This window comes from Synechococcus sp. CS-1326, assembly GCF_025128115.1.
In the GTDB taxonomy this organism is placed as follows: domain Bacteria; phylum Cyanobacteriota; class Cyanobacteriia; order PCC-6307; family Cyanobiaceae; genus Regnicoccus.
The window spans coordinates 1-55175 of record NZ_JAHLYV010000035.1 but is presented as its reverse complement, the minus strand read 5'-3'; the positions used below and the strand labels follow the sequence as shown (position 1 = coordinate 55175).

The 55175-nt window shown below is 66.7% G+C and carries 55 protein-coding genes (1 of these 55 running past the window's edge); 27 read left to right on the top strand and 28 right to left on the bottom strand.

All coding sequences use genetic code 11. From position 1 onward, the window contains the following. Both infC and miaA read right to left on the bottom strand, forming a co-directional pair. Positions 1-6, bottom strand: the beginning of a protein-coding gene (gene infC, locus KQ307_RS14165) for a translation initiation factor IF-3 (RefSeq protein WP_259702545.1). The gene continues 657 nt to the left of window position 1, outside the view; 6 of the gene's 663 nt are visible here — the first part of the coding sequence; its start codon is at positions 4-6; the stop codon falls past the left edge of the window. Positions 7-171: 165 nt separating this feature from the next. Beyond that, the gene (miaA, locus tag KQ307_RS14160) at positions 172-1071 is read right to left on the bottom strand and encodes a tRNA (adenosine(37)-N6)-dimethylallyltransferase MiaA (RefSeq protein ID WP_259702544.1); all 900 of its coding nucleotides are present in this window, start codon (positions 1069-1071) and stop codon (positions 172-174) included. A gap of 325 nt (positions 1072-1396) precedes the next feature. Here miaA and gyrB point away from each other — a divergent pair, with 325 nt between their 5' ends. Genes gyrB through KQ307_RS14140 form a run of 4 tightly spaced genes read left to right on the top strand, consistent with a single transcriptional unit; the run spans position 1397 to position 4498 of the window. Further along, on the top strand, positions 1397-3355 hold the full coding sequence (gyrB, locus tag KQ307_RS14155) for a DNA topoisomerase (ATP-hydrolyzing) subunit B (protein WP_259702543.1): 1959 nt from the start codon (positions 1397-1399) through the stop codon (positions 3353-3355). Further along, positions 3355-3663 (top strand): SH3 domain-containing protein, encoded by a 309-nt coding sequence (locus KQ307_RS14150; protein WP_259702542.1) that lies wholly within the window; start codon positions 3355-3357, stop codon positions 3661-3663. The genes gyrB and KQ307_RS14150 overlap by 1 nt, the downstream gene beginning before the upstream one ends. Positions 3664-3684: 21 nt before the next feature. Further along, complete coding sequence (locus KQ307_RS14145) at positions 3685-4068, top strand: CrcB family protein (protein WP_259728350.1); 384 nt, start codon at positions 3685-3687, stop codon at positions 4066-4068. Position 4069: 1 nt separating this feature from the next. Beyond that, entirely contained in the window at positions 4070-4498 is a 429-nt protein-coding gene (locus KQ307_RS14140; RefSeq protein ID WP_259728349.1) for a CrcB family protein, read from the top strand. Here the strand turns inward: KQ307_RS14140 and KQ307_RS14135 are convergent. Continuing rightward, positions 4464-4943 carry a glutathione peroxidase gene (locus KQ307_RS14135; protein ID WP_259702539.1) on the bottom strand — a complete coding sequence of 160 codons (480 nt, stop codon included), beginning with the start codon at positions 4941-4943 and terminating at the stop codon, positions 4464-4466. The two genes, KQ307_RS14140 and KQ307_RS14135, sit on opposite strands and share 35 nt — an antisense overlap. A gap of 92 nt (positions 4944-5035) precedes the next feature. On the opposite strand from KQ307_RS14135, the gene mgtE reads away from it, so the two are divergent. Both mgtE and KQ307_RS14125 read left to right on the top strand, forming a co-directional pair. Continuing rightward, on the top strand, positions 5036-6445 hold the full coding sequence (gene mgtE, locus KQ307_RS14130) for a magnesium transporter (RefSeq protein WP_259702661.1): 1410 nt from the start codon (positions 5036-5038) through the stop codon (positions 6443-6445). Positions 6446-6661: 216 nt separating this feature from the next. Then, the gene (locus tag KQ307_RS14125; RefSeq protein WP_259728399.1) at positions 6662-7591 is read left to right on the top strand and encodes an RpoD/SigA family RNA polymerase sigma factor; all 930 of its coding nucleotides are present in this window, start codon (positions 6662-6664) and stop codon (positions 7589-7591) included. A 33-nt stretch (positions 7592-7624) separates the two neighbouring features. Here the strand turns inward: KQ307_RS14125 and KQ307_RS14120 are convergent, their stop codons facing one another. Further along, on the bottom strand, positions 7625-8248 hold the full coding sequence (locus KQ307_RS14120; RefSeq protein WP_259728348.1) for a DJ-1/PfpI family protein: 624 nt from the start codon (positions 8246-8248) through the stop codon (positions 7625-7627). 59 nt (positions 8249-8307) lie between these two features. Between KQ307_RS14120 and KQ307_RS14115 the strand changes: the two genes are divergently transcribed. From KQ307_RS14115 to mutT, 3 genes are read left to right on the top strand one after another with little or no spacing between them, the layout of a single operon-like run. After that, positions 8308-9042, top strand: a complete 735-nt coding sequence (locus KQ307_RS14115; RefSeq protein WP_259702537.1) for a 2OG-Fe(II) oxygenase family protein — start codon at positions 8308-8310, stop codon at positions 9040-9042. An 8-nt stretch (positions 9043-9050) separates the two neighbouring features. Next, a complete protein-coding gene (locus tag KQ307_RS14110; RefSeq protein ID WP_259702536.1) occupies positions 9051-10634 on the top strand; it encodes an NCS2 family permease in 1584 nt (527 codons plus the stop codon). Positions 10635-10694: 60 nt separating this feature from the next. Beyond that, the gene (gene mutT, locus KQ307_RS14105) at positions 10695-11918 is read left to right on the top strand and encodes an 8-oxo-dGTP diphosphatase MutT (RefSeq protein ID WP_259728347.1); all 1224 of its coding nucleotides are present in this window, start codon (positions 10695-10697) and stop codon (positions 11916-11918) included. On the opposite strand, the gene tsaE is transcribed toward mutT, so the two are convergent. Continuing rightward, positions 11830-12282: a tRNA (adenosine(37)-N6)-threonylcarbamoyltransferase complex ATPase subunit type 1 TsaE gene (tsaE, locus tag KQ307_RS14100; RefSeq protein WP_259702535.1), complete on the bottom strand. Its 453-nt coding sequence runs from the start codon at positions 12280-12282 to the stop codon at positions 11830-11832. The genes mutT and tsaE overlap by 89 nt on opposite strands. 105 nt (positions 12283-12387) lie before the next feature. Between tsaE and ahcY the strand changes: the two genes are divergently transcribed. Both ahcY and KQ307_RS14090 read left to right on the top strand, forming a co-directional pair. Then, complete coding sequence (gene ahcY, locus KQ307_RS14095) at positions 12388-13851, top strand: adenosylhomocysteinase (RefSeq protein WP_259702534.1); 1464 nt, start codon at positions 12388-12390, stop codon at positions 13849-13851. Beyond that, on the top strand, positions 13851-14510 hold the full coding sequence (locus KQ307_RS14090; RefSeq protein WP_259728346.1) for a DedA family protein: 660 nt from the start codon (positions 13851-13853) through the stop codon (positions 14508-14510). Before ahcY ends, KQ307_RS14090 begins: the two co-directional genes overlap by 1 nt. Before the next feature lie 71 nt (positions 14511-14581). Here KQ307_RS14090 and KQ307_RS14085 read toward each other — a convergent pair whose 3' ends face one another. After that, a complete protein-coding gene (locus KQ307_RS14085; RefSeq protein ID WP_259702532.1) occupies positions 14582-14986 on the bottom strand; it encodes a single-stranded DNA-binding protein in 405 nt (134 codons plus the stop codon). A 162-nt stretch (positions 14987-15148) separates the two neighbouring features. Here KQ307_RS14085 and KQ307_RS14080 point away from each other — a divergent pair, with 162 nt between their 5' ends. The 7 genes from KQ307_RS14080 to KQ307_RS14050 all read left to right on the top strand — a co-directional run bounded on the left by KQ307_RS14080 (position 15149) and on the right by KQ307_RS14050 (position 21593). Continuing rightward, complete coding sequence (locus KQ307_RS14080) at positions 15149-16195, top strand: rod shape-determining protein (protein ID WP_259702531.1); 1047 nt, start codon at positions 15149-15151, stop codon at positions 16193-16195. A gap of 5 nt (positions 16196-16200) precedes the next feature. Continuing rightward, positions 16201-16956 (top strand): rod shape-determining protein MreC, encoded by a 756-nt coding sequence (gene mreC, locus KQ307_RS14075; RefSeq protein WP_259728345.1) that lies wholly within the window; start codon positions 16201-16203, stop codon positions 16954-16956. 3 nt (positions 16957-16959) lie between these two features. Then, positions 16960-17460: a rod shape-determining protein MreD gene (mreD, locus tag KQ307_RS14070; RefSeq protein ID WP_259728344.1), complete on the top strand. Its 501-nt coding sequence runs from the start codon at positions 16960-16962 to the stop codon at positions 17458-17460. 43 nt (positions 17461-17503) lie between these two features. Beyond that, positions 17504-18805, top strand: coding sequence for an ABC transporter substrate-binding protein (locus KQ307_RS14065; RefSeq protein ID WP_259728343.1), 1302 nt, complete (start codon positions 17504-17506; stop codon positions 18803-18805). A gap of 75 nt (positions 18806-18880) precedes the next feature. Continuing rightward, positions 18881-19687 (top strand): response regulator transcription factor RpaB, encoded by an 807-nt coding sequence (rpaB, locus tag KQ307_RS14060; RefSeq protein ID WP_259728342.1) that lies wholly within the window; start codon positions 18881-18883, stop codon positions 19685-19687. A 76-nt stretch (positions 19688-19763) separates the two neighbouring features. Further along, positions 19764-21284 (top strand): lysine--tRNA ligase, encoded by a 1521-nt coding sequence (gene lysS / locus KQ307_RS14055; RefSeq protein ID WP_259728341.1) that lies wholly within the window; start codon positions 19764-19766, stop codon positions 21282-21284. A gap of 45 nt (positions 21285-21329) precedes the next feature. Continuing rightward, positions 21330-21593, top strand: a complete 264-nt coding sequence (locus KQ307_RS14050) for a hypothetical protein (protein ID WP_048016474.1) — start codon at positions 21330-21332, stop codon at positions 21591-21593. A 79-nt stretch (positions 21594-21672) separates the two neighbouring features. Here the strand turns inward: KQ307_RS14050 and KQ307_RS14045 are convergent, their stop codons facing one another. Genes KQ307_RS14045 through egtB form a run of 5 tightly spaced genes read right to left on the bottom strand, consistent with a single transcriptional unit; the run spans position 21673 to position 25457 of the window. Next, positions 21673-22470, bottom strand: coding sequence for a YdcF family protein (locus KQ307_RS14045; RefSeq protein ID WP_259728340.1), 798 nt, complete (start codon positions 22468-22470; stop codon positions 21673-21675). Positions 22471-22482: 12 nt separating this feature from the next. Continuing rightward, positions 22483-23010 carry a hercynine metabolism protein gene (locus KQ307_RS14040; protein ID WP_259728339.1) on the bottom strand — a complete coding sequence of 176 codons (528 nt, stop codon included), beginning with the start codon at positions 23008-23010 and terminating at the stop codon, positions 22483-22485. A gap of 10 nt (positions 23011-23020) precedes the next feature. Continuing rightward, positions 23021-23245 carry a hercynine metabolism small protein gene (locus tag KQ307_RS14035; RefSeq protein ID WP_259702523.1) on the bottom strand — a complete coding sequence of 75 codons (225 nt, stop codon included), beginning with the start codon at positions 23243-23245 and terminating at the stop codon, positions 23021-23023. Further along, positions 23242-24222: an L-histidine N(alpha)-methyltransferase gene (gene egtD / locus KQ307_RS14030; RefSeq protein WP_259702522.1), complete on the bottom strand. Its 981-nt coding sequence runs from the start codon at positions 24220-24222 to the stop codon at positions 23242-23244. The genes KQ307_RS14035 and egtD overlap by 4 nt, the downstream gene beginning before the upstream one ends. Further along, a complete protein-coding gene (gene egtB, locus KQ307_RS14025; protein ID WP_259728338.1) occupies positions 24219-25457 on the bottom strand; it encodes an ergothioneine biosynthesis protein EgtB in 1239 nt (412 codons plus the stop codon). Before egtB ends, egtD begins: the two co-directional genes overlap by 4 nt. 100 nt (positions 25458-25557) lie before the next feature. Between egtB and KQ307_RS14020 the strand changes: the two genes are divergently transcribed. Continuing rightward, positions 25558-26604 carry a cysteine synthase A gene (locus KQ307_RS14020; protein WP_259728337.1) on the top strand — a complete coding sequence of 349 codons (1047 nt, stop codon included), beginning with the start codon at positions 25558-25560 and terminating at the stop codon, positions 26602-26604. A gap of 8 nt (positions 26605-26612) precedes the next feature. Next, positions 26613-28700 (top strand): protein kinase domain-containing protein, encoded by a 2088-nt coding sequence (locus tag KQ307_RS14015; RefSeq protein WP_259728336.1) that lies wholly within the window; start codon positions 26613-26615, stop codon positions 28698-28700. A 15-nt stretch (positions 28701-28715) separates the two neighbouring features. Here the strand turns inward: KQ307_RS14015 and KQ307_RS14010 are convergent, their stop codons facing one another. Next, the gene (locus tag KQ307_RS14010; protein WP_259728335.1) at positions 28716-29246 is read right to left on the bottom strand and encodes an ecotin; all 531 of its coding nucleotides are present in this window, start codon (positions 29244-29246) and stop codon (positions 28716-28718) included. A gap of 73 nt (positions 29247-29319) precedes the next feature. On the opposite strand from KQ307_RS14010, the gene queC reads away from it, so the two are divergent. Genes queC through KQ307_RS13995 form a run of 3 tightly spaced genes read left to right on the top strand, consistent with a single transcriptional unit; the run spans position 29320 to position 32197 of the window. Beyond that, entirely contained in the window at positions 29320-30015 is a 696-nt protein-coding gene (queC, locus tag KQ307_RS14005; protein WP_259728334.1) for a 7-cyano-7-deazaguanine synthase QueC, read from the top strand. 26 nt (positions 30016-30041) lie between these two features. Continuing rightward, positions 30042-31337, top strand: a complete 1296-nt coding sequence (locus KQ307_RS14000) for an anthranilate synthase component I family protein (RefSeq protein ID WP_259728333.1) — start codon at positions 30042-30044, stop codon at positions 31335-31337. After that, entirely contained in the window at positions 31334-32197 is an 864-nt protein-coding gene (locus KQ307_RS13995) for an aminotransferase class IV (RefSeq protein WP_259728332.1), read from the top strand. The genes KQ307_RS14000 and KQ307_RS13995 overlap by 4 nt, the downstream gene beginning before the upstream one ends. Here KQ307_RS13995 and KQ307_RS13990 read toward each other — a convergent pair. The 9 genes from KQ307_RS13990 to ureE all read right to left on the bottom strand — a co-directional run bounded on the left by KQ307_RS13990 (position 32121) and on the right by ureE (position 40815). After that, entirely contained in the window at positions 32121-33434 is a 1314-nt protein-coding gene (locus KQ307_RS13990; RefSeq protein WP_259728331.1) for a chloride channel protein, read from the bottom strand. The genes KQ307_RS13995 and KQ307_RS13990 overlap by 77 nt on opposite strands. Before the next feature lie 13 nt (positions 33435-33447). Continuing rightward, the gene (gene urtE, locus KQ307_RS13985; protein ID WP_259702352.1) at positions 33448-34206 is read right to left on the bottom strand and encodes an urea ABC transporter ATP-binding subunit UrtE; all 759 of its coding nucleotides are present in this window, start codon (positions 34204-34206) and stop codon (positions 33448-33450) included. After that, the gene (urtD, locus tag KQ307_RS13980; RefSeq protein ID WP_259728330.1) at positions 34203-35000 is read right to left on the bottom strand and encodes an urea ABC transporter ATP-binding protein UrtD; all 798 of its coding nucleotides are present in this window, start codon (positions 34998-35000) and stop codon (positions 34203-34205) included. The genes urtE and urtD overlap by 4 nt, the downstream gene beginning before the upstream one ends. Then, positions 34997-36172 (bottom strand): urea ABC transporter permease subunit UrtC, encoded by a 1176-nt coding sequence (urtC, locus tag KQ307_RS13975; protein WP_259702354.1) that lies wholly within the window; start codon positions 36170-36172, stop codon positions 34997-34999. The genes urtD and urtC overlap by 4 nt, the downstream gene beginning before the upstream one ends. A 3-nt stretch (positions 36173-36175) precedes the next feature. Beyond that, complete coding sequence (gene urtB, locus KQ307_RS13970; protein ID WP_259702355.1) at positions 36176-37333, bottom strand: urea ABC transporter permease subunit UrtB; 1158 nt, start codon at positions 37331-37333, stop codon at positions 36176-36178. A gap of 123 nt (positions 37334-37456) precedes the next feature. Beyond that, positions 37457-38779, bottom strand: coding sequence for an urea ABC transporter substrate-binding protein (urtA, locus tag KQ307_RS13965; RefSeq protein ID WP_259702356.1), 1323 nt, complete (start codon positions 38777-38779; stop codon positions 37457-37459). A 154-nt stretch (positions 38780-38933) separates the two neighbouring features. Continuing rightward, positions 38934-39557, bottom strand: coding sequence for an urease accessory protein UreG (ureG, locus tag KQ307_RS13960; RefSeq protein ID WP_259728329.1), 624 nt, complete (start codon positions 39555-39557; stop codon positions 38934-38936). Positions 39558-39617: 60 nt separating this feature from the next. After that, on the bottom strand, positions 39618-40337 hold the full coding sequence (locus tag KQ307_RS13955) for an urease accessory protein UreF (RefSeq protein WP_259702358.1): 720 nt from the start codon (positions 40335-40337) through the stop codon (positions 39618-39620). Beyond that, complete coding sequence (ureE, locus tag KQ307_RS13950; RefSeq protein WP_259728328.1) at positions 40327-40815, bottom strand: urease accessory protein UreE; 489 nt, start codon at positions 40813-40815, stop codon at positions 40327-40329. The genes KQ307_RS13955 and ureE overlap by 11 nt, the downstream gene beginning before the upstream one ends. A 117-nt stretch (positions 40816-40932) precedes the next feature. On the opposite strand from ureE, the gene KQ307_RS13945 reads away from it, so the two are divergent. Together KQ307_RS13945 and KQ307_RS13940 are read left to right on the top strand one after the other, a co-directional pair. After that, positions 40933-41841 carry an urease accessory protein UreD gene (locus tag KQ307_RS13945; RefSeq protein ID WP_399242186.1) on the top strand — a complete coding sequence of 303 codons (909 nt, stop codon included), beginning with the start codon at positions 40933-40935 and terminating at the stop codon, positions 41839-41841. Between the two features lie 43 nt (positions 41842-41884). After that, complete coding sequence (locus KQ307_RS13940) at positions 41885-43588, top strand: SulP family inorganic anion transporter (RefSeq protein WP_259702360.1); 1704 nt, start codon at positions 41885-41887, stop codon at positions 43586-43588. Here the strand turns inward: KQ307_RS13940 and KQ307_RS13935 are convergent. Further along, positions 43543-44619, bottom strand: a complete 1077-nt coding sequence (locus KQ307_RS13935; protein WP_259728327.1) for an NAD(P)-dependent alcohol dehydrogenase — start codon at positions 44617-44619, stop codon at positions 43543-43545. The two genes, KQ307_RS13940 and KQ307_RS13935, sit on opposite strands and share 46 nt — an antisense overlap. A 69-nt stretch (positions 44620-44688) precedes the next feature. Between KQ307_RS13935 and KQ307_RS13930 the strand changes: the two genes are divergently transcribed. Beyond that, entirely contained in the window at positions 44689-45441 is a 753-nt protein-coding gene (locus KQ307_RS13930) for a TetR/AcrR family transcriptional regulator (RefSeq protein WP_259728326.1), read from the top strand. Here KQ307_RS13930 and KQ307_RS13925 read toward each other — a convergent pair. Genes KQ307_RS13925 through KQ307_RS13915 form a run of 3 tightly spaced genes read right to left on the bottom strand, consistent with a single transcriptional unit; the run spans position 45332 to position 49682 of the window. After that, positions 45332-46690, bottom strand: coding sequence for an MFS transporter (locus KQ307_RS13925; protein ID WP_259728397.1), 1359 nt, complete (start codon positions 46688-46690; stop codon positions 45332-45334). The genes KQ307_RS13930 and KQ307_RS13925 overlap by 110 nt on opposite strands. Positions 46691-46734: 44 nt before the next feature. After that, a complete protein-coding gene (locus tag KQ307_RS13920) occupies positions 46735-48054 on the bottom strand; it encodes a chloride channel protein (RefSeq protein ID WP_259728325.1) in 1320 nt (439 codons plus the stop codon). Between the two features lie 8 nt (positions 48055-48062). Continuing rightward, a complete protein-coding gene (locus tag KQ307_RS13915) occupies positions 48063-49682 on the bottom strand; it encodes an ABC transporter ATP-binding protein (protein ID WP_259728324.1) in 1620 nt (539 codons plus the stop codon). Between the two features lie 69 nt (positions 49683-49751). Here KQ307_RS13915 and KQ307_RS13910 point away from each other — a divergent pair, with 69 nt between their 5' ends. After that, complete coding sequence (locus tag KQ307_RS13910) at positions 49752-52121, top strand: bifunctional (p)ppGpp synthetase/guanosine-3',5'-bis(diphosphate) 3'-pyrophosphohydrolase (RefSeq protein WP_259702365.1); 2370 nt, start codon at positions 49752-49754, stop codon at positions 52119-52121. A gap of 210 nt (positions 52122-52331) precedes the next feature. Here the strand turns inward: KQ307_RS13910 and KQ307_RS13905 are convergent, their stop codons facing one another. The 3 genes from KQ307_RS13905 to KQ307_RS13895 all read right to left on the bottom strand — a co-directional run bounded on the left by KQ307_RS13905 (position 52332) and on the right by KQ307_RS13895 (position 55023). Further along, positions 52332-53294, bottom strand: coding sequence for an orange carotenoid-binding protein (locus tag KQ307_RS13905; protein WP_259728396.1), 963 nt, complete (start codon positions 53292-53294; stop codon positions 52332-52334). A gap of 165 nt (positions 53295-53459) precedes the next feature. Next, positions 53460-54347: an alpha/beta hydrolase gene (locus KQ307_RS13900; protein ID WP_259728323.1), complete on the bottom strand. Its 888-nt coding sequence runs from the start codon at positions 54345-54347 to the stop codon at positions 53460-53462. 151 nt (positions 54348-54498) lie between these two features. Then, a complete protein-coding gene (locus tag KQ307_RS13895) occupies positions 54499-55023 on the bottom strand; it encodes a DUF2459 domain-containing protein (RefSeq protein ID WP_259728395.1) in 525 nt (174 codons plus the stop codon). Positions 55024-55175: the final 152 nt, after the last annotated feature.

The following is a 55175-nucleotide window of genomic DNA, read 5'->3' as shown; positions in this document are numbered from 1 at the left end:
TGGCATTCAGAAGAGCGAGGGGGCGAAGCGTGAGGCCGCAGCGATGGCCGCAGTGGGGATGGCCATGAACGACATCCATGACCCTGTTCAAGCATGGCCCGGCACAAGCGTTGGCTTGGTCAGGGCATTGCCATCACAATCGGGCGCGTTCAGGGGGCAACACGCAGGTTTTCACTCTAGGACGCGCTGGACCGACTCCAGGGCTTCCCGCAGTGGATCAGCTCCCGTCAGCCAGAGGGCCTGATGCTGGCGACGAAACCAGGTGCGCTGCCGCTTGGCGAACTGACGGGTGCGCAGGTCGGTGAGCCGGATGGCCTCGGCCTCGTCGAGTTCACCCGCCAGGTGGCGCTTGGCTTCTCCGTAGCCGATCGTGTTCAGCAGGGGCAAGGTTGCGCCATAGCGTCGGATCAGCAAGGCCGTTTCCGCCACCAGCCCGGAGCTGTAGAGCTGGCGAGTGCGTCGGGCGATGCGATCGGGCAGATCGGGTGGGTCAAGTCCCAGCTCCAGCACCTGCCAGGGCGGAGGCTCGGTGGCTTGCAGGCTGGAGGCTGGCCTTCCGGTGGCATAGAGCACCTCCAGGGCCCGCTGGGTTCTCACCGCGTCTGCGGCGGCGATGCGGGCGGCTGTGACCGGGTCGGCCTGGGCAAGCAACTGGCGGCAGGTGCTCTGGCCCAGGGCAGTGAGCTGGGCACGCAGGGCCGGTTGCGGCGGCACGGCTGGCGGCAGAAGCCCACGGATCATCGCCTTCAGGTAGAGGCCGCTTCCTCCCACCAGGAAGGCCATGCCCCGGCGTTGTCGTTCGGCGGCGATGCGGTCTGCGGCGGCAAGCCGGAAGGCATGGAGGTTGATCGGCCGATCCGGTGGGGACAGATCCAGCAGCTCGTGTCGCACCCGGGCCCGCTGCAGGGGGGTGGGCTTGGCGGTGCCGATGTCCATGCCGAGGTAGAGCTGGCGGGAATCCACCGACAGAATCGCCAGGTCGAGGGCCTCGGCGATCCGGATCGCCAGCTCCGTTTTGCCGCTGGCGGTGGGGCCGAGCAGCACGATCACAGGCAGGGTTGACAGGGCCATGGAATGGGCCGGCCGCTGGGCCGATCAGGCTTGGTCTGAATTGGGGTTGATGCATCCCAGGCCTCAACAGCCTCTCAGAGGCCCCTGGAAGCCACCCTGAGTGCTCGGTGGTAAGCTGGAAGCCCTCGTCAGGCCTGGAGCAGTTCTTGAGCCTGTCCCTGAGCTTTCAATGAGCCCTCTGGCAAGCCTTGTCTGTTGAGCCCGGTGCCGAGCTGATACCAGTGTTGAGCTGAAACCCAGTGCTGAGTCCAGTCATTCTCACACCACCAGCGCTGATCGGTCGTGTCGGCCTCGATCGGTCCGTCTCCCACGCAAGTCAAGCGGAATGAGCGATTCCTCCAAGATCGAGCATGCCTACGGCGCCGAGCAGATCCAGGTCCTGGAGGGGCTGGAGCCGGTGCGCAAGCGGCCGGGAATGTACATCGGCACCACCGGTCCCCGTGGCCTTCACCATCTCGTCTACGAGGTGGTCGACAACTCCGTAGACGAGGCCCTGGCCGGCCATTGCAATGAGATCTTCGTCCGGCTCTGCGAAGACGGATCGGTCGAGGTCACCGACAACGGTCGCGGCATTCCCACCGACATTCACCCCCGCACCGGTAAATCCGCCCTTGAAACGGTGCTCACCGTTCTCCATGCCGGCGGCAAGTTCGGCAGCGGCGGCTACAAGGTGTCCGGGGGCCTGCATGGCGTTGGTATCTCGGTGGTCAATGCGCTCAGCGAGTGGGTCGAGGTCACCGTGCGCCGTCAGGGACAGGTGCACCGGCAGCGTTTCGAGCGAGGCACTCCGATCGGCACGCTCCGCTCGGAATCCGACGACTCCGGAGCCACTGGAACAGGCGTGCGCTTCAAGCCGGACAGCGAGATCTTCACCGGCGGCATCACTTTTGACTACACCACCCTTTCGGGCCGTCTGCGCGAGCTTGCCTACCTGAACGGTGGTGTGCGGATCGTGTTCCGGGATGAGCGCTCGGAGGCCCGGGGGCCTGAGGCTGAGGGGCACGAGGAGATCTATCACTACGAGGGTGGTATCCGCGAGTACGTGGCTTACATGAATGCGGGCAAGGAGCCGCTTCATTCCGACATTATTTACGTCAACAATGAGAAAGATGGCGTCCAGGTTGAAGCCGCTCTGCAATGGTGTGTTGATGCCTATTCCGATAGCATTCTTGGCTTTGCCAATAACATTCGCACCGTGGATGGTGGCACCCACATTGAAGGGCTCAAAACAGTTCTGACCCGCACGCTGAACACCTTTGCCAAGAAACGGAACAAGCGCAAGGATGTGGATCCGAATCTGGCTGGGGAGAATATCCGGGAAGGGCTTACTGCCGTTCTTTCGGTGAAGGTGCCTGATCCTGAATTCGAAGGCCAAACCAAAACCAAGCTCGGCAATACCGAGGTTCGCGGCATCGTGGATACGGTGGTTGGCCAGTCACTGGCCGAATACCTGGAGTTTCACCCCCAGGTGATTGATCTCATTCTGGAGAAGGCCATCCAGGCCTTCAATGCGGCCGAAGCCGCCCGGCGAGCCAGGGAGCTGGTGAGGCGCAAATCTGTGCTGGAGAGCTCCACCCTGCCTGGCAAACTGGCTGACTGCAGCTCGCGAGATCCTTCCGAATCCGAAATATATCTGGTTGAAGGCGATTCCGCCGGGGGCTCTGCCAAGCAGGGCCGCGATCGACGTTTTCAGGCCATTTTGCCTTTGCGTGGAAAAATTCTCAACATCGAGAAAACGGATGATGCCAAGATCTATAAAAACACTGAGATTCAGTCCCTGATTACCGGATTGGGTCTTGGCATCAAGGGAGAGGAGTTCAATGAATCGGCTCTGCGCTACCACCGCATTGTGATCATGACCGATGCGGATGTGGATGGAGCTCACATCCGCACCCTCTTGCTCACTTTCTTTTACCGTTATCAGAAAACGCTGCTGGAAGGTGGCTACATTTACATTGCCTGTCCGCCCCTCTATAAAGTTGAGCGGGGCAAGAATCACACTTACTGCTACAACGAGCAGGATCTGAAAACCACGCTTGATGGTTTTGGCGAGAAGGCCAACTACACGATCCAGCGTTTCAAGGGCCTAGGTGAGATGATGCCCAAACAGCTCTGGGAAACAACCATGGATCCCACCACCCGCACCATGAAACGTGTGGAGATTGAAGACGCCGCCGAAGCCGACCGCATCTTCACGATCCTGATGGGCGACAAGGTGGCTCCACGACGGGAATTCATCGAGAAGCACAGCGCCGAGCTCGATTTTGCCCAGCTCGACATCTGATGGACTGGCGCCTGGCCTGGGTTCTGGGGATGGCCCTGATTGCTCCTGCCGCCCTGCCGGCTGGTGGAGGGGAGCGACGCTCCCCCGAGCTGCGCAGGCGCCAGAGCCAGGAACCCCTGCTGGCTGCAGGGTCATTGCTGCTGCGATGTGCTCCACAGCACTCCGCACCCGCCCTGACCCGCCTGCAGGCAAACGTTCCCTTGCGGCTCCTGCGCACCTGGTGGGAGCCTGACGGTGACCGGTGGCTGCAGGTGCAGATACCCGCTTCCGGCGGGGCTGGTCCCCGCCGTGGTTGGTTGCCCGGGTGAACCCGTCAGCCTTGATGAGCCGTGAGCAGCAGCAGCGGGACTGAATTCCTGCTCGTTTCGCTTGGTGCGATTCCGGGGGCGTGGTTGCGGCTGCGGCTGGTCAACCATTTCGAGCCGATCCTGCCTCGGCGCCACTGGGGCACCTTCGCTGTGAATGTGGTTGCCGCTTTTGCCCTCGGCTTGCTCGTTGGCTTCGACCGGCGCCACAGCCTGGCGGGCACCGGCTTGTTGCTCCTGCTGGGCACTGGTTTTCTCGGTAGTTTCAGCACCTTTTCCACCCTTATGCTGGAACTGCTGCAGGAGCAGCGCCAGGGCCGCTGGGCCGAGGCGGGGATCCTGGCAGGAGCCTCGGTGCTGGCCGGGCTGCTGGCCGTCCAGCTGGGTCTGCGAATGGGGGCGTCCTGAGGTGAGGCGTCGTCTTCGTTTCGCGTTCTGGGAGCTGGGGCTTGTGGCTGCAGGAGCTGTGCCCGGCGCTTTGCTGCGCTGGCGGATCGGGGTTCAGATCGGCCCCTTGCTCGCCGATGGGGCCGCCGGGGTGGCGGCGGCCCATCTGTTGGCCAATGTGGCGGGTTCGTTCCTGCTCGGGGTGCTGGCGGGGCCGATCCCGTGGCGTGCGCCCCTGCTGCTGCTTGGTGGCGTCGGCTTCTGTGGATCCCTCACCACGTTCAGCTCCTGGATGCTGGATCTGGTCTGGTTGGGGGAGGAAGGACAGACCCCAGCTGCGCTGGCCCTGCTGGTCGCCAGCCTGATGCTCGGCCTGGCCGCAGCAGCCATCGGGCTGGCCAGCAGCCGAGCCGCGTTCAGGCCGCCAGAGCCGCCTCGATCGCCGCGGTGAGCTCTGCGCCATCGGGTTCGATCGCACTCTTGAACCGTCCGAGGACGGTGCCATCCCTGCCCACCAGGAATTTCTCGAAATTCCACTCCACGTCACCGGCAGGTTCCACCTGGGTGAGCAGGTCATAGGGGGGGGTCTTGACCCCCTTGGCGTGCACCTTGTCGAACAGGGTGAAGCTGGCCCCGTAGGTGGTGGAGCAGAACTGCTGAATCTCGCTGAGGCTGCCCGGCTCCTGGGCGCCGAAATCGTTGCAGGGGAAGCCCAGCACAACCAGGCCCCGGGGCCCGTAGGTGTCCTGCAGGGTCTGCAGGCCGGCGTACTGCCGGGTGAAGCCGCACCGACTGGCCACATTGACGATCAGCAGCACCTGACCGCCGAACTCGCCAAGCCGCTGGGCAGCTCCGGTGGCGCTGGTCACCACCACATCCGACACATTCAGGGTCATGAAGCGATTCCAGTGAGAAATGACCCTAGGCGCTCGAGACAAGCCTGGTGCCCCCTCCCCATACACTCGGGGTGCTGCGATCCTCCCGGGCGATGAGCGAGGCCACCAGCCCCACCACGGTGAGCAACAGCAGCCTGCAGGTGGCGGAGATCGTTGCGCGCCAGCTCCAGGGCCTGCTGGCGGCCGGCAATTACGACGGCGTCAAACTGCTGTTGGAGCCGGTCCAGCCGGTGGACTGCGCTGAGGCGATCGGCAGCCTGCCCCGCACTCTCCAGGCCCTGGCCTTCCGGCTGCTCGCCAAAGATGAGGCGATCGAGGTCTACGAATACCTCGATCCCGCCGTGCAGCAGACCCTCCTGGAACGGCTGCGATCCGGGGAGGTGCTTGAACTGGTCGAGGAGATGTCCCCGGACGACCGGGTGCGGTTGTTCGATGAACTGCCGGCCAAGGTGGTGCGGCGGTTGCTGATGGAGCTGAGTCCTGCCGAGCGTCGGATCACCGCTCAGCTGCTCGGCTACGAGGCGGAAACAGCAGGCCGGTTGATGACCACGGAGTTCATCGACCTCAAGGAGTTCCACAGCGCCGCCCAGGCCCTCGACATCGTGCGTCGCCGCGCCCGCGACACCGAAACCGTCTACAGCCTCTATGTCACCGATGCCTCTCGCCACCTGACCGGCATCCTCTCCCTGCGCGATCTGGTGACCGCAGAGCCCGATGACCGCATCGGTGACGTGATGACCCGTGACGTGCTCAACGTCAGCACCGGCACCGATCAGGAGGAGGTGGCCCGGATCATCCAGCGCTACGACTTTCTGGCCGTGCCGGTGGTGGACAGGGAGCAGCGCCTGGTGGGGATCGTCACCGTCGATGACGTGATCGACGTGATCCAGCAGGAGGCCACCCGCGATCTCTATGCCGCCGGCGCCGTGCAGGCCGGTGATGAGGATGACTACTTCCAGAGCAACCTGTTCACAGTGGCCCGCCGTCGGGTGGTCTGGCTGCTGGTGCTGCTGGTGGCCAACACCGGCACCTCAGCGGTGATCGCCTCCGAGGAAGGGGTTCTCAAGGAGGTGGTGCGGCTGGCGGCCTTCATCCCACTGTTGATCGGTACCGGTGGCAACGTGGGCGCTCAGAGTTCCACGGTGGTGATCAGGGGTCTGAGCACCCAGAGGATCCAGTCGCTCGGGCTCTGGCGCACGGTCGGTCGGGAAGCTCTGTCCGGGCTGTTGCTTGGGCTGCTGCTGGTGATCGTGGTGGTGCCCTGGGCCTGGCAGGTGGGTGGGGGGATGCTGGTGGCCACGGCGGCAGGAATCAGCCTGGTCTGCATCACCACCCTGGCCGCCACCGCCGGAGCGTCCCTGCCGTTGCTGTTCGACCGGCTGGGGCTTGATCCGGCCCTGATGTCAGCGCCGTTCATCACAACCGCCACCGATGTCGCCGGCGTGTTCATCTACCTGCAGACTGCCTCCTGGCTGCTCAACCACGTGGGTCTGAACCCCTGAGCGCTCCGGGCTGCGCCGCAGGACCTGGCAGAAAACAGAGTTTCTTTGGTTTTCTGAGAGGTCCTTCACACTTCTTTAGGTTAGGCTTCACACACCTTCAAGAGCTTCGCTGTGGTTGTCGCTCTATCGCTGGATCGGATCCCTGATTCGAACGTCGCTCCCGGGCCCAAGACCTTCCAGGCTGCGGGTCGTTCCCACCCCCCGGTCGACGGCGACCTGGTGCGTTCCTACCTGCGGGACATCGGCCGTGTGCCCCTGCTGAGCCATGAGCAGGAGATCACCCTGGGCCGCCAGGTGCAGGAGCTGATGCGTCTGGAGGAGGTGGAGCAGGAGCTCCAGATGCGCAGCGGCAGCAAGCCGAACCCCGAGCAGTGGGCCGAGTCGCTCGGGCTGAGCCTGCCGGTGCTGAAGCGCAAGCTGATCAACGGCCGCCGGGCCAAGGAGCGGATGGTGGCGGCGAACCTGCGGCTGGTGGTGAGCGTGGCGAAGAAATACACCAAGCGGAACATGGAACTGCTGGACCTGATCCAGGAGGGCACGATCGGCCTGGTGCGGGGTGTGGAGAAGTTCGATCCCACCCGCGGCTACAAGTTCTCCACCTATGCGTATTGGTGGATCCGCCAGGGGATCACCCGGGCGATCGCCGAGAAGAGCCGCACGATCCGGCTGCCGATCCACATCACCGAAACGCTGAACAAGCTGAAGAAGGGCCAGCGGGAACTGAGCCAGGAGCTGGGCCGCACCCCCACCCTGAGCGAGCTTGCTGTGGCTGTGGAGCTGCCGGAGGAGGAGGTGAAGGATCTGCTTTGCCGGGCGCGGCAACCGGTGAGCCTGGAAACCAAGGTGGGCGACGGCGAAGACACCGAACTGCTGGATCTGCTGCAGGGGGATGGCACGTTGCCGGAGGAGAACGTGGACAGCGAGTGCCTGCGGGGTGACATGCGGGCTCTGCTGGAGCAACTGCCGGAGCTGCAGCGTGATGTGCTGAAGATGCGCTACGGCATCGACGTGGAAGAGCCGATGAGCCTCACCGGCATCGGCCGCATCCTCGGCATGAGTCGTGATCGTGTGCGCAACCTGGAGCGTGATGGCCTGGTCGGCCTGCGGCGCCTCAGCGCCAGTGTTGAGGATTACGCGGCCTGCTGAATTCGATCCCCACTGCCTGGTGAGTCTGTTCACTCAGTCCCGCAGATAGCCGGGGGCCTGGGGATTCAGGCTCACGTTTCCGTAGCGTTCACCAGACGGGAAGTATTCGGTGGCCAGCTGCACCTGCCCTGCCACCTCATCGCCTGCTGTGGCTGCGATGTAACGGAGGGTCAGGTCGATGCCAGCCGAAACGCCTGCTGAGCACCAGATTCGTCCGTCCCGGGTGAAGCGTTCTTCCACCACGGTCACATCACCGAGCGAGCGGAGCCTCTCCAGGGAACCCCAGTGGGTGGTGGCGATCCGGCCACTGAGCAGTCCGGCGGCGTGCAGCAGGAACGCCCCCGTGCAGACCGAGAGCAGGGCCTGACACTGGCTTGCCTGGCGGGCAAGAAAGTCGATCAAGGCAGGGTTGTCCACTTCCCTGCGGCTCCCTTGGCCACCGGGAACGATCAGCACATCAAGGGGAGCGCAGCTGGCGAAGCTCAGATCAGGATTGATCGAAAGGCCCTTGGCACAGCGAAGTGGCTGGGTTGATTCCGCCACGATCCGGCAGCTGGATGGCCCACTGGGCAACTGGCTCCAGGTGGTGACCATCTCCCACGGGCCCATCACGTCGAGTTCCTCGACCTGGGGGTAAACAAGGATTCCGAGTTGCACCGGGTCTCGACCGCGATCGTCTGTCCCGCCATGCTGGCCGCAGCGGCCGGCCTTCAGCCATGGACAGCAGCACGGAAGTTCTTGCCCTCTTTCCCCGATACATCCTCAGGAGCCGGCTGCCTGAACCCCTGCTGGCCGACCTGCTGCAGCTGGCCCAGCAGGTGCTGGCCCAGCCAGAGCGAAGCCCGGATGCCTCCGCCAAGCTGGCCGGACAGCTGGCCCAGCAGCGGGAGCTGGGCCCCCAGCATGCCTGCATCCAGTCCCTCTGCGCCGAGCTGATCCTGCCGGCCTGCGAACACTGGATCCGCCATGTGATCGACCGGCAGCCGCCCCAGGGGCGTGGCCCCTGGACGCCCGGCCGCTATCGCTTGCAGATGATCGATGTCTGGCTCAATTCCCAGTCAGCCGGGGATTACAACCCGATGCACACCCACGGTGGCTCCTTCTCCGGCGTGATCTTCCTGCAGGTGCCCCCCCAGATCCACAACGACAGCTTCGACGGTCAGCTCTGTTTCCACGGCCCCGAGGAGTGGCACATCCAGAGTTTCCGCACCGGCATGGCCCAGTACATGCTGCCGGTGGTCGGGGATGTCTATGTGTTTCCCGCCTGGCAGCCCCATTCGGTGCCGCCGTTCCGGGGTGATGGTGAGCGCTGGTCGCTGGCCTTCAACGTGGTGGCGGTGCCGACGCCGGTCAATCCCGCCGGGTCCGGTGTTTCTGCCGCCGCCCCTGCTGCTGCCAAAGCCAATCTCTCCCTTTCCACCTCCCGCCAGCGGCCAGGGGGGTTCGCCTGAACGACGCGATGCCGACCTGCCGACCCCGATGGTTTGTGGCCGGCGACATCGACGGCCTGATGGGCCTGGGTCTCGACAATCTGATCCAGATCCTGCTGATCCTCGGCCTCTGCCGTGGGGTTCTGGGCTACCCCGATGGGCTGATCTTCGGGGTGATCCTGCCCGCCACCGGTCTGAGCCTGGTGGTTGGCAATGCGGCCTACGCCTGGCAGGCCTACCAGCTGGCCAGGCGGGAAGGGCGCGACGACCGCACCGCCCTTCCCTACGGCATCAACACGGTGAGCCTGTTCGCTTACGTGTTTCTGGTGATGCTGCCGGTGAAGCTGGCTGGGCTCGGCCAGGGGCTTGCCGAAGCCGACGCGGTGCGACTGTCCTGGCAGGCGGGGTTGATCGCCTGCCTCGGCTCCGGAGCGATCGAGGCGGGCGGGGCCTTCTGCGTGGCTGGCTTGCGTCGCTGGCTGCCACGGGCGGCCCTGCTCTCCACCCTGGCAGGCATCGCCCTGGGTTACATCGCGCTTGGGTTCCTGCTGCGCACCTACGCCCAGCCGGTGGTGGGCCTGGCCGTGCTGGCGGTGATCCTGCTGACCTACTACGGCGGCGTCAAGCTGCCTTTGCCCGGTGGCCTGATCGCCGTGCTGCTTGGGATCGTGCTGGCCGCCGCCACCGGCCTGCTGCGGATCGATCCGGCCAGCTGGCAGGCGAATGCCGCCCAGGTGGGCCTGCACCTGCCGGCGTTGCAGCTGGGCGCGCTCTGGCAGGCCCGTGGCCAGCTGCTGCCCTGGCTGGGGGTGATCGTGCCGATGGGGCTGTTCAACCTGCTCGGTTCCCTGCAGAACCTGGAGAGCGCCGAAGCGGCGGGCGATCGCTATCCGGTGAGGAGTTCGCTGCTGATCAACGGCATCGGCACGCTGGTGGCCGCCGCCCTCGGGTCGTGTTTTCCCACCACCCTCTACATCGGCCATCCAGGCTGGAAGGCGATGGGGGCCCGGATCGGCTACTCCTGGCTGAACGGGCTGCTGATGGGGCTGGGTTGCCTGCTTGGGGTCTTCGGTCTGGTGGGCCAGCTGCTGCCGATCGAGGCGGGCATGGCGATCGTGCTTTACATCGGACTGGTGATCGCCGCCCAGAGTTTCCAGGCCACACCGCCTGCCCATGCGCCGGCGGTGGTGCTGGGCCTGCTGCCGGGTCTGGCCGGCTGGGGAGCCCTGTTGCTCAAGGCAGGCCTGCGGGCCGGCGGCGCCGGCAGTGCCGCGAATCCCTTCGGCTCGGCGCTGCTGATTCCGTTGCAGCAGGCTGACGTCTGGGCCGCCGGCGCCTTTGCCCTTGAGCAGGGCCAGATCGTGGCGGCCATGCTGCTCTCGGCGATGCTGGTGTACGTGATCGAGCAGCGCTTCGCTGCCGCGGCGTTCGCTGCCGGCCTGGCTGCCCTCGCCGCCTGGTTCGGTCTGATCCACGCCTGGCGTTTCACCCCCGCTGACACCGTGCTGCAGCTGGGTTGGGGCAGCGGTGCCCCCTGGGCCCAGGGCTATCTGGCGATGGCCCTGGTGTTTGGGGCGGCGGCCCTGGCCCGGCGGAGGGGGCCAGCCGGCTGAGTGGGTGAGAGCCTGATCCCACGCGAAGTCCCGACCGCTGCTGAATCACGGCTGGATGCCGTGGTCCTGAGGCGGTTGGTGCTCAACTGGTGGGAATCCCATGGCCGCCACGGGATTCCCTGGAAGCGGCTACCCGATGGCCGGCGACCCGGCGATGGGGAGCCCCTGGACCCCTATGCCATCTGGGTGGCGGAGGTGATGCTGCAACAGACCCAGCTGACGGTGATGCTGCCCTTCTGGCGGCGCTGGATGGCCGCCCTGCCCAGCCTCACAGCGCTGGCCGCGGCCGAGAATCACGACGTGCTGATGCTCTGGCAGGGGCTGGGCTATTACGCCCGTGCCCGTCGCTTGCAGCAGGGAGCGCGGCAACTGCTGGCTGCCCGGGTCCCCGGGGGCGGGTTGGCGTCCGGCGATCCCTGGCCCCGGGATCTGGCCGGCTGGCTGGCGTTGCCGGGAATCGGCCCCAGCACGGCCGGCGGCATTCTCAGTTCCGCCTTTGATCAGCCGTTTGCGATCCTCGATGGCAACGTCAAAAGGGTCCTGGCCCGGTTGGTCGCCAGCCCGCTTCCCCCGCAACGGGACCTGGCCGGGTTCTGGCGGCTCAGCGGCTCGCTGCTCGACCCGCGGCGGCCCCGGGCGTTCAACCAGGCCCTGATGGATCTCGGCGCCACGGTCTGCACACCCCGCCAACCCGGCTGTGGCCTTTGCCCCTGGCAGGGGCATTGCGCTGCCTACGCTGCCGGCGATTCCGGCAGCTATCCCGTGAAGGACGCCATCAGATCCGTTCCTCACCAGGTGATCGGTGTGGGTGTGGTGCTGGATCCAGATGGCCGGGTGCTGATCGACCAGCGTCAGGCCGAGGGGCTGCTGGGTGGCCTCTGGGAGTTCCCCGGCGGCAAGCAGGAGCCAGGTGAGTCGATCGTCACCACGATTGAGCGGGAGCTGGCCGAGGAGCTGGCCATCCAGGTGGTTGTGGGAGAGGAGCTGATCAGCATGGAGCACAGCTACAGCCACAAGCGGCTGCGCTTTGTCGTGCATCTCTGCCGCTGGCTTTCGGGGGATCCCCGACCCCTGGCCAGTCAGCAGGTGCGCTGGGTCGCGCCGGAGCGGCTGCAGGAGTTCCCTTTCCCGGCCGCCAATGCCCGCATGATCCAGGCCCTGCAGGAGCGGCTCGGGTTGGCGAAGGTCGATCGGCTCAAGGGCTCGGTGGGCCCAGCAGGGCAAGACGCCCCTCCTGGTGATGCCGCAGCTCCACCTGCCAGACGGGCTCAGGCTGCAGGCTGAGCCGCTCCGGCCATTCCACCGCCAGCAGGGCACCGAGTGAGCGGGCCTCCTCCTCCTCCTGGGCGAACAGCTCATCGGCGGCGGCCGGTTGCTCGAGCCGATAAAGATCAAGGTGCACCAGGTGGGTTGTCTGACCCAGGCGACGACCTCGGTAGTGCTGGGCCAGGGCGAAGCTGGGGCTGGTGATCGGCTCCGTGATGCCCAGGGCCTGGGCCAGTCCCTGCACCAGGCTGGTCTTGCCGGCTCCCAGCTCGCCCTTCAACAGCAGCAAGGGCGCGGGTGCTGCCTGGAGCAGAACGGCGAGCTCCTCCCCCAGGCAGCGGGTGGCGGCCAGGTCGGGCAGAAATCGAATGGTGGCGCGCATGGACTTGATGGCCCCTGTAGATTCACCTTCAGCGAGCCCGAAGCCTCGGCGTCTCTGCAGATATTCCACACCCAAATCTTCCTCCCGCACGGGAGCTATCCCACCATGGTGGCCGCACCTTCTTCCACTGTTCAATCCGAGGCCGCAACGGCCAGCTTCACTCCCGGGCTCCAGGCAACCTCCTCCTATGTGATCGCCGACCTCGGCCTGGCCGACTGGGGCCGCAAGGAGCTGGCCATCGCCGAAACGGAGATGCCCGGGCTGATGGCTCTGCGCACCAAGTTCGGGGCGGAGCAACCGCTCAAGGGTGCCCGGATCGCCGGCAGCCTCCACATGACGATCCAGACGGCGGTTCTGATCGAAACCCTGGTTGCCCTCGGTGCTGAAGTGCGCTGGGCCTCCTGCAACATCTTCTCGACTCAGGACCACGCCGCCGCAGCGATCGCGGCGAAGGGTATTCCTGTCTTTGCCTACAAGGGCGAGACCCTCGATGAGTACTGGGCCTTCACCCACAGGATCCTGGAGTGGGGCGATGGCGGCACCCCGAACATGATCCTTGATGACGGCGGCGATGCCACCGGCCTCGTGGTGCTCGGCACCAAAGCCGAGCAGGATCTGTCCGTACTCGACAACCCCGGCAGCGAAGAAGAGATTGCCCTCTTCAAGTCGATCCGGGCCCGGCTGGCTGTTCAACCCGGCTTCTATTCCCGCATCTATGCCCAGATTCAGGGTGTGACCGAGGAAACCACCACCGGTGTGGCTCGCCTCTACCAGATGCAGAAAGCCGGCGAGCTTCCCTTCCCGGCGATCAACGTCAACGATTCGGTCACCAAGAGCAAGTTCGACAACCTCTATGGCTGTCGTGAATCCCTGGTGGACGCCATCAAGCGAGCCACGGATGTGATGGTGGCCGGCAAGGTGTCCCTGGTGATCGGCTACGGCGATGTCGGCAAGGGATCAGCCCAGTCGCTGCGGGGCCTGGGTTCCACGGTGATGATCGCCGAGGTGGATCCGATCTGTGCCCTGCAGGCGGCCATGGAGGGCTACCGCGTCGTCCGTCTGGAAGACGTGGTTTCGGATGTGGACATCTTCGTGACCGCCACCGGTAACTTCCAGGTGATCGGCCACGATCATCTGATCCGCATGAAGGACCAGGCGATCGTCTGCAACATCGGCCATTTCGACAACGAAATCGACGTTGCCTCCCTCAAGCAGTACGAGTGGGACACGATCAAGCCCCAGGTGGATCATGTGATCTTCCCGGATGGCAAGCGCATCATCCTGCTGGCTGAGGGTCGTCTGGTGAATCTGGGCTGCGGCACAGGCCACCCCAGCTTCGTGATGAGCAACTCGTTCACCAACCAGGTTCTCGCCCAGATCGAGCTGTTCAGCAAGGGAGAGCAGTACGAGAAGCAGGTGTACGTCCTGCCCAAGCATCTCGATGAGATGGTGGCTCGCCTTCACCTCGAGAAGATCGGCGCCAAGCTCACCGAGCTCAGCCAGATCCAGGCCGATTACATCGCGGTGCCGGTGGAGGGCCCCTACAAGCCCGACCACTACCGCTATTGATGGGGGTTGCCGAACTGGTCCAGCAGCTGCCCGAACTGATCGGTGCAGCTGTCGGGGCCAATCCATGGGCGGGCTATGGCGCGATCTTTCTCGCCATGTTCCTCGAGAACCTGTTCCCGCCCATTCCCTCGGAGCTGATCATGCCCCTGGGGGGGTTTTACGTGCACCAGGGCCAGCTGGCCTTTGTGCCTGTGGTGATTGCCGGTCTGCTCGGCACTGTGCTGGGTGCCCTTCCCTGGTACGGCATCGGTCGGTTGGTGAACGAGGAGCGCCTGGAGCAATGGCTTGATCGCCACGGCCGTTGGATCGGCATCCGTTCCGAGGAACTGCGCCGCAGCCGCAACTGGTTCAACCGCCATGGCACAGCCCTGGTGTTCTGGGGCCGGCTTGTGCCGGGCATCCGCACGTTGATTTCGGTGCCTGCCGGCATCGAAATGATGCCGATGCTTCCCTTCCTGATCTGGACCACGGCAGGCAGCCTGATCTGGACCCTGTTGCTCACCCTGGCCGGGATGCTGCTCGGCGAGGGCTACAGCAATGTGGAGGTCTGGATCGAGCCGGTGGCCCGAGCCATCAAGGTGCTGCTCGTGGTGCTTGGTCTGGCCTTTGCGGTGTGGCTGGGCCTGCGCATCTGGCGACAGCGCCAAAGCAACCACTGAGCTGATCCGCCACCGTCTGCGGGAGATGCTCCAGCCGGCAGTGGCCGGTTCTTCGGCACCGGACTCTGGTTCTAGAAGGGAACTTCCTCTTCGCTGGGCTCACCCTGGTAAGCGGAGCCGGCACCTGGCCCGCCATCGCCGTAGCCGCCCTGGTCGGCGTCGCGTTTTGAGCCGAGCAGTTCCAGGCGATCGACTCGCACCACGGGCTTGGTGCGCTCCTCGCCACTGGTGCGATCAGTCCAGCGGTCGAGCTTGAACGAGCCGATGATGCCGAGCAGGGAGCCCTTTCGCACGTAGTCGGCGGCAACCTGGGCCTGCTTGCCCCAGATCTCCAGGTTGAACCAGTCGGGCTCGTCATCCCTGCTGCGACGGTTCACAGCCAGGGTGAGGTTGGCGACCACCGTGCCGGATTCGAAGTAACGGACTTCGGGGTCGCGGCCGGCTCGGCCGACCAGGGTTACGGAATTCACGCCCATGGGCTTTCAGTTGATTGGGGGGTTGGTTGGATCAATGATGCGCCATTCGATCAAGGCGCTTCTCCCATTAGGTTCCACCGATCGGTCCGGATGTACCAGAGAGGAGCCGGTGGAGCCCCGGGTCCCCCACACCTATGATTCACCCCGCTCTGCGGCTGCCCAGTGTTTTTCCGACGTTTCCAGCTCTCCCGTGACATCGGCATCGATCTGGGAACGGCCAACACCTTGATGTACGTGTCCGGCAAGGGCATTGTGCTGCAGGAGCCCTCCGTGGTGGCCCTGGATCTGGAGCGAGGCATCCCCCTCGCGGTGGGCAATGAAGCCAAGCTGATGCTCGGTCGCACCCCAGGCAATATCAGGGCCGTTCGTCCGCTGCGCGACGGCGTGATCGCCGATTTCGATGCCGCCGAGATGATGATCAAGACCTTCATCCAGAAGGGCAACGAGGGCCGCGGCATCGTGGCTCCCCGGCTGGTGATCGGCATTCCAAGCGGCGTCACCGGTGTCGAGCGGCGGGCCGTGCGTGAGGCCGGCCTCGCCGGCGCCCGTGAGGTGCATCTGATCGATGAGCCGGTGGCTGCGGCGATCGGAGCGGGTCTGCCGGTCACCGAACCGGTCGGCACGATGATCGTCGACATCGGCGGTGGCACCACTGAAGTGGCTGTGCTCAGCCTCGGTGGCACCGTGGTGAGCGAGTCGGTGCGGGTGGCGGGTGATGAGATCAGCGAAGCGATCACCGTCTACCTCAAAAAGGTTCACAACCTGGTGGTCGGCGAGCGGACGGCCGAGGAGATCAAGATCCGGATCGGCTCCGCCTTCCCTGACGACGCCCATGACAACGGCTCGATGGATGTGCGTGGCCTTCACCTGCTCTCGGGCCTGCCACGCACGATCAACGTGCGGGCCGGTGACATCCGCGAAGCGATGGCCGAGCCGCTCAACGTGATCGTGGAGGCGGTGAAGCGCACCCTGGAGCGGACGCCACCGGAGCTGGCCGCCGACATCGTCGATCGAGGCATCATGCTGGCTGGTGGCGGTGCCCTGGTGCGGGGGATCAGCGACCTGATCAGCCATGAGACCGGCATCCTCACCCACCTCGCCCAGGATCCCCTCCTGTGCGTGGTCAACGGCTGCGGCCAGGTGCTGGAGGATTACAAGCGGCTGGAGCGGGTGCTTGACACCCCTGACTTCACTCGCCTCTCCGCCTGATCGTCATGCCGTTCGGGCGCCTGCCCCGCGTCCCTTCCCTGCGGCTGTTGATCCAGTCCTGGCCCTGGTGGTTGTTGCTCGTGGCCCTGGTGGGACTGCGGCTCAGCAAGGGAGCCTTCCTGAGCGATGTTTATGCGTTGATCAGCCGGCCGTTCTGGCCGGGCAGTGCGCAGCGTGAGTGGTTGCAGGCTTCGAAGCAGCTGGAGCTGCAGGCCCGCCAGGCCCACCTGGAGCAGGACAATCGTCGTCTTCGCGCCTTGCTGGGCCTGAAGCGGGCCGATCCGGGCGAAGTGACCGCCGCGGTGCTCTCCCGGGAGACGGCAGGTTGGTGGCATCAACTGCTGCTGGGTGCTGGCCAGATCCAGGGCATTCGTGCCGGGGATCCGGTCGTGGGCCCCGGGGGACTGGTCGGTCGGGTGGCGAGCGTGACTCCCACCACCGCCAGGGTGTCCCTGCTCACCGATCCGGCCAGCCGCGTGGGGGTCTGGGTGGGGCGCACCCAACGCCATGGCCTGCTCACCGGCGTCGGCACCAGTCGGCCGACTCTGGTCTTCCTCGAAAAGGATCCCCAGGTTCGCCCGGGTGACCTGGTGGTCACCTCACCGGCGAGCACCCTGCTGCCGCCGGGCCTGAACGTGGGAGTGATCCAGTCGGTCGATGAGAAGGGGGTGCCGGCCCTGACGGCGGTGGTGCAGCTGGGCGCACCAGTGGGCTCGATCGACTGGGTGCAGGTGCTGGTCCAAGCTCCGCCGGCGCCCTGAGCGATGGGGATTCTCCACCGCCAGCCCTGGGCCGTCGCCACCGCTGTCGCCGTGCCCCTGCTCAATCTCGCTTCGCCCCCTTTCCTCAAGCTGGCGGGTGTGCCGCCCAGCTGGGCGGTGCTCTGGCTGTTGCCCTGGGCTCTGGCCGATGGCCCGCTCTCCGGCGCCCTGGCCGGGCTGGGGCTGGGACTGTTGCTGGACGGTCTCAACCTGGGAGGCGCCACCCAGATCCCTGCCCTCGCGCTGCTCGGGTGGTGGTGGGGGCGCCTGGCGCGCCAGGGACCGCCGATCCAACGCAGCCTGAGCCTGGGGCTGCTGGCCCTGCTGGGAGCCTTTCTGCTCGGCCTGAGCCTGCTGGTCCAGCGCCATGGCTTTCCCCTGCCCGGGTTCATTCCCCAGCTCTCGATCCTGCATACGCTGCTGGCCCAGACTCTGCTCACCGGTCTGCTGGCACCGATGATCTGTTCGCTGCTGCTGCTGCTCTGGCGTCAACAGCAGCGATGACAAGGCACAGATCCTTTGCCGTCGCCCCGATGCCGCTGATCCGATGCCGCTGATCCGATCAACACTGCAGCGAAGCTGGTCTGTGCTCGGCTCGGCCCTGTTGCTGCTGGCGGGCTGCGCCCCCGGCCCGCCAGCCCAGAAGGAGCTGCAGCTCTGGACCCTTGATCTCTCGCCCAAGTTCAACGCGGAGATCGGCCGGGTGATGGCTGCCTGGGAGAGCGATCATCCGGGGGTCTCGGTGGGCTGGACGGACCTGCCCTGGGGCTCGGTGGAGCGCAAGCTGCTGGCGGCGGTCTTTGCCCGCACGGCGCCGGATGTGGTCAACCTCAACCCTCTGTTCGCCGCCAACCTGGCCAGCAAAGGGGGCCTGCTGGAACTGGATCCGCTCTTGCCCCCCGGGGCCGGTGACGCCTATCTGCCGCGGATCTGGCGGGCGAGCCAGGCCGAGGGTCGCCAGTTCGCCATTCCCTGGTATCTCACCGCCCGCATCACCCTCGCCAACCGGGACTTGATCGGCCGTTCCGGCTACACCCAGCCGCCCCGCCGCTGGGAGGAGGTGCCCGCCTTCGCCGAGGCGGTCAAGCGCCGCACCGGGCGTTACGCCCTGTTCGTCACGGTGGTGCCGGACGACTCCGCCGAACTGCTGGAGTCGATGGTGCAGATGGGGGTGAGCCTCCAGGATGGGCGACGCCGTGCGGCCTTCAACAGCCCGGCCGGTCGCCGCGCTTTCGCCTTCTGGAGCGATCTCTATCGCCGGGGTCTGCTGCCGCGTGAGGTGGTCAGCCAGGGCTACCGGCGCGCCATCGAGCTCTACCAGAGCGGCGAGCTGGCGACCCTGGCCAGCGGAGCGGAGTTCCTGCGCAGCATTCAGACCAATGCCCCCCGGATCGCCGACCTCACCGAGCCCCATCCACCCCTGACCGGGCCGGACGGCACCACCAACGTGGCGGTGATGAACCTGGCGGTACCCAGGCAGAGCGCCCTGCCGGAGCAGGCGGTGAGCTTTGCCCTCTTCCTGACCAATGCTGAGAACCAGGTGCGCTTTGCCGAGCAGGCGCGGGTGCTGCCTTCCGCCACGGTCGCCCTGGGCCAGATCGAGCGCCGGCTGCGCACCCAGGACCTGAGCGATCCCCGTCAGGAGCTGGTGCGCCGGGCCCGGTTGCAGTCGGTGGAGGCGCTGCGGCGGGCGGAGGTGCTGGTGCCGGCGAGCCCTGGGGTGAAGCGGCTCCAGGCGATCCTGTATCGCCATCTGCAGCGGGCCATGCTGGGTCAGATCAGCAGCGATGCGGCCCTGGCCGCGGCGGAGCTGGAGTGGAATCGTTATGCCGCGGCCCGCTGGCCCTGAAGCCTTGATCAAGGCCGGTCTCTCGGGGCCAGGGCCCTGAGCTGTAGGGTTTCATTTCGTGAAAAAAACTTTGCCATGTCCTTGGAAGCGCAGCCCCGGCCAGGTCAGGGTGAGGCTTCCGAGGATCAGGTGGCTCGCACCCTGGCCACGGTGCTTGTCGTCGACGACGAGGCGACCGTTCGGCGGGTGCTGCAGATGCGCCTGGAGCTGGCCGGCTATCGCGTCCTCTGTGCCGAGGATGGCGAGCAGGCCCTGGCCGTCTTCCACAAGGAGCAACCCGATCTGGTCGTTCTCGATGTGATGCTGCCGAAGCTGGATGGTTTCGCCGTCTGCCGAAGGCTGCGGGCAGAATCCTGCGTGCCGATCATTTTTCTCTCGGCCCTGGACGCCATCGCCGAACGGGTTTCGGGCCTCGACCTCGGCGCAGACGATTATCTGCCCAAACCCTTCAGCCCCAAGGAGCTCGAAGCCAGGATCTCGACCATCCTGCGCCGGGTGGGCCGGGGCTCGGCCACCCTTGAGCCGCGGGAGGTGCCGGCCGGTCAGGGCATTCTGCGGGTCGGCGATCTGATGGTCGACACCAATCGCCGCCAGGTCACCCGGGCCGGCGACCGGATCGGCCTCACCTACACCGAATTCAGCCTGCTGGAGCTGCTGTTCCGGGAGCCGGGGCGGGTCGTGCCCCGCGCTGAGATTCTCGAACAGCTCTGGGGGTACCCTCCCCGTCGCGCCGCTGATCTGCGCGTCGTTGATGTTTATGTCGCCCGGCTGCGGGGCAAGCTGGAGCCCGATCCCCGCAATCCCGAGCTGATTCTCACCGTGCGCGGCACCGGCTATTCCTCCCAGCGGATCGGCGAGCCGCTCGCGAGCGCCGCGCTCTGAGCCCAACCGGCCGAATCAGCCTGCCGCCCGCCGGCCCGTCCTTCAGGATGGGGCGCTGAACCGCTTGATTCGTCCCTTGTCCGAGCTGCGCCACAACCGTCTGGAGCAGGCCCGTCTGGAGAAGGGTCAGGCCCTGGCGGCCCTCGGTCAGGGGCCTTACGCCCTGCACTTCGAGCCCAGCCACCGCACCGCTGCCCTGCAGCAGCAGCACGCTGACCTGCCCAACGGCGAGGAGCGGCCGGTGGCCGTGGCCGTGGCCGGCCGGGTGATGACCCGCCGGGTGATGGGCAAGCTCGCCTTCTTCACCCTGGTGGATGAAAGCGGTCCGATCCAGCTGTTCATCGAGAAGGCCCACCTGCTGGCGGCGCTGCCCGAGCAGCCCGAGGCCTTCGCCCAGATCACCTCGCTGGTGGATGCCGGCGACCTGATCGGTGTGCACGGCACGCTGCGCCGCACCGACCGTGGTGAGCTCTCGGTGAAGGTGAGCGGCTGGGAGATGCTCTGCAAATCGCTGCAGCCCCTGCCCGATAAATGGCACGGCCTGGCGGATGTGGAGAAGCGCTACCGCCAGCGCTATCTCGATCTGATCGTGTCTCCGCACACCCGCGAAACCTTCCGCCGCCGCGCCCGCCTGGTGAGCGGCATCCGCCGCTGGCTGGATGCCCGCGACTTTCTGGAGATCGAAACGCCGGTGCTCAACCTGGAGGCCGGCGGTGCCGATGCCCGCCCCTTCAGCACCCACCACAACGCCCTCGACCTGCCGCTGTTCCTGCGCATCGCCACCGAACTGCATCTCAAGCGGCTGGTGGTGGGCGGCTTCGAGCGGGTCTATGAACTGGGTCGCATCTTCCGAAACGAAGGCATCAGCACCCGCCACAACCCGGAATTCACCTCGGTGGAGGTGTATCAGGCCTATGCCGATTACATCGACATGATGGCGCTCACCGAGCAGATGATCGCTGAAGTCACCGAGCAGGTGTGCGGCAGCACCGCCCTCACCTATCAGGGCGTGGCCATCGATCTCACGCCCCCCTGGCGCCGGGCCACCATGCACGAGCTGGTGGAGCAGGCCACCGGGCTGGATTTCAATGGCTTCGCCAGCCGCGAGCAGGCCGCGGCCGCCATGGTGGCCGCCGGGCTGGAGGTGCCCGCTGCCGCCGACAGCGTGGGCCGCCTGCTCAACGAAGCCTTCGAGCAGCGGGTGGAAGCCAGCTTGATTCAGCCCACCTTCGTGCTCGATTACCCGTTGGAGATCTCACCGCTGGCGCGCACGCACCGCAGCAAGCCCGGCCTGGTGGAGCGCTTCGAGCTGTTCATCGTGGGGCGCGAAACCGCCAATGCCTTCAGCGAGCTGATCGATCCGGTGGAGCAGCGCCGGCGCCTGGAAGCCCAGCAGCAGCGCCGCCTGGCAGGGGATCTGGAGGCCCAGGGGGTGGATGAGGATTTTCTCCAGGCCCTGGAGGTGGGCATGCCCCCCACCGGCGGGCTGGGCATCGGCATCGACCGATTGGCCATGCTGCTCACCGACAGCCCCAGCATCCGTGATGTGATCGCCTTCCCGCTGTTGCGTCCGGAAGCCGGTTCCACAGGGGCTTGAAGGCCAAAGTGGATAATGGGGTCACGTTGGCACTGACCTTGGCCCATGAGCGGTGAGCGCGTCGGATTCCGCTTCAAGCACGCAGATGCCGTGGTCAAGCGCAACCCTCAGGGCCGCTCCCGTCGCGGTTGGGTGATGGAGCCGGTGGAGCAGACCACCAGCCGTGGCACCAAGATGCCGGCTTACCGCATCCGCTGGCGCGACAGTGAACGCCCCGAGATCGTGCTGCAGCACATGCTGATTGCCGATCCCGACCCCACACCACCGCCGGAAGGGGTGAGCCTGGTGCCGCCGGCGCCGAAGAAGTGAGGCCTGGCCACGGCATGGGATTGGGCGATTGGGATTGGGGGATTGAGATCGGGGGATCAGGGTCGTGGCGAGATCAGGATCAGCTCCAACCCTTCAGCCTGTAGATCAGCAGGCCGAGATGCTCCTTGATCACCAGGGTGCTCAACTGCAAGGACCCGGCATCAGGAAGCATCGAGCCCAGCAGTGAGCCGGCGGTTGGCTCGCCCAGCTGGGCCCGGGCCGGCAGAAGATAGTCGCAGGCGACGGGGATCACCTTCAATGACGTGCGCCGTTCGAAGGTGGCCAGGGAACGGGGCATGTGGATGGCGCTGGTAATCAGGATCACCGAGCGCCAGCCCTCTTGCCTGGCGAGCTGATCGATCGCCGCGGCTTCTTCCGCCGTGGTTCTGGCCTGGTCACTCATTCGGATTCTTGCGGCTGGAACGCCGAGTTCAACGGCCAGGTTGCGGGCCGCCAGGGCCTCCGGCGGCGCCGGGTCGTCCTGGCGGAACGTCACCCTGCCTCCACTGACCAGCAGGAGTGGAGCGCGATCCGCTCGCATCAACCGCACCCCGCTGAGCAGGCGGTCGCCAGCCTCGTTCACTTCCACGCCGGCGCGGGGTGGCAAGGGGGACTGCAGTCCGCCACCGAGCACGACGATGGCATCGGCGCGGGGGACCGCCGCCGGGGTGAGGGCGGCACTGCGCTCCTCAAGGCCCCAGACCAGCTGCCGCGCCGTGAAGGGCATGGCACTGATCCAGAGCAGGGCGATGCCGCCACCGCCCAGCCAGGCCGACCAGTGGCGGCCGCGTCCCAGCTGCGCCGTGAGCAGCATCACCAGGCTCAGTCCGAGCGGGTAGACGAGCAGCGGCAGCAGTTTCGAGAGCAGGAATCCCATCGGCAGCAGTGATCAGGAACCTGGGGAGCTCCTGCTCCGCCGCAGGTCCTCGAGGTCCTGCTGCTTCTCGAAACGGGCCCAGGCCTGCTCCAGGTCGGGGCTCCCGGGCTCTGGCGGGCTGGCCGGAGTGCTCGGGCTCGGGGCCGCCGGGCCGTCCGGCTCCAGCAGCTCGGCCAGCTCGGCTTCCACCTGTCGCAAGGAGCTGCCCAGATCATGCAGGGCCTGCCAGCGGTCGCGGCCAAGCCCCATCAACTGGCGCAGGTGGGCTTCGGCCTGATCAGCCAGGGCCAGGGCTCCGGCGGCCCTGGCCCGCCCCACCCGTTGCTGCCACTGGGTGATCTCCCCTGCCAGCTCCAGCAGCGCCTGGCGGCTGGAGTCCGCCTGCATCTGAATCTGCAAGCGCTGGTGGCTGAGGCGTCGTTGCCGCTCCTGCCGCTCCTCCGCATCAAGCAGGTGCCGCTGATCGGGGTTCCTGCTCAGGAAGGCTTCCAACTGCCGATCCAGCTGGGCCTCAAGCTGCTCGAACCAACTGCCGCTCATCAGGACCTGTTCATTGCGGTGCCCGGGTGATCAGCGGAGCTTCGATCTCCTCGTGCAGCGGGGTGATCGCCGCTTCGCGGGAGCGGAGCAGCAGCTGGGTGAGCCGCGCGATCGCCCCTTCGCCGAGGTCCTGGCGGCTGATGTCGTCGAAGGCCTGGAGGTAAAGCTCCTCAAGCTGGTTGATCAGTCCTTCGCGCAGCTCGCGCATGGCCCGCCGCTGGTCATCCCTGCTCATCGCTGTGGCTCCAGGAGGTGGAGGCTGAAGTGGTCGTTCGGGTCGCTCCAGCGCCGCACGGCGCGCCATCCCGCCTCGGCTGCCAGGGCCGTGAAGGCCTCCGGGGAGTACTTGTAGCTGTATTCGGTGATCAAGCTTTCGCCAGCGGCGAATCTCCAGTTTCGCCCGGCCACCGCCACCTGTTGCGGCCCCTGGCACACCAGGGCCATTTCGATCCGGCTTTCCAGCGCCTGCCAGCGGGCGCGGTAGGTGAAGGCCCCTGGCTCGAAGCCGGCGTTCAGGTCGCGGTTGAGCCGCAGCAGCAGGTTGGTGGCGAAGGCGGCGGAGTAGCCGGCCCGATCGTTGTAGGCGGCCTCCAGGCTTGCCACCTGCCGGGGTTGATCGATGCCGATCAGCAGGCAGCTGTCCGGGCCGAGCAGACGGGCGAACTGGCTCAGCACCCCCCGGGCCTGGACGGGGTCGAAGTTGCCCAGGGAGCTGCCGGGGTAGAAGCCGAGCCTCCGCCGGCCCGCCAGCAGGGGATGGTTCGGCAGGGCCTGCAACTGGCTGTAGTCACAGCAGATGCCCAGCACATCAAGGTGGGCATGGCGCTTCTGCAGGGCCCGGCAGGCTGCGGCCAGATGGCTGGAGCTGATGTCCAGGGCCACATAGGCCGTGGCTGGCAGGGCCTCCAGCAGTGGCGACACCTTGCGGGCGCTGCCGGCGCCGAACTCGATCGGAATGCCCGGGCCCATCGCCGCCGCCATCGCCGCCGCCTCCTGGCGCAGCAGGTCGGTTTCGATCGCGGTGAGCCGGTATTCGGGCTGCCGGCAGATCGCTTCGAACAGCCGCGAGCCCTCGGCGTCATAGAGGAACCAGGCGGGCAGCTGCTTCGGGACCCGGCTGAGCCCCTCCACCACCAGCCGCTCCATGTCGGCGGCCACGGGGTGCAGATCGATCAAGGTGATGTCTTTGCTGCGGGGCTGGGTGCTGTTCATGCGCTGTCCCTGGCCAGCCTCAGGCCGGCCGCCATCCAGCGACTGGCCGGCGGGAAGAAGTTCCGGTAGGTGGTGCGCCCATGCCCGGCCGGGGTGAGATAGCTGCTGCCGCGCAGCACCATCTGGGAGCTCATGAACTTGCCGTTGTATTCGCCCACGGCACCGGCGGCGGGCCTGAAGCCCGGATAAGGGCGGTAGGGGCTGGCGGTCCATTGCCACAACACCCCGTGGACCTGCTCCAGGGCGGTTCCCTGATCGATCGCCGCTTCCCATTCGGCTTCCGTGGGCAGCCGCACGCCGGCCCAGCGGGCGTAGGCGTCGGCTTCGAACCAGCTGAGATGCCGCACCGGCGCCTCGGGATGCAGGGGCCGACGGCCGGCCAGGCTGAACTCCCAGCCCCACCTCGCGGCGTGTCCGCTGCCACGCCAGTAGCGGGGAGCCTGCCAGTGGTGCCGCTCGACCGTCTCCCAGCCCTCGCTCAGCCACAGCTCGGGCCGTTGGTAGCCGCCATCGGCGATGAAGCAGGCGAACTCGTCGTTGCGCACCAGGCGACTGGCCAGCTCGTGGGGCTCCAGCCAGAGCCGGTGCCGGGGCGCCTCGTTGTCGAAGTGGAAACCCCCATCCCGGTGACCGATCTCCACGAGCCCGGCGGAGCCGGCCAGCCAGCGGAGAGGATCGGTCACCCGGCTGACCCCGTAGCTGGATTCAGGTCCATCAGCCCCTGGGAAGGCAGCCGGTTCGAGGGGATTGCGGCTGAACCCGTCGAGCAGGTCCATCAGCAGCAGCTCCTGGTGCTGCTGTTCATGCTGGAGTCCCAGCTCGAGCAGAGCCAGCAGTGGGCCCGACTCGGCTTCACTGAGCCGGGCGAACTGGTGCACGAGGGCTTCGAGGCCGGCATCGACCCGGTGACGCCAGGCGATCACCTCGCCGATCGTGGGGCGGCTGAGCAGGCCCCGCTCGGGGCGGGGATGGCGGGCGCCGATCGCGTCGTAATAGGAATTGAACAGGTAGCCCCAGCGGCTGTCGGCAGGGACATGACCGGGCAGATGGGGCGTCAGCAGGAAGGTTTCGAAGAACCAGCAGGTGTGACCGAGATGCCATTTCGGCGGGCTGGCCTCGGCCATGCCCTGCAGGCCGAGGTCTTCGGGCTCCAGGCCCTCGACCAGCTCCTCGCTGCGACGGCGGGTGGCTTCAAGCCTTTCGAGCAGGGCCTCGGTCGGAGCGGAGGCGGCCATGGCCAGAGGTTCGCTGGATCTGATCGTAGGGGTCTCAGGCGTCCCGGCTCGCCGCCCCTACGATCAGCCGCAGTCCGTTCACTTGATTCAGGGCCGCGAGATGGGCAGCAGCCAGCCAGCGGTCAGCAACACGGCGGTCAGCCCGTTGCTGGATCGCAGCAGCACGATCTGTCGGGGCTTCGTGGGGGCGGTCGGGAACACGCCGCTGATCCGGCTTGATCGGCTCAGCGAGCGCACCGGCTGCGAAATCCTCGGCAAGGCCGAGTTCATGAACCCGGGCGGCTCCGTCAAGGACCGGGCTGCCCTGGGGATCCTGTTGGAGGCTGAGGAGTCCGGAGCACTGCAGCCGGGCGGGACTGTGGTGGAGGGAACGGCCGGCAACACCGGCATCGGCCTCACCCACCTCTGCAATGCCCGCGGCTACCGCAGCCTGATCGTCATCCCCGACACCCAGTCGGCGGAGAAGATCGAGTTGTTGCGCAGCCTGGGGGCCGACGTGCGCACGGTGCCGGCGGTGCCTTACCGCGATCCCAGCAACTACGTGAAGCTTTCGGGCCGGATCGCCGCGGAAACCCCTGGGGCCATCTGGGCCAATCAGTTCGACAACCTGGCCAACCGCCGCGCCCACTACGCCAGCACCGGCCCGGAGATCTGGGAGCAGACCGGCGGCCGCATCGACGCCTGGGTGTCGGCCACGGGCACCGGCGGCACCTATGCCGGTGTGGCCCTGTTCCTGAAGGAGCGCTCGGCTGCGGTGCGCTGTGTGCTGGCCGATCCCCACGGCAGCGCCCTGCACAGCTGGGCCACCACCGGTGCGCTGCAGGCGGAGGGATGTTCGATCACCGAGGGGATCGGCAACAGTCGCGTCACCGCCAATCTGGCTGGGGCGCCGGTCGATGACGCCGTTCGAATCGATGACCAGACCGCCCTCGACACGATCTACGACCTGCTCTGGCACGAAGGCCTGTTCCTGGGCGGCTCGGTGGGCATCAATGTGGCGGCGGCGGTCGAAACCGCCCGGCGGCTTGGCCCTGGCCAAACGATCGTGACGGTTCTCTGCGACAGCGGCGACCGCTACCGCTCCCGCCTCTACGCAACCGATTGGCTGGCGTCCAAGGGGCTCCGCCAGCCCCGACGCGGGGCCTGATGGATCCCATGCCTGCCGCAGCTGCCGGCGTGCTGATCGCCGATCGGTATCGCCTCGAGGCGCAGCTGAGCCAGGGCGGCCAGGGCACCCTCTGGCGGGCCAGCGATCAGTTGGCGGCAGACGCTCCGATGGTTCTGCGACAACTGGGGCCGGATCAGGACCAGGCCGCCCTGCAGGCTCTCTGGCCCCGGCTCCAGGGGGTGCTCCATCCCCAGCTGCCGCGCTTCGGCGAGGTGATCAGCCGTGCCGGTGATCTCTGGTTCGTGCGTGAGTGGCAGGGCGGTCGCAGCTTCCACGACCTGATCGTCTCCCGCCGTGAGCGCCAGCTGGTGTTCGGCGCCGGTGAGGTGCTGCTGCTGCTTCGTCAGCTGTTGCCTGCCCTGGCGGTGCTGCATGGCCAGGGCCTGGTCCACGGCGATCTGAGCCCCGCCAACCTGTTGCGCCGCGACCGGGACGGCCTGCCGGTGTTGCTGGATTTTGGCCTGACCCGCAGCCAGGCCACCGCACCGGCCGGCGCGACACCGGGCTACGGCCCACCGGAGCTGGGTCGCGGCGAGGCGGCCCAGCCCTGGATGGACCTCTACAGCCTCGGTGTGGTGGCCCTGGTGATGCTCAGTGGCGAAGAGCCCGCCCAGCTGCTGGATCCGGCCAGCCTGTCCTGGCGCTGGCCGGCGGGTCTGGTTCTCGATCCGCCCTTCCGCGCCGCCCTCGAACGCCTGCTTAGCTCCGATCCCTCCAGGCGGTTCGGATCGGCGGCCCAGGCCCTTGCCGCCTTTCAGCAACTGCCGATGCCGGAGAGCACCGGACCGGTGCCCCGCGCCGATCGTACCGTGGTGCTGGTGCCCGCGGCCGCGGAGCCCCCGCCCACCGATCCGCCTCCGGCACCTGTCCAGCAGGAGGACATCCAGCCCCAGGTCCTGGACGTGCCCCTGGCAGAGCCGGTCCTGCCGGCACCGCAGCCAAGGCCGTTGGCGCCGCCACCGATCCAACCCCCCCGGCCATCGCCACGCAGCCGTCAGCAGGACAAGGAGGACGCCGTGGAGGGACGCCTGTGGCCGGTGGTGGTGGCGCTGGTGTTGTCCGCCGTTGTGGGAATCACCCTGGGCTGGTGGTTGCTGGGCCGCGGCCGCACCCCGCCGAGCGCCGGATCTGAACCATTGCTGGAGGTTCCCGCCAGCCTGCCGCCGGCGGAGGTCGACCAACGGCAGCAGCTGCTCAACCGGTTGCGGGCGCTGCAGGTGAACCGTGGCTGGTTTCTGAAGCTGGTGGATGCCAGCCTGCTGGCCCAGTTCCCCGAGCGCCGTGGTCGCCTGCCGGCTGACTCGCTTGAGGACGCCCCCTTCCGCAAGGTCTGGAACGAGCTGGCCGAGGAGTGGCTGGTGCGGGTGGAATCTCTGCCGCTGCAGTTGCGCAGCAAGCTCGGTGATTTCAACTCCGCCGACTGGGAGGCCCAGCAACGGCGTCTGGCCGCTCAGGGTCTGAGCCCGGCCGTTCTGCGTCAGCTGGTGTCGGGCAGTGCTCAGAACCTGCTGCCGGGCCGCTCCGGCCAGACCATTCCACCCGAACCCCTGCGCCAGCTCTGGTATGCCGCCGCCGAACAGACCCTCCAGAGCCTGCGGATCGAATCGATCGAGGCGGCACCGGGCGTGGCCAGGGTCGTTTCGGCCCAGATCGAGGCCGGTGGCGCTCGCCTTTTCCCGATCCGGGTGCCGCCGGGGTATCGGCTGGCGCTGGGGGTGAACGGCTCGCCGCTGATGCAGATGAGCCTCTACGACTCCAGCGGGGCGCTGCTGGAGCCGAGGGGTCCGTTGCGGGTGGTGACCCTCGGCAAGCTGGAAAGCTCCCAGGTGCAGCTTCTGGTCAACAACGAAGGGGTGGCACCGGCGATGATCACTCTGTCGTTGCGGGCGGATGCTCCGCCGCCGGAGCCACCGGCCGCGCCGGTGGAGGTGGTGCCGGGTGAACCGGTCGAGGTGCCGGCAACGCCGCCGGCCAGTTCGCCTGCCCCACGGGAAGAGCAGCCACAGACCCCTGCGGCTCCACCGGCGCCGGCGGCTCCCCAGGCTCCGCCGCCGCCGACAGCACCACGGGAGTGAGCTGAGCCTCCTGGCTCAGAGAGGCTCGGCCCGTTGCTGGCGGGTTTCCGCCTTCCACAACCGCCAGCGCACCTCCATGTCTTTCGGGGTGTACACCACGATCGGCAGGCTGGCGTTGTAAGGCAGAACGAAGGGTTTGCTGCCGACCTTGACGAAGCTGGAGCGGAGCGGTTCGCCGGGGGGGCAGGCCATGCGAGTGGAAATCATCGGCCCCGGCGACACCAGGCGAAACACCGTGTAGCCCCAGCCCTTGACGGGTTCGCTGCTGAGCTGGCCGCCGAGGCGATGGCGGTTGCAGTCCACCCGGCGCTCCTGGCCGACGATCAGCTCCACCCGCCAGTCGGCCGGATTGGCTGACAAGGCGGGGTCCGCCGCTGGCGGCAGCACACCGGGCAACTGAATCACCCAGCGCTGTTCTCCACTGCCGGCCGCTGGATAGGGCCTGAGATCGAGCCGGGGGATCGCCCCTGCAGGTGCTGGTAAACCGAGCGCTCCACCGAGCGCTCCGCTGAACGCGGTAACCATCAGCAGCCAACGCCAGGCCATCCGCCACTCCGCAGGGTCGGAACGATCATGACCCGACAGGCACCAGAATGGCCCCAGGCTCTGCCTTGCTCCTTTGATCGCCATCGCCCTGCTTTCCGGCGGCCTGGATTCGGCCACCGCCGCTGCCCTGGCCATCGAGGCAGGCCACCGGGTGATCGGACTGTCCTTCGACTACGGCCAGCGGCATCGCCGGGAGCTGGAGGCCGCTGCCGCCCTGGCCTCGGACCTGGCTCTGGTGGAGCACCACACGATTGAAGTGAACCTGGCTGTCTGGGGTGGCTCGGCCCTGACCGATGCCTCCACCCCGGTGCCCACCACCGGCGTGGAGGAAGGGGTGATCCCGCCCACCTACGTTCCGTGCCGCAACACCGTGTTCATCGCCCTGGGCCTGAGCCTTGCTGAGGCCCGCGGTGCCTCCCGGCTGGTGCTCGGGGTGAACGCGATCGACTATTCCGGTTACCCCGACTGCCGGCCCGATTACCTCGCCGCTTATCAGCAGTTGGCCGACCTGGCCAGCAGAAGCGGCCGCGAAGGCCATGGCGCCCGGCTCTGGGCCCCTCTGGTGGAGTGGAGCAAAACCAGGATCGTGCAGGAGGCCCTGCGGCTCGGGGTGCCGATCGAGGCCACCTGGAGCTGCTACGCCGGCGGCGAGCAGCCCTGTGGCCGCTGCGACAGCTGCCGCATCCGCGACGCGGCCCTGCGGGAGGCCGGCCGCCCGGATCTGGCCAGTGCCTGGGGGCGGCTGGAGGCCCCATCAGGCTCTGCATGAGCCGGTCCGCGGAGCGCCCGTTGACCATGGCTTTGCCCTGGAGGGACCCATGGTTCCTGGTGGAGCGGCTCGTTGAGCGGCTGGGCCGCGATGGTCTTGCCTGGCTGGATGGAGATGGCACCGCCCTCGGCCGCTGGGGGAGCCTGGGCCTGGCGCCTCTGGAGGTGCAGGTCTGCAGAGGCTTGCCCGGTGAAGCGGGTTCCGCGGATCCGTTTGCGGCCCTGGAGGGGATGCAGCGGGATGGAGGCTCCTGGTTGGGATGGTTGGCGTATGGAGCCGGGGCCTGGATGGAGAAGGGATCCCACTGGCGTTCGTCGTCGATGGCCACGCTCTGGGCTGCCCGCTACGACCCTCTGCTTCGGTTCGATTTCCAGGAACGGCACGTCTGGCTGGAGGGAAGCGATCAGGCGCTGCTCAGCGCAATGGCCTCCGTGATCGAGTCCTTGCCGTTGGGATTGTCCTCCAGCCTTGATGGCCCGTCGATCCCGATCGATCCCGCCCGCTGGCATTGGCACACCAGCGCTACCGCCTTCGCCGCCCAGGTGGAGCAGCTGCTGGAGCGCATCGCCGCCGGCGACCTGTTCCAGGCCAACCTCACCGCCTGCTGTGAGCTGCTGCTGGCGCAGCCTCCTGATCCACTGGCGCTCTATCGCCGTCTCCGTCAGCACTGCCCCGCCCCCTTCGCCGGCCTGGTGGTGGCCGGGGACGCCGCCGTGCTCTCTGCCTCGCCGGAGCGCTTCCTGCGGGTGAGCGCCGATGGACGCGTGCAGACCCGGCCGATCAAGGGCACCCGCCCCCGCCACGCCGCCGCCGCCGCCGATGCTGCCGCCGCTGTCGAGCTGATCACCAGCCCCAAGGACCGGGCTGAGAATGTGATGATCGTCGATCTGCTCCGCAACGACCTGGGCCGGGTCTGCGTGCCGGGCTCGATCCGGGTGCCCCAGCTGGTGGGGCTGGAGAGCTACCGACAGGTTCATCACCTCACTTCGGTGGTGGAAGGGCAGTTGCGGGGGGATTGCACCGTGGTGGACCTGCTGAGGGCCTGCTGGCCGGGTGGATCGATCAGCGGCGCCCCCAAGATCCGCGCCTGCCAGCGCCTGGGCGAGCTGGAGCCGGTGGCGCGCGGACCCTACTGCGGCTCCCTGTTCCGCTTTGGGTCCGATGGCAGTTTCGACAGCAATATCCTGATCCGCAGCGTGATGCTCCAGGGCCGCCGGCTGCGGGCTCACGCCGGCTGCGGAATCGTCGCCGACTCCGATCCGGCCGGCGAGGCCGAGGAGCTGGGCTGGAAACTCCGGCCTCTGCTGGAGGCCCTGGCATGAAGCCGATCGCCTGGATCGCCAGCCCCGCCGAGGCCGACGCTGCTGAAGCGGCAGCTGCGCCGGGCCAGTGGGGCTCGCCTGTGCAGCTGGGGCTGCCCCTGGCCGATCGCGGCCTGCTGCTTGCCGATGGCCTGTTTGAAACGGTGCTGGTGGAAGCGGGCCAGCCGCAGCTGCTCCCGGAGCATCTGGAGCGGTGGAAGGCCAGTGCGGCACTGCTGGGGATGGAGCGGCCACCCGATCGGGCCAGGCTGGAGCCCCTGCTGGCCGAGGCCCTGCGGCGCAGCGCCATCAGCACCGGTGCCCTGCGGCTCAACTGGAGCCGGGGTATCGGCGCTGGCCGCGGCCTGGATCTGCCCGGGCCGGATGAAGCGTCACCACGGCCCCGGTTCTGGTTGCAGCTCAGCGCCGCCGAGCCCTGCTTCGAGCCGGTTCGTCTGATCGTGAGTGCCAGCGAACAACGCAATGCCGCCAGCCTGCTCAGCCGCTGCAAGAGCTTCGCCTACGGGCCGATGGTTCAGGCGCGCCGGGAGGCCCGCGCCGCCGGCGCCGACGATGCCCTGCTGCTCAGCACCGCCGGTGGCCTCTGTTGCGGCACCAGCTCCAACCTGCTCGTGCTGCGGGCTGGAACTGGAACCTGGCTGACGCCGCCCCTGAGCACGGGCTGCCTGCCGGGGGTGATGCGCGGCCGGGCCCTGGAGCTCGGCCTGGCCGTGGAGGCCCCACTTCAGCCGGACCAGCTTGGTGCGGCTCTGTTGATCAACAGCCTCGGCTGCCGGCCGGTGCTCAGCCTGGCGGGGCGGTCCCTGCCGGTGGGGCCGTATCCGGAGCGCTTCTGGCGATCGTTGCTCGGAAGCGGCTGAGCTGCAGCTCGTTCCAGGTGGCTGGGGTCATCCAGCTGCCGACCACAGCCGCAACAGCCGCCAGCAGCAGCAGCACTGGCAGCAGGGAGGCATCACCGCTGATCCGCACCACAAACAGGCTGCAGAACAGCGGGGTGCGGCAGGCGCCGCTGAACAGGGCCACCGCTCCGCTGAGCACAAGTGTCGATCGATCCACCCCGCCAAGGCCCTCAAGCCAGGGCGAGGCGAGCAGCGCACCGAGCGACATGGTGTCGTGGATGAGGCCACCGGGAGCACCGATGCTCAGGCTGAGCAGGGCGGCCAGACCCCGGGGCAGGAGCACCCAGAGCGGCACCGGGGTCGTGCTGTCCTGCACCTGATGCACCATCAGCAGCTGGCCGTCGTTGAGGCTCCAGCCCCCGCTGAGGCTGGCCAGGCAGGTGATCGCCAGGCCCAGAGCCACTGTCACCGGCAGACGATGCCGCTGCATCCCGATCCCCACCCAGTGGGATCCCCAGCCCAGCAGGCGCACGAACAGCCCCCCCAGCAGGCCGCCGACCAGGCCGAGTGCGGCCAGACCAGGCCAGAGCGCCGCCGGGGGAACGCCAGCGCGGATCGGCAGCAGATCCATCGCCGGGGCGCCGAGGCCTGAAGCGAACAAGGTCCCGATGCTGCCCAGAATCAGGCAACTGCTCACCAGGGGAAATGAGAGGCGGCCGCTGAGCTCCTCGGCGGCATAGGCCACCCCCAGCAGGGCCGACTGGAAGGCCACCCCAAGCCCCGCTCCGCCGCCCGCTGCCGCCAGCAGAGGCTCCGGCAGGGTCTGCAACGGCGGCAGCCGCCTTCGGGCGGCCAGCACCAGGCTGGCCCCCAGGGCCGCCGAGGGGGATTCGATTCCCACCGTCAGGCCGGCCAGGTGCGTGAGCGCCAGCAGGGGGAGCCGGATCAGCTGGGTGCCGAGGCTGAGCCGCGCCGCGCTGGCGCCTGCCTGGTTCACGCTGCCGGCCTCCTGCAGGGCCAGCACGGGGGTCACCCCGCCGCCAGCGCCCCGCCGCAGCGGACCGTTGGCCAGGGCCACCAGGGCCCAGGTGCCGAGCAGCGGAGCGGCGAGCAGCACGGGTCTCAGGGGCTGGCCGCTGCCGAGCGGCCAGAGCATCTGAAGCTTGAAACCCAGCTCAGAAAGCCACTGGTAGGGCTGAGCGGCCAGGCCCAGCAGGGGAGCGAGCAGCAGCAGGCTCAACAGGAGAAGCCAGCTCATTCCGGCTTGACGTTCAGACGCTGAGGAAGCGGTGAATCATGTCCTTGCTCAGGGCCTTGGTGGGACCGCTGGCCACGATCCCACCTTTCTGCATGGCGTAATACCAATCGGATTGCCGCACGAAATGGAGATGATGCTCCACCAGCAGAACACTGATGCCGGTGGTGGCGATGATCCGTTTGACGGCCCGCTCGATGTCGAGCACCACCGATGGCTGGATCCCTTCGGTGGGCTCATCGAGCAACAGCACCTTCGGTTTGCCGAGCAGGGCCCTGGCGATGGCCAGTTGCTGCTGCTGGCCGCCGCTGAGGTCGCCGCCGCGGCGGGCCAGGAATTTCTCGAGCACCGGGAACAGCTCAAACACCAGCGGATCGATGTGCCGGTTGCGGGAGAGCCCCCCCGGCAGGGCTTCCAGGCCCAGCAGCAGGTTCTCGCGCACGGTGAGCTGGGGGATGATCTCGCGGCCCTGGGGGACATAGCCGATCCCGGCTCGGGCCCGCTGGTGGGGCGGCAGGGTGGAGAGTTCCCGATCGCCGATCTCAACGGTGCCACTGCGCTGCCGCAGCAGCCCCACGATCGTTTTGAGCATGGTGGTTTTGCCGACGCCGTTCAGGCCGATCAGGCAGACCATCTGGGCTGGTTTCACGCTCAGATCGACATCTCTGAGGATGTGGCTTTCGCCGTAATAGACGTTGAGGCCGCGCAGGGTGAGCTGATTGCCAGCCTCACCGCTGGCCTCCTGCAGGGGAATCGGAGCAGTTGTCGTCGTCATTCGATGTCCTCCACGCTTTCGAGATCGTCGGTTTCGACGCCGAGATACACCTCGATCACCCTTGGATCGCTCTGCACCTCATCCATCGGTCCTTCACACAGCACGTGGCCCTCATGCAGCACCGTGACCTGGGAATCGAGCTCGCGGATGAAGTCCATGTCGTGTTCGATCACCAGCACGGTGTGATCACCGGAGAGCTGTTTGAGCAGATCGGCGGTGCGACCGGTTTCTTCATCGGTGAGGCCGGCCACCGGTTCATCCACAAGCAGCAGGTCTGGATCCTGGGCCACCAGCATGGCGATTTCCAGCCATTGTTTCTGGCCGTGGGACAGTCCCCCGGCCAGTTGATTGGCGTAGGGCTCAAGCCCCACCACTCCGAGCAGATGCTGCACCCGGTCACGGGCGTTCGCATCGAGCCCACCGAACAGCAGGTTGAGCGGCGAGGGATTGCCGCTCACCGCCAGCTCAAGGTTGCGACGGGGTGTGAGGTTCTGATACACCCTGGGGGTCTGGAACTTGCGGCCGATGCCCAGCCGGGCGATTCGGTGCTCGGCGGTGCCGACCAGGGATCGACCGCGGAACATCACGTCGCCTTTGGTGGGCTTCACCTTGCCGGTGATCACATCGAGGAAGGTGGTCTTGCCGGCGCCGTTCGGTCCGATCACCGCCCGCAACTCGCCGGCGGAAAGGCTCAGGTTGAGATCCTTGAGCGCCCAGAAGCCGTCAAAGCTGACGCTCACCGAGCGGAGCTCGAGCAGCGGTTGATCGGCGCTCGGGGCGGATCGACTGGTCATGGTTGTGCTCCCGGGGGCCGAATGGGTTCGAGCTCTGCACTGGAGTCGATCGAGCCCGCTTCTGAGCGCAGGGCCGGATCAAGATCCAGGGCGGGGTAAGTGGGGGAGCGGGGAGGCCAGCCGACCATCGCCTGCAGCTTGGCCACTCCGCCCAGCCGCCACCAGCCGACCAGTCCATCGGGCAGGGCCGTGACCACCAGAAGGAACAGGCCCCCCTGGATGAACAGCCAGGTTTCAGGCAGCTGCTCACTGACCAGGCTCTTGGCGTAGTTGATCACCACGGCTCCGAGCACCGCGCCGATCAGGGTGCCACGGCCACCCACGGCCACCCAGATCACCATCTCGATTGAAAAGGGCACAGCCATGAACTGGGGCGAGATGATGCCGGACTGGACGGTGTACAGGGCTCCGCTGATACCGGCCAGCCCGCCGGCCACCGCGAAGACGAGGGTTTTGTAGGTGGTGGGGTTGTAACCGGTGAACCGCATCCTCGGTTCGTCATCGCGAATGGCGATCAGGGCATCGCCGAATCGACCGGTGGTGAGCCAACGACAGAGAAACCAGGCCGCAACGGTGAGAACCACGGTGATCATGAAGATGTAGCGCTGCATCAGATCGGAGCCAACCAGTTGTCCGAAAATCTGGGCGGTGCTGGTCTTCAGGCCATTGGTGCCGTTGATCAGTTTCTGCTGGCCGTTGAAGAAATTGAAGAAGACCAGCAGGGCAGCCTGGGTGAGGATTGAGAAATAGACGCCTTTGATCCGGTTGCGAAAAACGAGAAAACCCAGCAACCCCGCCACCACGGCAGGAATCACCCAGATCGCGAAAAAGGTGAAGACCGGAGAGTTGAAGGGCTGCCAGAAGCCGGGCAATTCCTTGACGCCATACAGGTCGAAGAATTCAGGCAGTTTGCCGGGCTCGAGGTTGTCGAGGGTGAGAAACATGCCGATGGCATAGCCGCCCAGGGCAAAGAAGATCCCCTGGCCGAGGCTGAGCATGCCGGTGAAACCCCAGATCAGATCGATCCCCAGGGCCACGATGCCAAGGGACAGGAATCGGCCCAGCAGGTTGAGGCGGAAGGGGGGAAGCAGCACCGGCAGAATCAATCCGGCTGCCACGATCAGCACCCAGGGCAACCAGCGGCGAAGGGTGGATGGGGAGGTAGCGGTCATGGCTCAGGCCTCCACCATGCGGCCCTTGGGGGGGAACAGCCCGGCTGGCTTGAACTGCAGGAACACCACAATCAGGATGAACACCAGAACCTTCGCCATTGAGGTGGTGGCGAAGAAGGTGATCACTTCATTCATTCCAGCTGGCATCGTCGGCCAGACGAGCAGCAGCGAGCCCGATCCGATCACATAGCTGAGCACCCCGATGCTCAGAGCTGCCACCACGGTGCCGAGCAGCTTGCCGACCCCGCCGAGCACCACCACCATGAAGCAGTCGACGATGTAGTTGCCGCCCAGATTCGGGCCGACGGATCCGAGCAGGGTCACAGCCACGCCGGCCACACCGGCCAGGCCGGAGCCCACCAGGAAGGTGAGGGCATCGACGGTCTGGGTTGGAATGCCGAGGCAATCACTCATTGACCGGTTCTGGGTGACGGCGCGGATCCTGATCCCCCAGACGCTTTTCTGCAGGAACCAGTTGACCGCCAGCAGGGCCACGAGGCTCAAGGCGATGATGAACAGACGGGCCGTGGGCATCGTGACCCCGCCGACATCAACTGCCCCTTGCAGCCAATCGGGCGCACTGACATCCAGGTTGCGGGCGCTGAACCAGGGTTGATCCATGGATCGGTTCGTGCCCAGGGCAGATGCGGCCAGAATCCCGACCAGGCCAGCCACAAGCCAGCTGGAGACGCCGATGATCGGCGTCCAGCGTTGCTCCCACCAGCGCCTGGGGGTGAACCGCGGCAGCAGCAGCCCGATCGCCACGGCCAGCACCAGGCCCACCATGAAGGCGCTTGATACCGAGCGAACGAATTGCTGCAGGATCAGGCTCACCCCCCAGGTGGCCAGCAGGGTTTCCAGCGGCCGGCCGTAGAGGCGCCGGATCACGGTTTTCTCCAGCAGCAGTCCGGCCAGGCCACTCACCAGGAAGGCCAGGGGGATGGCCACCAGGATGTAGATGGGGAAGAGCGCTTCGAGAGGACCTTCCTTGCAGAGGTTCTGCACCACATAGGTGGTGTAGGCCCCCAGCATCATCAACTCGCCATGGGCCATGTTGATGACGCCCATCAGGCCGAAGACAACGGCAAGACCGAGGGCGGCGAGCACCAGCACGGAGCCGATGGCCAGGCCGTTGAAGAGCGTTTCGTAGAGAAGATCCATGGCGTCCCGTTGGGGACCTGCGATAGGAATGGGTCTGAAAAAAGAGGCCGCACCCGTAGAAAAGGTGCGGCCTGGAATTCAGGGAGCAAAGCAGCTCCCTGAGCAATCAAGCCGGTTGGCCGATCACATCTTGAACTTGCCCGCGTCGGGGCGGTCCTGGGTCCAATCGCAGGTGTATCCCTTGGTTTCGGGCACGAACTGGTTCCAGGCCAGCGGTTTGACGATGCCCTGGTTCTCGATGATCTTGAACATGCCGTCTTTCTGAACCTCACCGATCATCACCAGTTCGGTGGTGTGGTGGTTGGGCTGCACTTCGATCGGGCCCTGGGGAGCATCAAACTTCACCCCGATCAAGGCTTCCCGAACCTTGTTGTCATCGACACTGTTGGCCTTTTCAGCACCCTTGGCCCAGAGGTAGACCATGTTGTAAGCGGATTCAGCGGGATCATTGGTGACCCGCTTCTCGCCGTACTTGGCCTTGAAGTCGGCGGTGAACTTCTTGGAGGCAGGTGTGTCGAGGCTCTGGAAGAAGTTCCAGGCGGCATAGGTGCCTTCGAGGTACTCAGGGCCGATGGCGGCCACTTCCTCTTCCGCGACCGAGAAGCTCATGATCGCGTAGCCATTGCCAGGGGTGATCCCGGCTGCCTTCATCTGCTTGAAGAAGGCCACATTGCTGTCGCCGTTCAGAGTGTTGACGATCACGCCGCCCTTGGGAAGAGCCTGCTTGATCTTGGCGATGATCGGTGCCACCTCGGTGTTGCCGAGGGGGAGATAGTCTTCGCCGACCAGGTTGCCTCCCTCAGCCTTGAGCTGCTCCTTGATGATCGTGTTGGCTGTACGTGGGTACACGTAGTCGGAACCAACCAGGAAGAAGTCTTTGCCCTTGTTCTTGAGGAGCCAGGACACGGCGGGCTCAGCCTGCTGATTCGGGGTGGCGCCGCTGTAGAAGATGTTCTTCGAGCACTCCTGGCCCTCGTACTGAATCGGATAGAAGAGAAAGTGATCCTTGGCTTCGAACACCGGCAGCATCGCCTTGCGGCTCGCTGAGGTCCAACCGCCGAACACCACGGCGACCTGATCCTGATCAATCAATTTCGTGGCCTTCTCGGCGAAGGTGGGCCAGTCAGAGGCTCCGTCTTCTTCGATCGGCACGATCTTCAGCTTCTTTCCATCGACCTTGACGCCGCCGGCGGCATTGATCTCCTCGATCGCCATCAGCTCGGCTTCGGCCACCGTGTTCTCGGAGATGGCCATGGTGCCGGAGCGGGAGTGAAGGATGCCCACCTTCACTTCACCGTCGAACTCACCACCGCCTCCATCAGCGGCTTTTTCGGCGCCGCCCCCACAGGAGGCCAGGGTGATGCTGGTGGCCAGAGCCAGGCTGCCACCAAGAATCCTGAGGGAAACCTTTTGCAGCGAGGCCTGCCGCAGGCGAGTCAGCTGCATCGAGTTTGGCTTCATCTGGTCAATCTCCTGAAGAGTGGTCCGCTCATCGGCGGTACAGGACCGTATCGACTGTTGCCATGAACACCTTGTAGCGATTGGAACACTTTGAGGATCTGCTGTCCTTGGAGCGCTCCGCTCGCCCTGGCTGATCGCTTCAGTGCTCCGGTTCGGCACCGGCCAGCTGTGGCAATTGCTGCCACACAAACGCTTCCACCTGCTCCACCCCTTCGCCGCTGCGCAGGTTGGTGAAGCACCAGGGCCTGCCGCCCCGCATCCGCCCGGCGTCGTGCTCCATCACCTCCAGGCTCGCGCCCACCATCGGCGCCAGATCGATCTTGTTGATCACCAAGAGATCGGAGCGGGTGATGCCCGGGCCGCCCTTGCGCGGGATCTTGTCACCGGCCGCCACATCGATCACGTAGATGCAGCGGTCGACCAGCTCGGGACTGAAGCTGGCGGCCAGATTGTCGCCGCCGCTCTCCACCATCACCAGATCCAGGTTGGGAAAGCGCTCCTCCAGCTCCTCCACCGCCGCCCGGTTGATCGAGCAGTCTTCGCGGATGGCCGTGTGGGGACAGCCACCCGTTTCAACGCCCCGGATCCGCTCGGGCTCCAGGGCCCCGACCCGGGTGAGGAACTGGGCGTCTTCCTGTGTGTAGATGTCATTGGTGACCACCGCCAGCTCAAGGCGATCACGCAGCCGGCGGCAGAGAGCTTCCACCAGGGCCGTTTTGCCGGAACCCACCGGCCCGGCCACCCCCAGGCGCAACTTGCTCATCCCACGATTCCTCCCTGGTGGATCGGGTTCTAAACGGTGATCGGGGTGGCTTGTGTGGCGCTAGCTGCGGAACAGACGGGAATAGAGCTCAGCATGGCGGAGCTGGGCCATCCCTGCCCCCACGCCGCCATTCCAGAGCTGATGCGGATCAGCGTTCACCAGGGCGATGGCCCGCTCGCCCAGGAGGCTGGCCATCGCCAGTTGGAGCCGCTGTCCCTGGGTGGGACCGAGCGGGATCAGGCGCACAGCCGCGCTCACCTGGTTGGCCACCCAGCCATAGAGATAGGCCTCGACCAGCTCCTCCAGCTCCAGCTCCAGGCAGAGGCCCGCCCAGGCCCAGGCGGCTGGCCAGCCCAGGCGCGCCGGTCTGATGGCGTGGCCGTTGCCGGGCAGCGGCCAGCCCAGCTCGCCAAGCAGCTGGAGCAGGGAGTGGCCCATCTGGCACTGCTGGGCCCGCAGCTCCGGCGCCTCCCGCAGGACCCGCAGCCAGCCGTCGCGATCGAGCAGGTCGGATGCGGCGGCGGCGGCGGCCAGCTGATCGTTCCGGTCCTCCGCGTCGCGCCAGCTCGTCAGGGCGGACTGGAGTGGCTTCAGGCTTGCCGCTTCGATCGTGATCGCCCCTCGCCACAGCTCCGCTTCCAGCCAGCGCCGCAGGGCCTCGGCGTTTCCCAGCCTTCCGCCTTGAACCAGCTCCTCCAGCCCCTCCGAATAACTGAAGGCGCCCACTGGCAGGGCGGGGCTGAGCAGTTGCCACAGGTGCGGGCGGGAATCAGTGGTCATGCTGATGGCCGCCTCCCCCATCCCCGCCGCCGGCATACGCTCCCGCTTCCGGCAGGAACGGAGCGGTGAGAGGCTTCACGCTCAGGCCCCGTTGGCGCAGCAGCATCTCGAGCACAGGGTCCTGCAGGATCCGCAGCTGGCCGGGCCGGAGTTCCATGGCCACATGGCGGTTGCCCAGGTGATAAGCGGCCTGCAGCAGGGCCAGGGGATCGGAGCTGCTCACCAGCAGCAGCGGTTCAGCCGCCGCCTCCACGATCACCACGGTGACCTGGGCAGCGTCGCTGAGGGCCTCCCCTGGCAGCAGGGCGCTGCCACGGGGAAGTTGCAGCAGCAGGTCCCTGCCGCAGGCGCTGCGGCGGTGGCCCCGCAGGCTGCTGCGCTGGTCGGCGCTGAGCGGCAGCCGCAGGGCCTGGATCCCCGGGGCAGGCTGGTCGTGCCGCCGTTCCAGCAGGACCGGAGAACTGGCTTGGGCGCTCACGGGCGGATCTGCAGCAAGGGAAACCAGGGAATGATCCGCCACCATCGCCAGACCGCTGGGTCGGAACGGTGGCAATCGATACGGGAATCGACCGATCCGGCGTCGACGATCACCAGGATGACTCCAGCTCCCCTTGCTTCCTGGCGTGGTAGCGCCCAGATGCTCTTTCATCGGGGTTCCACGCCCGGCGGTGCCACCATCCACCAGGGTGGAACCACAGCCCCGCTCAAGTTCCAGAAGGCCTTCGCCGCTGCGGATGGTCGCTGTGAGCTGCCATTGCTGCACACAGCCGGCGGCCTGGTGGGTGGGGATGAACTCTCGATTCAGGTGGCGCTCGAAGCCGGCAGCCGTGCCCTGATCACCAGCGTGGCGGCCCAGAAGATCTACGGTTCGATCGGCCGCTCCCGGCTGACGCCCCAGGGCCGCTGGGCCCGCCAGGAACTGGCCTGCAGCCTGGCGGAAGGGGCTGATCTGGAATGGCTGCCCCAGGAGCTGGTTGTGTTTGCCGCCGGGCTCTTTGAACAGGTCGTCCGGGTGGAGCTGGCGGCCGGGGCCAGCTGGCTGGGGGCCGAGGTGGTGCGGCTGGGTCGCAGCGCCGACGGCGAGCAGCTTGGCAGCGGCCGCTGGCGCTCTCTGCTGGAGATCCGCCGCGAGGGCCGGTGGAGCGTGGCGGATCGGCTCGAGCTCGGTGGCGAGAGCCTGGAGGGGGACCATGGCCTTGATGGCCTGCCGGTGTTCGGCAGCCTGGTGTGGGCTGCGCCGATGCCGTTGAGTGAGCGGTTGATCGAGCACTGCCGCGCCGATCGCGCCGGCCTCGCCGGTGAGATGGCCTGCGGCCGCATGGAGCAGGGTCTCGTCGCTCGCTACCGGGGACCATCCAGCCAGGCGGCCCGCTTCTGGTTCACGCGGATCTGGGCCCGGATCCGGGCGGAGCGCGGCCTGGCCGCGCCGCAGTTGCCCCGGGTGTGGCCGTTTCAGGAGGCGCCGCTGATCGCCGCCTCCGGCGCCACACTCCCGTCGCTCTGACCAGGCAAGCTTCAGCCGGGTGCCTGTCGGCTGGAGGTGTCGGATGAGTGGCTCGGCATTCCTGCCCTGGGAGCATTGGATCCGCCGTTATCGGCCGGAGTGGAGGCGGAGCGATCTGCTGGCCGGGCTCACGACAGCGGCGGTGGTGCTGCCGAAGGCGATGGCGTTCGCCACGATCGCCGGCCTGCCGGTGGAGGTGGGGCTTTACACAGCCCTGGTGCCGATGCTGGTGTACGCCCTGCTGGGGTCTTCGCGGCCCCTGAGCGTCAGCACCACCACCACCCTGGCCATCCTGGTCGGGGCTGAGCTGAACAGGGTGGTCCCGGGGGCGGCGCCGGCGGAGTTGCTGGTGGCCAGTGCAACGCTCGCGGCCCTGGTGGGAGCCATGTTGTTGCTGGCTGCGCTGCTGCGGCTCGGCTTCGTTGCCAACTTCATCTCCGAATCAGTCCTGGTGGGCTTCAAGTCGGGGATCGGCCTGGTGATCGTGGTGGATCAGCTGCCCAAGCTGCTCGGCGTTCCCATCACCAGGGCCGGCTTCTTTGCCGACATCGGCGCAGTCGTGGGCCAGTTGCCGCAGACCTCGCTGCCCACAGTGGTCCTGTCGCTTCTGTCGATCGGGCTGTTGCTGAGCCTGCCCCGTTTGGCGCCGGGGCTGCCTGCACCCCTGGCGGCGATCGCGGTTGCCCTCGCTGCCATGGCCCTGTTCAAGCTGGAAGCACTTGGGGTGGCCACCGTCGGCCCGGTGTCCCCGGGACTGCCCGGCCTCACCCTGCCGCAGCTGGCTCTGGCGCAGCGGATGTGGCCGGCCGCCGCCGGTATCGCCTTGATGAGCTTCACCGAAAGCATCGCCGCCGGCCGCGCCTTCGCCAGCAGCAAGGAACCCCAGCCGCGCCCGAACCAGGAACTGTTCGCCCTCGGGCTGGCCAACATCGGTGGGGCGCTGCTGGGTGGCATGGCCGCCGGCGGTGGCACCACCCAGACCGCCGTGAACCGCAGGGCGGGTGCCCGCTCCCAGCTGGCCGAGCTGGTCACGGCGGCGGTGGCGATGGGAACCCTGCTGCTGCTGGCTCCTTTGATTGCCCGGCTGCCCCTGGCGGTTCTGGCCGCTGTGGTGGTGGTGTATTCGGCTGAATTGATCGCTCCCGCCGATTTCATCGCTATCCGCAGGGTGCGGGTCACTGAGTTCCACTGGGCCCTGATCGCCTGCGCCGGCGTGGCCCTGCTGGGAACCCTGCGCGGAATTCTGGTGGCGGTGATCGTGTCGTTGCTGGCGCTGGCGCAGCAGGAAATGAATCCCCGGGTCTATGTGCTGGCCCGCAAGCGGGGCACGGATGTGTTCAGACCGAGGTTGGGCCACCACCCCGCCCACCCGGATGACCAGACCTGGCCGGGTCTGCTGCTGCTGCGGGCCGAGGGGCGGCTGTTCTTCGCCAATGCCCAGGCGGTCTGGGCCCAGATGGAGGCGCTGATCGAGCGGGCCGAACCCCGGGTGGTGGTGATCGACTGCAGCGCCGTGATCGACATCGAGTATTCCGCCCTGAAGCGGCTCACCGAGGCGGAGCGCAAGCAACGGAAGCAGGGCGTGAGCCTGTGGCTGGCCGGGCTCAATCCGGACAGTCTGCGGGTGGTGCGCCACTCGGAGCTGGGCAGGACGCTCGGTCCGGAGCGCCTCTGCTTCAACGTGGAGACGGCGGTGGAGCGCTACGAGGCCGGTTCAGCGCCTACCGCAATGGCGACCTTGCCCTGAACCTGCCGCTGTTCAAGGGCTGCCAGCGCCGCGGGAACGTCCTTCAGGCCGCAGCGGCGATCGATGAACGGCGTGATCTTGCCGGCTTCGAGCAGATCGGCCAGGACCTGCAGATCGAGCGGATTGGGGTTCGAGGCCAGCACGGCAACCCGGCGGCGGCTGGTGCGGCAGATCCAGGGTCCCTGCCAGAGCATCACCTGGAAGAAACGCGCCATCGAGCCACCCACCAGCACGTAGGTGCCGGTTGGCGTCAGGGCCGGCAGGAAGTCGGCCAGGGGCCGAAAGGCCGCCGTATCGAGGATCAGGTCGTAGCGGCGGCCATCCGCGCTGAAATCCGCCCCGGCCGAGTCGATGACGTGGTCGGCGCCGATCGAGCGCACCATTGCCTGTTTGGCGGCGCTGCAGGCGCCGGTCACTTCAGCGCCGAAGGCTTTGGCGATCTGCACCGCGAAGGAGCCCACCCCACCGGCGGCTCCGTGAATCAGCACCTTCTGTCCCGCCTCAAGCCGGCCCAGATCGCGCAGGCCCTGCAGGGCCGACAGGGCCGAGCAGGCCACCGTGCCGGCGGCTTCGAATCCGACCGAGGCCGGTTTGATCGCCAGGGCCGATGATTCAGAGGCGCGGGCGTATTCGGCAAAGGCGCCGAAGCCGCACTCAGAGAGATCGCCGAACACCGCATCGCCGGGCTGGAAGCGGCTGACTCCCTTGCCGATGGCCACCACGGTGCCGGCCACATCACAGCCGAGGGTCCGGATCTTCGGCCGGCGCAGGCCTCCGTACAGCAGGCGGATCACCAGGAAGGGTTCACCACGCATCAGATGCCAGTCACCGGCATGGACAGAGCTGGAGTGAACCCTGATCAGCACCTCCCGGGGGCCGATCGTGGGGACAGGAACCGTCTGGAGCGAGAGCACCGCCGGCGAGCCGTAGATCTCCTGGGTGATCGCCTGCATCGTGGCGGGGAGCGGGGTGGAGCCGCCGGCCTGGTTGCTGCCTGTCTGCGGCGCTTGCGCCCTGCCGTGAACCGCCATGGCCTCACCACTACTTACAACGTAAGCAAAGCATACACCGTAAGCTTGGTTCGCACTGGCGGGTCGGGATTGGAGCCGGAGAACCGGGCAGGGCTGAGCTCTCAGCAGCCGATCGCCCGGCTGCCCCTCAGTCGGGAGCGGGTTCTGCACGCGGCCCTGGAGATCGCCGATCAGGGAGGGCTGGCTGTGCTCACGATGCGGAAGCTCGCCGAAGCGCTCGGCGTCAAGGCGATGTCGCTCTACAACCACGTGGCCAGCCGCGACGCCATCGTGGACGGCCTGGTTGAAATCGTGGTCGGCGAAATCGCCCTGCCGGCGATCGGCGGGGACTGGAAAGCGGCGATGCGGGAGCGGGCCGCTTCAGCCCACAAGGTCCTGCGCCTCCATCCCTGGGCGGCGCTGGCGATTCTGTCGCGGCTGAACACGGGGCCGGCCATGCTGCGTTATGTGGATGCTTCGCTCGGCTGCCTGGCGGAGGCGGGCTTTTCCCTGCAGCAGGCCGACCATGGATTGAACGCCATCGACAACCACGTCTATGGGTTCACCCTGCAGGAGCTGAATTTCCCGATCGAGGCGCACGATTACGCCGCGATCGCCGCCACCTTCCTGCCGCAGCTTCCCGCCGATCGTTATCCCCACCTGAACGGGCTCACCCTGGAGGTGATCGCACGCCGCTACGACGGGCTCCATGTCTTCGGCTTCGGTCTCGCCTTCATTCTTGATGGCCTGGAGCGAACCCTGACGGGGCTGAACGCCGCGGCCAGCCCCGCATCACCAGCAGACCGAGCAGCACCAGGGTGGCCGGAATCAGGCCGATGCTGAGCCGGATTGTCAGCAGCGCTGTCTGGGGTTGCTCCAGGGTCTGCCCGGCCACGAAGCCGCTCCAGCTGAGCAGGTTGCCGAGCAGGAACACCGATACGGCACTGCCCAGCTTCTGGGTCAGCACCATCCAGGCGGTGAACAGGCCGGCGGGCCGCTCCGGGTCGGCATCGATCGCATCCGGCAGCAGCGACCAGGGCATCAGGTAGGCGGTGGAGGCTCCCAGACCCATCAGCAGCACCACGAGCAGCAGCAGGGTGAACCTGAGCCCGTTGGCCAGGCTGGCGAACGGGGCCAGGCCGGGATCAAGGGGCACCAGCACCATGGCCAGAGCCCCCATGGCGATCCAGAGCCCACAGCCCCAGCGCAGGGCGCACAGCCGGCCGCGCTGGGCCGCCAGCCGGCTCCAGAGTTCCAGCCCCGCCATGGCACTGAGCTGGAACGGGATCAGTATCCAGGTGCTCCAATCCATCGGTACGTGCATCACCTCGGAGAGGTAGAGCAGCGACACCGGCTGCATCAGCTGCAGGGCACCCCAGAGCAGCAGGTAGAGGCCCACCACCCGCAGAAAGCGGCCATTGCGGCGAATCCGGAGCAGCTGGGTGGTGATCGGCTCGGCGCGCCCCGATGGCCGCCGGCACACCCGGGCTGCTGGGGCCAGGCCCCAGCAGCAGAGCAGGGTGGCCACGATCGCCACGGCGCCACTGGCCACCCCCATCCAGAGGTAGCCGGGGGCGCCTCCGCCCACCAGCAGGGCCCCCAGCAGCAGGCCCACCAGGCTGCTGAGGATCGAACCGGTGAAGCGGGCCGCGTTGAGACGGGTGCGCAGCCGGGTGTCTCCGGTGAGCTCGGTGGCGAGGGCGCAGTAGGGGAGGTTCACGCCGGTGTACGCGGCCATGAACAGCACCGAGATCAGCACGAACCAGCCGAAGCGCAGCAGCTCGCCGCCCGGCGGAAACCACCACATCAGGGCCATGCTCACGCCAAGTGGCACGGCGCTGCCGATCATCCAGGGAAGGCGGGGCCCCAGCCGGCTGCGGGTCCGATCACTCAGCCAGCCGAGCAGCTGATCGCTCACCGCATCCCAGGCCCGTCCCACCATCAGCACCAGCCCGGCCAGCCAGGGGGGCAGCCCGGCGATCTGCGTGTAGAACACAAACAGGTAAAAGCCGATCAGCGCCGCGGCCATGCCGGTGCCGGCATCGCCGATCCCGTAGGCAACAAGCGTGCGCCGCCGCAGGGCCGCCGGCATCGCCAGCAGATCGATCGGCTCGACCAAGGCGACAGGAGCCTGGTTCACTCCCTTGGCTCCAGCTCGCGCAGGGCTTCCTGGCGCAGCAGGTCGAAGATCGTGTCGCGCTCGTACAGGTCGGCTACGGCGATCGCCGTGAGCGTGGCGAAGCCGATCGGCAGCAGCAGGGCGTAGTCCTTGCTGAGTTCGAAGGTGAGCAGGATCGCCGTGAGCGGCGTGCGGGTGAGGGCTCCGAGGAAGGCGCCGCCGCCGGCGAACAGCAGGGTGGCCGGGGCGGTGTGGAAGAGCAGCAGGCAGAGCTGCTGCATCAGGGTGCCGAGGCAGGCGCCCACCACCAGGGCCGGGGCGAGGAAGCCGCCGGGGGCTTCCGCCGCCACGGCCACGGCCGTACCCGCCGCCTGCACCCCAAGGGCCACCAGGGCCTTGAGCGGTGTGTCGAGGCCCTGCAGGGCGTCGAAGCCGAGGCTGTCGGGGTTGTCGAAGGAAGGCGGCAGCAGCGACCAGCCCAGGCCGATCGCCAGCCCCACCAGCGGCAGCAACTGCCAGACCGGCAGCCGCAGCCGGAAGAAGCCCTGCCGCATCTTCAGGATCCAGCGCTGATACTGCATGGCCAGCAGCCCGGCTGCCGCCCCAAGCAGCAGCAGCACCGGTACATCCACCAGCCGGAATTCGCTCAGCTGGCTGGGGAAGCTGATGATCGGCGCCAGCTGCTTCAGCCAGGCGGGTCCGCCGCCATGACCGGCCAGCAGCCGGGTCCAGGCCACGGTGGCGAAGGTGGCGAAGGCGGCGATCGCATTCACGCGAATGTCGGCTCGCTTCAGCAGTTCTTCAAGGCTGTAGGCCAGCCCCCCCAGCGGCGAATGGAAGATCGCGGCGAGGCCGGCACCGCTGCCGATCGCCACCGCCAGGCGCCGATCACCGCCATCAGCCTGGAGGGCATCGGCGGATTCCCGGGCCAGGGAGGCACCGATCTGGATCGAGGGGCCCTCCGGCCCCACCGGGATGCCGCTGCCGATCGCGATGCCGCTGGCCAGCAGCTTCACCACCGCCACCCGCCAGCCCATCGGGATCGGCACACCCCGCAGCCAGAGCATCACCTGCACGATTCCCGAGCCCTTGGCGCCAGGCTCCAGGAAGGCGATCAGGCCGCCGGCGATGCCGCCGCCCAGCACGCCGATCAGCGGGAGCACGAGCGGCCGTGGCAGGCGGGCGGCCAGTTGGAGCCGCAGGTTGTTCACCGCCTGGATCTCCTGGCCATAGAGCCAGATCGCCGCGGCCACGCCGATGCCGATCGCGTTGACCAGCAGAAAAAGGCCCAGCAGGCGGCGCAGCTTGCGGCGGCGTTGAGAGGGTGTGACGGTCATCGGGTCAGTCAGGCCAGGGCGGGCAGCCGGGGCGAAGCCGCCACCAGCTGGCGGGTGATCGCCGCCTGAGGCTGCTCCAGCAGCCGATCGCCGGGGCCCTCTTCGACGATGCGGCCGCCATCGAGCACGATCACCCGCTGGCAGAAGCCGCTCGCCACCGAGAGGTCGTGGGTGATGAACAGCATCCCCAGGCCCAGGCGCCGCTGCAGCTCCCGCAGCAGGGCCAGCACCTCCGCCTGCACCTCGGCGTCGAGCATGCTGACGCTCTCGTCGCAGAGCAGCACGGCGGGCTCCAGGATCAGGGCCCGGGCGATCGCCACCCGTTGCTGCTGGCCGCCGGAGAGCTGGCGCGGCAGGCGGTTCTCGAACGCCTCGGCCGGGCTCAGTCCCACCGCTTCAAGCCCGCGTCGTGCCCGTTGCCGTGCTTCGCTGCGACCGGCCAGCCGATGGATCAACAGCGGATCGGCCACGGCCTCTCCAATTGTCATTGCCGGGTTGAGGCAGGCGAGCGGGTCCTGGAACACCATCTGGATGCGGCGCCGGGCCTGGCGCAGCTCACGGCCGCCCAGTTCGCGCAGGTTGCGGCCCTGCAGCCGCACCGCCCCGCCGCGCACCGGGGTGAGGCCCATCAGGGCGCGGCAGAGGGTGCTCTTGCCACAGCCGGAAGCCCCCACCACGCCCACTGTTTCGCCTTCCCGCAGCTGCAGGCCCACCCCGTCGACGGCCTTGAGCCAGCGGCGTTGCCACGGCAGCGACGGCAGCGGGTGCCAGCAGCGCAGCTCCTCCACCTCCAGCAGTGGCGCCGCCTGCTGGGCCAGGGGCGAGCGTCCCCCCTCCCGCAGCCGGGCGGCGGCCACCAACCGCTGGGTCAGGGGGGCGCAAGGCTGGGTGAGCAGGATCGTGGAGGCGGCCTGCTCCACCAGGCGCCCCTGATCCAGCACGGCGATCTGGTCGCACCAGCGGCCGGCCATGGCCAGGTCGTGGCTGATCAGCAGCAGGGCGCTGCCACTGTCGCGGCAGAGGCCGGTGAGCTCGGCCATCACCTGGGCCGCCACCGCCACATCCAGGCTGGTGGTGGGTTCATCGGCGATCACCAGGGCGGGCTCGAGCGCCATCGCCAGGGCGATCGCCAGCCGCTGGCGCATGCCGCCACTGAACGCATGGGGATAGCTGTCGTAGCGCTCCGGGCCGATCCCCACCCGCTGCAGCAGCTCAGCGGCCCGCTGCCGCCGTCGCCGTCGTGACCAGTCAGGTCGATGGGCGGCCAGGGTGTCGGTGAGATGGTCCCCCACCCGGAGCAGCGGATTCAGCCGGGTCATCGGATCCTGGAAGACCAGGCCCACCGCCTCACCCCGCAGGCGGCGCAGGGCCGGACGGTTCAATCGGCGCGGATCCTCGCCGACCAGCAGCAGCTCTCCGTTGCAGACGCTGCCGGCGGGCAGCAGCTGCAGCACGGCCCTGGCCACGGTGCTCTTGCCGCAGCCCGAGGGCCCCACCAGGGCCAGCCGGTCGCCGGGGTCGAGCCGCAGGTCCAGGCCCTGCAGGGTGGGTGCGGCCGTGGAACCCGGGTAGCTCACCACGAGATCGTGGATCGCCAGCACCGGGCCAGGGCTGCGGGGTGCGGCCATGGAGCGATCGATGGTCAGGTGGCCGTTGTCAGGTCATTTTGCCTACTATCAAATGATCAGCCAGCTCCGATGACCGAAATCGCCGGCTCCCTGATCACCCGCCCGCGGGGCGAAGCCCCGGCGGTTTTCAGTGCCGGCAGCGATTCCCAGCCAAGCGGCCCCGCCTTCCTGCTCGGCCGCAAGCGGATCCAGGTGGCCGCCGACTACGGCGTTGCCCTGCCGTCCTGGTTGGAGGCCTGCATCGAGCAGGTTCCACCGGCAGCAGGGGAGAGCTGCCCCAGCGATGGCGAAGCCCTGCTCGCTCGAGCCTTTGATTTCGCCTTCCAGCTCCATGACGGCCAGGTGAGGGCCACCGGCGAGCCATACATCATTCATCCGATCGCTGTCGCCGATCTGCTGCGCGATATCGGCGCCAGCCCCTGCGTGATCGCCGCCGGATTCCTCCACGACGTGGTCGAGGACACCGAGGTGAGCTCCGAGCAGCTGGAGGCCCACTTCGGGGCGGAGGTGCGGGCGCTGGTCGAGGGGGTCACCAAGCTGGGTGGCATCCACTTCACCAACCACACCGAGGCCCAGGCCGAGAACCTGCGCCGCATGTTCTTGGCCATGGCCAGCGACATCCGCGTCGTGCTGGTGAAGCTGGCTGATCGCCTCCACAACATGCGCACGCTCGGGGCGCTCAAACCGGAGAAGCAGCTGCGGATCGCACGCGAAACCCGTGAGATCTACGCGCCGCTGGCCAACCGCCTCGGCATCGGCCGCTTCAAATGGGAGCTGGAGGATCTGGCCTTCAAGATTCTCGAGCCCGAGTCGTATCGCGAGATCAAGCAGGAGGTCGCCAGCAAGCGCAGCGACCGGGAAGACCGGCTTGCGGTCACCGTGTCCCTGCTCAAGGATCGCCTCAGGGCGGCTGGGCTGAGCCAGTGCGAGGTCACCGGCCGCCCGAAGCATCTGTATGGGATCTGGAGCAAGATGCGCCACCAGCAGAAGGCCTTCCACGAAATCTTCGATGTGGCGGCCGTACGCATCCTCACCACCAATGTGGAGGGCTGTTACAGGGCTCTGGCCGTGGTGCACGACACCTTCCGGCCGATTCCCGGCCGCTTCAAGGATTACATCGGTCTGCCCAAGCCGAACGGCTATCAGTCGTTGCACACGGCGGTGATCGGCAGGCACAGGCCGGTGGAGGTGCAGATCCGCACCACGGAGATGCATCAGGTGGCGGAGTACGGCATCGCCGCCCACTGGAAGTACAAGGAGGGGGGATCACCGGCCGCCGGGGGTGACACCGATCGTTTCAACTGGCTGCGTCAGCTGGTGGATTGGCAACAGGACGGTGGCGGTGAAGACAGCAGCGACTATCTCGCCTCGATCAAAGAAGACCTGTTCGATGAGGAGGTGTTCGTCTTCACCCCCAAGGGGGATGTGGTGGGGTTGCGCACCGGCTCCACCGCCGTGGATTTCGCCTATCGGATCCACTCGGAGGTGGGTAATCATTGCCAGGGCGTCCGCATCAACGACCGGCTCTGTCCCCTGGCCACGCCGTTGCAGAACGGTGATTTCGTCCAGGTGATCACCACGAAAACGGCGCGGCCGAGCCTCGACTGGCTCAACTTCGTGGCCACCCCGACGGCGCGCAACCGTATCCGCCAGTGGTATAAGCGCAGCCATCGCCAGGAAAACATCCTGCGGGGTCGGGAGCTGCTGGAGCGGGAACTGGGCCGCAACGGCTTCGATGCGCTGATCAATGGCGAGGCCCTTGCCAAGGTGGCTCGCCGCTGCAATCTGGGCAGCACGGAGGATCTGCTCGCTTCGCTCGGCTTCGGTGGTGTCACCCTGCATCAGGTGCTCAACCGGTTGCGGGAGGAGGTGCGGCTGGCCAGCGCCGCCACCGCCCCGGTGCTCTCGAATGAAGAGCTGGCCCGAAGCGTGGCGGCCAGGGCCGGAAGCGGCCCGGGTGCTGATTCAACCGCCGGAGCCGATGCCGGCGGCGCCGCCATCCTGGGGCTGGAGGGGTTGGAGTATCGGCTCGGGGGCTGCTGTTGCCCCTTGCCGGGGGAGGCGATCGTGGGCAGCGTCGCCCTCGGCAACCACGGCATCACCATCCACCGCCAGGATTGCGCCAACGTCAACCAGATGCCGGTGGAACGCCGGCTGCCGGTGCGCTGGAATCCGCTCGCCGACCCGCAGCACCGCCGGTATCCGGTGCAGATGCGGATCGAAGTGCTCGATCGGGTCGGCGTGCTGAAGGACATCCTCACCCGCCTCTCCGACAGCCGCATCAATGTGAGCGATGCCCGCGTGCGCACCGCCTATGGCAAACCAGCCTGCATCGACCTGAAGGTGGAACTGATCAGCGCCTCCCAATTGCGAACCACGATGGATCAGATCCGCTCGATGGCCGACGTGCTCAACCTCTGCCGCACCGGAATCGGTTGAGCAACATTCGTGTTCTATGGCGAGCCGAATACGTTTGCCAGCCCTCCCACTCCTGGGATTGCAGCCAGCCTTGCTTCATCATTTTCATGGCCATTGCCTGGGTTGTGAACGCCCTACTCGGCACTTGAACACAAGATTCAGTAATGTTCATCATCGCTGATAGCTCAGCGTGAACCACTTGAGTGCCTGCCTGCTGGGCAGGAAGACAATCTAAGGAGACAGATTCAGCAACTCCTTGGCAGAAGCGAGTAAGTCAATGGCAACAAAGAAAATCTTGTTGTCTGGATTGAGGAGGAATCGCCAGGCAACGTTCATGCCCACATCCTGGCCAAACCAGGGGGTTTGCACCTTGCCGGTGACCTTGATCAGGGTGTAGCCATCTTCTTTGGAATCCGTGATGCCTTGCTCAGGTAACAGTGTTAAGTTCTGGCAATCCTCCTGGAAAAAGCGAAGCAAGGCATCCTGGCCGACGATCGGGCCTTGAAAGGGGGGTTGCAGGGCACCATCCAAAGCAAAAAGTTGTACAAGGGCATCAAAGTCATTGGCATTCAGGTTGTCCATATACTCCAGGATCACTGGATTTTCCACGCCAGAAATGGCAGAAATCGGGGTGCGCTCGGCCCTGTCCTTGGCAGGAACCAACGGTTCCGCCACCGAGCTGTAGCTGCCCAACTGTGCTTGGTCAAAGCCCATATTCAACACGGCATTGCGGAGGATCGAAATTTGTTGACCAGGATCGACAATCCGAATCGCCTGCAGGACCGCCGAAGCATTGGCTGAAAGTTGATAGCCGTGTGGTATCGGGGTAACAATTCCTGCTTCCATCCATTTGCCCAATTGGTACCAAAAGCCAAGTTTGATGTTCACTGACCAGGTGGCGTAAATGCGGCAGATGGGCCGATCCGTTCGACTGGCCAGGTCATGCATTAACTGCGTTTGCTCATTGAATTTCATCAGCTTGATTTGGCTGAGCGTGCTACTGGCAAATTGCATATTCACAGGATCGGGAGTCGCAATCGAGAGCGTCTTGCCCATTTCCAGGTAGGCAAACCAGATCAGAGCCAATTTGTCTTCAATCTCAAGTTGATTGAACCGGGCAATCGTGGCTGGCACCACATCTGCAGCCAGCGTTTCAGGGAAGATATTGCTAGCTGATTCAATGGTAAATGACATGCCGCAAAACTCCGTAAACTGGCGATCAGCCGAATGATACATCTCTGGATAATGCCTTGAGGATGGCTACACCAAAGACACCTATTGGCATTGCTGACAATGCAGTTCAGTGATTCGAATGGCTCCACGGCGCTTCAATGGATCCACTGGTCGGCAAGGGCTTTTTCAGGCAATCAAGCCCCCGGCTTCAGCAACGAACGATGCAGCCCCTCTGCCTGGTTCAGCCGATCGCGGTTCGATCTGGCCTTGCAGCGCAGCGCGGAAAGCCGCCGAGCTGAGAACCGGCGTGTTGTGGTCGAGGTCGGGCACCAGCACAAGCTCCGCCACGCCGGGCGGGAAGGCGCGGTGCAAGGCTTCGGCATGGCGCGATGGCACCACCTGATCGAAGACCGCCGCCACGATCGTGGTGGGGGCGCGCACCCGGGGCGCCTCGGCGGCCGCATCCCAGCGATCGTGCAGCAGCAGATCCACCGCCAGCCAGGGCATGGCGCCGCGGGCCACCGCCAGCAGGCTGTCGAACGGCACCAGCAGCACCAGCCGCTGCACCGGGCGGGTGGCAGCGAGATGCACCGCCGGGCCGGTGCCCAGGCTGCGGCCCACCACCGTGATCGCGTCGTGGCGCTTGGCCACGTGGGCATGGAGGGCTTGGGCGTCGGCGCGCAGGGCCGCTTCGCTGGGGCTCCCCTCGCTGCCGCCGTAGCCGCGGTAGTGGAGCAGGTAAAGGGCCGTGTCGGGCAGCAGGGCAGCCAGCTCGGCGCGGGTGCGGGACACGTCTTCGGCGTTGCCACCGAAGTAGATCAGCGCCCGGGAACCCGGATGGGGGCGATGGGCCACCAGCACGCGCTTGCCCTCCACCTGCAGCACCAGCTGGCCGGACGGATCGGCGGCGGGCTGGGGGAGATAGATCAACGAGCGCTGGGTGAGGAACACCAGCAGGCAGACACCGCCATAGCCCAGCGCCAGCCAGCCGGCCAGGCCCAACCACCTACCTACACTCATCGGTGCTGTGCCGATCGCCCATTTACAGCCCAGCTGGTTGGCGTGGCGCAGCAAGCTGAAGACAGCCGATGCCCAGCACAAAAAAGCCGATTCCAAAGCACCCGATCGCCATTGGCGTGTTCGGCAGACGGTTGCGCAGCCTTGTTCCTCACCCCACCAGATCGTGGGAGTTGTCGGGCAGGAGGTTCTTTGTTCAACGCGAGGATCATGAGGCGGCCTGGTTGCGTTGCATCTTCTTGAGCGTGGGGTTGGGGGGCAAGGCGCATTGCTGTCGCAGCTCTCGGATCGCGCTCATCACCTGCAGGGAGGTCTGGGAAAAAGTCGAAGATAGCTTCATTCCGGCGCTTTTCAATCCTTTGGCAGTCCAGTTGTTGCACGTATGGAACAAGGAAAAGCGTCCCTTTCCTTGAAAGAATCGACTGTTGCCGTACAGGCCCGGCATGAGGCGGACAATGCCTCCTTGATGGTCACGGGCAAAACTGTTTGCCACAAATGCTGCCAGAGCAGAAACTTGTTGATCGGTTAAACAGGTGCTGATAACTTCGCTTGAGTCAAAAAACGTCTTCGGAGAAGCCGGGATAGCAACAACGTGCATCACAGCGCCTTCCGACCTGAGGATCGCTTGCAAGGTTAGACCGATTGATAGGTTTCGTGATGGGTAGAACTCCTGATCACCCCAGCCAACTTCATAGTAGGCGGCGTCGCCATAATACTCCTTGAGACCAGGAATGGCTTGAGGGAACCTCGAAATATTGCCACTTTTGAGGCAATATTGAGACGCCGCAAGGAAATCCTCTGCACGTGCAGATGCTCCTGGCGACTGGCATCAAGTACTTTAAGTCGAGTCGGTTTTCTCCCTGTCGAATGATCAGGAGGCCGGCG

Coding starts and splice junctions, on each gene's coding strand:
- miaA (WP_259702544.1), bottom strand. CDS start 1,071: ATGGCCCTGTCAACCCTGCCTGTGATCGTGCTGCTCGGCCCCACCGCC.
- gyrB (WP_259702543.1), top strand. CDS start 1,397: ATGAGCGATTCCTCCAAGATCGAGCATGCCTACGGCGCCGAGCAGATC.
- KQ307_RS14150 (WP_259702542.1), top strand. CDS start 3,355: ATGGACTGGCGCCTGGCCTGGGTTCTGGGGATGGCCCTGATTGCTCCT.
- KQ307_RS14135 (WP_259702539.1), bottom strand. CDS start 4,943: ATGACCCTGAATGTGTCGGATGTGGTGGTGACCAGCGCCACCGGAGCT.
- mgtE (WP_259702661.1), top strand. CDS start 5,036: ATGAGCGAGGCCACCAGCCCCACCACGGTGAGCAACAGCAGCCTGCAG.
- KQ307_RS14115 (WP_259702537.1), top strand. CDS start 8,308: ATGGACAGCAGCACGGAAGTTCTTGCCCTCTTTCCCCGATACATCCTC.
- KQ307_RS14110 (WP_259702536.1), top strand. CDS start 9,051: ATGCCGACCTGCCGACCCCGATGGTTTGTGGCCGGCGACATCGACGGC.
- tsaE (WP_259702535.1), bottom strand. CDS start 12,282: ATGCGCGCCACCATTCGATTTCTGCCCGACCTGGCCGCCACCCGCTGC.
- ahcY (WP_259702534.1), top strand. CDS start 12,388: ATGGTGGCCGCACCTTCTTCCACTGTTCAATCCGAGGCCGCAACGGCC.
- KQ307_RS14090 (WP_259728346.1), top strand. CDS start 13,851: ATGGGGGTTGCCGAACTGGTCCAGCAGCTGCCCGAACTGATCGGTGCA.
- KQ307_RS14085 (WP_259702532.1), bottom strand. CDS start 14,986: ATGGGCGTGAATTCCGTAACCCTGGTCGGCCGAGCCGGCCGCGACCCC.
- mreC (WP_259728345.1), top strand. CDS start 16,201: ATGCCGTTCGGGCGCCTGCCCCGCGTCCCTTCCCTGCGGCTGTTGATC.
- mreD (WP_259728344.1), top strand. CDS start 16,960: ATGGGGATTCTCCACCGCCAGCCCTGGGCCGTCGCCACCGCTGTCGCC.
- KQ307_RS14065 (WP_259728343.1), top strand. CDS start 17,504: ATGCCGCTGATCCGATCAACACTGCAGCGAAGCTGGTCTGTGCTCGGC.
- rpaB (WP_259728342.1), top strand. CDS start 18,881: ATGTCCTTGGAAGCGCAGCCCCGGCCAGGTCAGGGTGAGGCTTCCGAG.
- KQ307_RS14050 (WP_048016474.1), top strand. CDS start 21,330: ATGAGCGGTGAGCGCGTCGGATTCCGCTTCAAGCACGCAGATGCCGTG.
- KQ307_RS14045 (WP_259728340.1), bottom strand. CDS start 22,470: ATGGGATTCCTGCTCTCGAAACTGCTGCCGCTGCTCGTCTACCCGCTC.
- KQ307_RS14040 (WP_259728339.1), bottom strand. CDS start 23,010: ATGAGCGGCAGTTGGTTCGAGCAGCTTGAGGCCCAGCTGGATCGGCAG.
- KQ307_RS14035 (WP_259702523.1), bottom strand. CDS start 23,245: ATGAGCAGGGATGACCAGCGGCGGGCCATGCGCGAGCTGCGCGAAGGA.
- egtD (WP_259702522.1), bottom strand. CDS start 24,222: ATGAACAGCACCCAGCCCCGCAGCAAAGACATCACCTTGATCGATCTG.
- egtB (WP_259728338.1), bottom strand. CDS start 25,457: ATGGCCGCCTCCGCTCCGACCGAGGCCCTGCTCGAAAGGCTTGAAGCC.
- KQ307_RS14020 (WP_259728337.1), top strand. CDS start 25,558: ATGGGCAGCAGCCAGCCAGCGGTCAGCAACACGGCGGTCAGCCCGTTG.
- KQ307_RS14015 (WP_259728336.1), top strand. CDS start 26,613: ATGCCTGCCGCAGCTGCCGGCGTGCTGATCGCCGATCGGTATCGCCTC.
- KQ307_RS14010 (WP_259728335.1), bottom strand. CDS start 29,246: ATGGCCTGGCGTTGGCTGCTGATGGTTACCGCGTTCAGCGGAGCGCTC.
- KQ307_RS14000 (WP_259728333.1), top strand. CDS start 30,042: ATGGCTTTGCCCTGGAGGGACCCATGGTTCCTGGTGGAGCGGCTCGTT.
- KQ307_RS13995 (WP_259728332.1), top strand. CDS start 31,334: ATGAAGCCGATCGCCTGGATCGCCAGCCCCGCCGAGGCCGACGCTGCT.
- KQ307_RS13990 (WP_259728331.1), bottom strand. CDS start 33,434: ATGAGCTGGCTTCTCCTGTTGAGCCTGCTGCTGCTCGCTCCCCTGCTG.
- urtE (WP_259702352.1), bottom strand. CDS start 34,206: ATGACGACGACAACTGCTCCGATTCCCCTGCAGGAGGCCAGCGGTGAG.
- urtD (WP_259728330.1), bottom strand. CDS start 35,000: ATGACCAGTCGATCCGCCCCGAGCGCCGATCAACCGCTGCTCGAGCTC.
- urtC (WP_259702354.1), bottom strand. CDS start 36,172: ATGACCGCTACCTCCCCATCCACCCTTCGCCGCTGGTTGCCCTGGGTG.
- urtB (WP_259702355.1), bottom strand. CDS start 37,333: ATGGATCTTCTCTACGAAACGCTCTTCAACGGCCTGGCCATCGGCTCC.
- urtA (WP_259702356.1), bottom strand. CDS start 38,779: ATGCAGCTGACTCGCCTGCGGCAGGCCTCGCTGCAAAAGGTTTCCCTC.
- ureG (WP_259728329.1), bottom strand. CDS start 39,557: ATGAGCAAGTTGCGCCTGGGGGTGGCCGGGCCGGTGGGTTCCGGCAAA.
- KQ307_RS13955 (WP_259702358.1), bottom strand. CDS start 40,337: ATGACCACTGATTCCCGCCCGCACCTGTGGCAACTGCTCAGCCCCGCC.
- KQ307_RS13945 (WP_399242186.1), top strand. CDS start 40,933: ATGACTCCAGCTCCCCTTGCTTCCTGGCGTGGTAGCGCCCAGATGCTC.
- KQ307_RS13940 (WP_259702360.1), top strand. CDS start 41,885: ATGAGTGGCTCGGCATTCCTGCCCTGGGAGCATTGGATCCGCCGTTAT.
- KQ307_RS13935 (WP_259728327.1), bottom strand. CDS start 44,619: ATGGCGGTTCACGGCAGGGCGCAAGCGCCGCAGACAGGCAGCAACCAG.
- KQ307_RS13925 (WP_259728397.1), bottom strand. CDS start 46,690: ATGCCGGCGGCCCTGCGGCGGCGCACGCTTGTTGCCTACGGGATCGGC.
- KQ307_RS13920 (WP_259728325.1), bottom strand. CDS start 48,054: ATGACCGTCACACCCTCTCAACGCCGCCGCAAGCTGCGCCGCCTGCTG.
- KQ307_RS13915 (WP_259728324.1), bottom strand. CDS start 49,682: ATGGCCGCACCCCGCAGCCCTGGCCCGGTGCTGGCGATCCACGATCTC.
- KQ307_RS13910 (WP_259702365.1), top strand. CDS start 49,752: ATGACCGAAATCGCCGGCTCCCTGATCACCCGCCCGCGGGGCGAAGCC.
- KQ307_RS13905 (WP_259728396.1), bottom strand. CDS start 53,294: ATGTCATTTACCATTGAATCAGCTAGCAATATCTTCCCTGAAACGCTG.